The 56,615-nt window shown below is 73.6% G+C and carries 49 protein-coding genes and 2 pseudogenes (2 of these 51 cut by a window edge); 28 read left to right on the forward strand and 23 right to left on the reverse strand.

Annotated elements, in window-relative coordinates; genetic code table 11:
- On the reverse strand, positions 1 to 842 hold the 5' portion of the coding sequence (locus tag AC0B9F_RS09315; protein ID WP_472000330.1) for a carbohydrate ABC transporter permease. 94 nt of this gene lie to the left of the window's left edge; the window shows 842 of its 936 coding nt (coding positions 1-842); the start codon lies at positions 840 to 842; its stop codon lies beyond the left edge, outside the window.
- A gap of 148 nt (positions 843 to 990) precedes the next feature.
- Between AC0B9F_RS09315 and AC0B9F_RS09320 the strand changes: the two genes are divergently transcribed.
- Together AC0B9F_RS09320 and AC0B9F_RS09325 are read left to right on the forward strand one after the other, a co-directional pair.
- On the forward strand, positions 991 to 1,851 hold the full coding sequence (locus AC0B9F_RS09320; RefSeq protein ID WP_472000332.1) for a phosphotransferase enzyme family protein: 861 nt from the start codon (positions 991 to 993) through the stop codon (positions 1,849 to 1,851).
- Between the two features lie 136 nt (positions 1,852 to 1,987).
- On the forward strand, positions 1,988 to 3,025 hold the full coding sequence (locus AC0B9F_RS09325; protein WP_472000902.1) for a cytochrome c oxidase assembly protein: 1,038 nt from the start codon (positions 1,988 to 1,990) through the stop codon (positions 3,023 to 3,025).
- A 58-nt stretch (positions 3,026 to 3,083) separates the two neighbouring features.
- On the opposite strand, the gene AC0B9F_RS09330 is transcribed toward AC0B9F_RS09325, so the two are convergent.
- Positions 3,084 to 4,019, reverse strand: a complete 936-nt coding sequence (locus AC0B9F_RS09330; RefSeq protein ID WP_472000334.1) for a LysR family transcriptional regulator — start codon at positions 4,017 to 4,019, stop codon at positions 3,084 to 3,086.
- Between the two features lie 94 nt (positions 4,020 to 4,113).
- On the opposite strand from AC0B9F_RS09330, the gene AC0B9F_RS09335 reads away from it, so the two are divergent.
- On the forward strand, positions 4,114 to 5,061 hold the full coding sequence (locus tag AC0B9F_RS09335; protein WP_472000336.1) for a DMT family transporter: 948 nt from the start codon (positions 4,114 to 4,116) through the stop codon (positions 5,059 to 5,061).
- 72 nt (positions 5,062 to 5,133) lie between these two features.
- On the opposite strand, the gene AC0B9F_RS09340 is transcribed toward AC0B9F_RS09335, so the two are convergent.
- Together AC0B9F_RS09340 and AC0B9F_RS09345 are read right to left on the reverse strand one after the other, a co-directional pair.
- A complete protein-coding gene (locus AC0B9F_RS09340) occupies positions 5,134 to 5,856 on the reverse strand; it encodes an exonuclease domain-containing protein (protein WP_472000338.1) in 723 nt (240 codons plus the stop codon).
- Between the two features lie 107 nt (positions 5,857 to 5,963).
- Positions 5,964 to 7,202: an SAV2148 family HEPN domain-containing protein gene (locus tag AC0B9F_RS09345; RefSeq protein WP_472000339.1), complete on the reverse strand. Its 1,239-nt coding sequence runs from the start codon at positions 7,200 to 7,202 to the stop codon at positions 5,964 to 5,966.
- A gap of 440 nt (positions 7,203 to 7,642) precedes the next feature.
- On the opposite strand from AC0B9F_RS09345, the gene glgX reads away from it, so the two are divergent.
- The 3 genes from glgX (at position 7,643) to AC0B9F_RS09360 (ending at position 13,590) form a co-directional block, all read left to right on the forward strand.
- Entirely contained in the window at positions 7,643 to 9,754 is a 2,112-nt protein-coding gene (gene glgX, locus AC0B9F_RS09350; protein WP_472000341.1) for a glycogen debranching protein GlgX, read from the forward strand.
- A 126-nt stretch (positions 9,755 to 9,880) separates the two neighbouring features.
- On the forward strand, positions 9,881 to 12,232 hold the full coding sequence (treY, locus tag AC0B9F_RS09355; protein WP_472000343.1) for a malto-oligosyltrehalose synthase: 2,352 nt from the start codon (positions 9,881 to 9,883) through the stop codon (positions 12,230 to 12,232).
- A 107-nt stretch (positions 12,233 to 12,339) separates the two neighbouring features.
- A complete protein-coding gene (locus AC0B9F_RS09360; protein WP_472000345.1) occupies positions 12,340 to 13,590 on the forward strand; it encodes a M14 family zinc carboxypeptidase in 1,251 nt (416 codons plus the stop codon).
- 172 nt (positions 13,591 to 13,762) lie between these two features.
- Here the strand turns inward: AC0B9F_RS09360 and AC0B9F_RS09365 are convergent, their stop codons facing one another.
- The 3 genes and pseudogenes from AC0B9F_RS09365 to AC0B9F_RS09375 form a co-directional block, all read right to left on the reverse strand.
- Complete coding sequence (locus AC0B9F_RS09365; protein WP_472000348.1) at positions 13,763 to 14,170, reverse strand: SSI family serine proteinase inhibitor; 408 nt, start codon at positions 14,168 to 14,170, stop codon at positions 13,763 to 13,765.
- Positions 14,167 to 15,491 (reverse strand): annotated as a pseudogene (locus AC0B9F_RS09370) (M14 family zinc carboxypeptidase). Before AC0B9F_RS09370 ends, AC0B9F_RS09365 begins: the two are co-directional and overlap by 4 nt.
- 155 nt (positions 15,492 to 15,646) lie before the next feature.
- Positions 15,647 to 16,198: an FHA domain-containing protein gene (locus AC0B9F_RS09375; RefSeq protein WP_472000351.1), complete on the reverse strand. Its 552-nt coding sequence runs from the start codon at positions 16,196 to 16,198 to the stop codon at positions 15,647 to 15,649.
- 185 nt (positions 16,199 to 16,383) lie between these two features.
- On the opposite strand from AC0B9F_RS09375, the gene treZ reads away from it, so the two are divergent.
- Positions 16,384 to 18,129, forward strand: coding sequence for a malto-oligosyltrehalose trehalohydrolase (gene treZ, locus AC0B9F_RS09380; protein WP_472000353.1), 1,746 nt, complete (start codon positions 16,384 to 16,386; stop codon positions 18,127 to 18,129).
- 125 nt (positions 18,130 to 18,254) lie between these two features.
- On the opposite strand, the gene AC0B9F_RS09385 is transcribed toward treZ, so the two are convergent.
- Both AC0B9F_RS09385 and AC0B9F_RS09390 read right to left on the reverse strand, forming a co-directional pair.
- Positions 18,255 to 19,181: an aminoglycoside phosphotransferase family protein gene (locus tag AC0B9F_RS09385; protein ID WP_472000355.1), complete on the reverse strand. Its 927-nt coding sequence runs from the start codon at positions 19,179 to 19,181 to the stop codon at positions 18,255 to 18,257.
- 52 nt (positions 19,182 to 19,233) lie between these two features.
- Entirely contained in the window at positions 19,234 to 20,361 is a 1,128-nt protein-coding gene (locus AC0B9F_RS09390; protein WP_472000357.1) for a M24 family metallopeptidase, read from the reverse strand.
- Between the two features lie 210 nt (positions 20,362 to 20,571).
- On the opposite strand from AC0B9F_RS09390, the gene AC0B9F_RS09395 reads away from it, so the two are divergent.
- Positions 20,572 to 21,327: a metallophosphoesterase gene (locus AC0B9F_RS09395; protein WP_472000360.1), complete on the forward strand. Its 756-nt coding sequence runs from the start codon at positions 20,572 to 20,574 to the stop codon at positions 21,325 to 21,327.
- Here AC0B9F_RS09395 and AC0B9F_RS09400 read toward each other — a convergent pair.
- On the reverse strand, positions 21,320 to 21,910 hold the full coding sequence (locus AC0B9F_RS09400) for a PDZ domain-containing protein (protein WP_472000363.1): 591 nt from the start codon (positions 21,908 to 21,910) through the stop codon (positions 21,320 to 21,322). The genes AC0B9F_RS09395 and AC0B9F_RS09400 overlap by 8 nt on opposite strands.
- A gap of 479 nt (positions 21,911 to 22,389) precedes the next feature.
- Positions 22,390 to 24,561: a germacradienol/geosmin synthase Cyc2 gene (gene cyc2, locus AC0B9F_RS09405; protein WP_472000366.1), complete on the reverse strand. Its 2,172-nt coding sequence runs from the start codon at positions 24,559 to 24,561 to the stop codon at positions 22,390 to 22,392.
- A 236-nt stretch (positions 24,562 to 24,797) separates the two neighbouring features.
- Between cyc2 and AC0B9F_RS09410 the strand changes: the two genes are divergently transcribed.
- Entirely contained in the window at positions 24,798 to 26,060 is a 1,263-nt protein-coding gene (locus AC0B9F_RS09410) for a cytochrome P450 (RefSeq protein ID WP_472000368.1), read from the forward strand.
- 85 nt (positions 26,061 to 26,145) lie between these two features.
- Here AC0B9F_RS09410 and AC0B9F_RS09415 read toward each other — a convergent pair whose 3' ends face one another.
- The 6 genes from AC0B9F_RS09415 to AC0B9F_RS09440 all read right to left on the reverse strand — a co-directional run bounded on the left by AC0B9F_RS09415 (position 26,146) and on the right by AC0B9F_RS09440 (position 31,975).
- Positions 26,146 to 27,327 (reverse strand): damage-control phosphatase ARMT1 family protein, encoded by a 1,182-nt coding sequence (locus AC0B9F_RS09415; protein WP_472000371.1) that lies wholly within the window; start codon positions 27,325 to 27,327, stop codon positions 26,146 to 26,148.
- 144 nt (positions 27,328 to 27,471) lie between these two features.
- A complete protein-coding gene (locus AC0B9F_RS09420) occupies positions 27,472 to 28,125 on the reverse strand; it encodes a ScbR family autoregulator-binding transcription factor (RefSeq protein ID WP_472000373.1) in 654 nt (217 codons plus the stop codon).
- A gap of 302 nt (positions 28,126 to 28,427) precedes the next feature.
- A complete protein-coding gene (locus tag AC0B9F_RS09425; protein WP_472000376.1) occupies positions 28,428 to 29,384 on the reverse strand; it encodes an ABC transporter substrate-binding protein in 957 nt (318 codons plus the stop codon).
- A gap of 88 nt (positions 29,385 to 29,472) precedes the next feature.
- Positions 29,473 to 30,141, reverse strand: a complete 669-nt coding sequence (locus AC0B9F_RS09430; RefSeq protein ID WP_472000379.1) for an ABC transporter permease — start codon at positions 30,139 to 30,141, stop codon at positions 29,473 to 29,475.
- Entirely contained in the window at positions 30,138 to 30,848 is a 711-nt protein-coding gene (locus tag AC0B9F_RS09435; RefSeq protein WP_472000380.1) for an ABC transporter permease, read from the reverse strand. The genes AC0B9F_RS09430 and AC0B9F_RS09435 overlap by 4 nt, the downstream gene beginning before the upstream one ends.
- On the reverse strand, positions 30,845 to 31,975 hold the full coding sequence (locus AC0B9F_RS09440; protein ID WP_472000382.1) for an ABC transporter ATP-binding protein: 1,131 nt from the start codon (positions 31,973 to 31,975) through the stop codon (positions 30,845 to 30,847). Before AC0B9F_RS09440 ends, AC0B9F_RS09435 begins: the two co-directional genes overlap by 4 nt.
- A 218-nt stretch (positions 31,976 to 32,193) precedes the next feature.
- On the opposite strand from AC0B9F_RS09440, the gene AC0B9F_RS09445 reads away from it, so the two are divergent.
- Genes AC0B9F_RS09445 through pdxR form a run of 3 tightly spaced genes read left to right on the forward strand, consistent with a single transcriptional unit; the run spans position 32,194 to position 34,979 of the window.
- On the forward strand, positions 32,194 to 32,790 hold the full coding sequence (locus AC0B9F_RS09445; protein ID WP_472000384.1) for a LysE family translocator: 597 nt from the start codon (positions 32,194 to 32,196) through the stop codon (positions 32,788 to 32,790).
- Positions 32,791 to 32,792: 2 nt separating this feature from the next.
- Complete coding sequence (locus AC0B9F_RS09450) at positions 32,793 to 33,494, forward strand: B3/B4 domain-containing protein (protein ID WP_472000387.1); 702 nt, start codon at positions 32,793 to 32,795, stop codon at positions 33,492 to 33,494.
- A 15-nt stretch (positions 33,495 to 33,509) separates the two neighbouring features.
- Complete coding sequence (gene pdxR / locus AC0B9F_RS09455; protein WP_472000389.1) at positions 33,510 to 34,979, forward strand: MocR-like pyridoxine biosynthesis transcription factor PdxR; 1,470 nt, start codon at positions 33,510 to 33,512, stop codon at positions 34,977 to 34,979.
- A 112-nt stretch (positions 34,980 to 35,091) separates the two neighbouring features.
- Here pdxR and AC0B9F_RS09460 read toward each other — a convergent pair whose 3' ends face one another.
- The 6 genes from AC0B9F_RS09460 to AC0B9F_RS09485 form a co-directional block, all read right to left on the reverse strand.
- Positions 35,092 to 36,297 carry a PP2C family protein-serine/threonine phosphatase gene (locus AC0B9F_RS09460; protein ID WP_472000392.1) on the reverse strand — a complete coding sequence of 402 codons (1,206 nt, stop codon included), beginning with the start codon at positions 36,295 to 36,297 and terminating at the stop codon, positions 35,092 to 35,094.
- A 43-nt stretch (positions 36,298 to 36,340) separates the two neighbouring features.
- Positions 36,341 to 37,129, reverse strand: a complete 789-nt coding sequence (locus AC0B9F_RS09465; protein ID WP_472000394.1) for a PP2C family protein-serine/threonine phosphatase — start codon at positions 37,127 to 37,129, stop codon at positions 36,341 to 36,343.
- A gap of 105 nt (positions 37,130 to 37,234) precedes the next feature.
- Positions 37,235 to 37,642 carry a peptide-methionine (R)-S-oxide reductase MsrB gene (gene msrB, locus AC0B9F_RS09470; RefSeq protein WP_472000396.1) on the reverse strand — a complete coding sequence of 136 codons (408 nt, stop codon included), beginning with the start codon at positions 37,640 to 37,642 and terminating at the stop codon, positions 37,235 to 37,237.
- Between the two features lie 14 nt (positions 37,643 to 37,656).
- A complete protein-coding gene (gene murC / locus AC0B9F_RS09475; RefSeq protein ID WP_472000398.1) occupies positions 37,657 to 39,045 on the reverse strand; it encodes a UDP-N-acetylmuramate--L-alanine ligase in 1,389 nt (462 codons plus the stop codon).
- Positions 39,046 to 39,212: 167 nt separating this feature from the next.
- The gene (locus AC0B9F_RS09480; RefSeq protein WP_472000401.1) at positions 39,213 to 39,686 is read right to left on the reverse strand and encodes an indole-3-glycerol phosphate synthase; all 474 of its coding nucleotides are present in this window, start codon (positions 39,684 to 39,686) and stop codon (positions 39,213 to 39,215) included.
- Positions 39,687 to 39,901: 215 nt separating this feature from the next.
- Entirely contained in the window at positions 39,902 to 40,666 is a 765-nt protein-coding gene (locus AC0B9F_RS09485; protein ID WP_472000905.1) for a pyrimidine reductase family protein, read from the reverse strand.
- A 352-nt stretch (positions 40,667 to 41,018) separates the two neighbouring features.
- Here AC0B9F_RS09485 and zapE point away from each other — a divergent pair, with 352 nt between their 5' ends.
- From zapE to AC0B9F_RS09565, 16 genes and pseudogenes are all read left to right on the forward strand, one after another.
- On the forward strand, positions 41,019 to 42,143 hold the full coding sequence (gene zapE / locus AC0B9F_RS09490) for a cell division protein ZapE (protein ID WP_472000403.1): 1,125 nt from the start codon (positions 41,019 to 41,021) through the stop codon (positions 42,141 to 42,143).
- Between the two features lie 62 nt (positions 42,144 to 42,205).
- The gene (locus tag AC0B9F_RS09495) at positions 42,206 to 42,475 is read left to right on the forward strand and encodes a hypothetical protein (RefSeq protein ID WP_472000405.1); all 270 of its coding nucleotides are present in this window, start codon (positions 42,206 to 42,208) and stop codon (positions 42,473 to 42,475) included.
- Between the two features lie 205 nt (positions 42,476 to 42,680).
- Complete coding sequence (locus AC0B9F_RS09500) at positions 42,681 to 43,073, forward strand: hypothetical protein (protein WP_472000407.1); 393 nt, start codon at positions 42,681 to 42,683, stop codon at positions 43,071 to 43,073.
- 108 nt (positions 43,074 to 43,181) lie between these two features.
- The gene (locus tag AC0B9F_RS09505; RefSeq protein ID WP_472000410.1) at positions 43,182 to 43,763 is read left to right on the forward strand and encodes a carbonic anhydrase; all 582 of its coding nucleotides are present in this window, start codon (positions 43,182 to 43,184) and stop codon (positions 43,761 to 43,763) included.
- A gap of 8 nt (positions 43,764 to 43,771) precedes the next feature.
- On the forward strand, positions 43,772 to 45,238 hold the full coding sequence (locus tag AC0B9F_RS09510; RefSeq protein ID WP_472000412.1) for a SulP family inorganic anion transporter: 1,467 nt from the start codon (positions 43,772 to 43,774) through the stop codon (positions 45,236 to 45,238).
- Positions 45,239 to 45,344: 106 nt separating this feature from the next.
- On the forward strand, positions 45,345 to 46,334 hold the full coding sequence (locus AC0B9F_RS09515; RefSeq protein WP_472000415.1) for a slipin family protein: 990 nt from the start codon (positions 45,345 to 45,347) through the stop codon (positions 46,332 to 46,334).
- Positions 46,335 to 46,462: 128 nt separating this feature from the next.
- Positions 46,463 to 47,830, forward strand: a complete 1,368-nt coding sequence (locus AC0B9F_RS09520; RefSeq protein ID WP_472000418.1) for a PhoX family protein — start codon at positions 46,463 to 46,465, stop codon at positions 47,828 to 47,830.
- A 50-nt stretch (positions 47,831 to 47,880) separates the two neighbouring features.
- Positions 47,881 to 49,401, forward strand: a complete 1,521-nt coding sequence (locus AC0B9F_RS09525) for an FAD-dependent oxidoreductase (RefSeq protein WP_472000420.1) — start codon at positions 47,881 to 47,883, stop codon at positions 49,399 to 49,401.
- 249 nt (positions 49,402 to 49,650) lie between these two features.
- A complete protein-coding gene (locus AC0B9F_RS09530) occupies positions 49,651 to 50,523 on the forward strand; it encodes a polysaccharide deacetylase family protein (protein WP_472000423.1) in 873 nt (290 codons plus the stop codon).
- Positions 50,524 to 50,553: 30 nt separating this feature from the next.
- Complete coding sequence (locus AC0B9F_RS09535) at positions 50,554 to 50,742, forward strand: hypothetical protein (RefSeq protein WP_472000425.1); 189 nt, start codon at positions 50,554 to 50,556, stop codon at positions 50,740 to 50,742.
- A gap of 45 nt (positions 50,743 to 50,787) precedes the next feature.
- The gene (locus tag AC0B9F_RS09540; protein ID WP_472000427.1) at positions 50,788 to 51,504 is read left to right on the forward strand and encodes a peptidyl-tRNA hydrolase; all 717 of its coding nucleotides are present in this window, start codon (positions 50,788 to 50,790) and stop codon (positions 51,502 to 51,504) included.
- A gap of 65 nt (positions 51,505 to 51,569) precedes the next feature.
- The gene (locus tag AC0B9F_RS09545; RefSeq protein ID WP_472000428.1) at positions 51,570 to 52,361 is read left to right on the forward strand and encodes an SAM-dependent methyltransferase; all 792 of its coding nucleotides are present in this window, start codon (positions 51,570 to 51,572) and stop codon (positions 52,359 to 52,361) included.
- A 124-nt stretch (positions 52,362 to 52,485) separates the two neighbouring features.
- Positions 52,486 to 53,808 (forward strand): MbnB/TglH/ChrH family RiPP precursor modification enzyme, encoded by a 1,323-nt coding sequence (locus tag AC0B9F_RS09550; protein ID WP_472000430.1) that lies wholly within the window; start codon positions 52,486 to 52,488, stop codon positions 53,806 to 53,808.
- Between the two features lie 60 nt (positions 53,809 to 53,868).
- Positions 53,869 to 54,261: pseudogene (locus AC0B9F_RS09555) on the forward strand (DUF4142 domain-containing protein); the annotation flags it as partial.
- 85 nt (positions 54,262 to 54,346) lie between these two features.
- On the forward strand, positions 54,347 to 55,138 hold the full coding sequence (locus AC0B9F_RS09560; protein WP_472000433.1) for a TIGR04222 domain-containing membrane protein: 792 nt from the start codon (positions 54,347 to 54,349) through the stop codon (positions 55,136 to 55,138).
- Positions 55,139 to 55,257: 119 nt separating this feature from the next.
- Positions 55,258 to 56,615: the 5' portion of an alpha/beta hydrolase gene (locus AC0B9F_RS09565; RefSeq protein WP_472000435.1), read on the forward strand. It continues 304 nt past the right edge of the window; only the first 1,358 of its 1,662 coding nucleotides appear in the window; the start codon lies at positions 55,258 to 55,260; its stop codon lies beyond the right edge, outside the window.

The following is a 56,615-nucleotide window of genomic DNA, read 5'->3' on the forward strand; positions in this document are numbered from 1 at the left end:
TAGCCGAACTGGCCGTAGCGGAAGGCTTCTTCGTAGGCGAAGAGCATCGGCAGCCGGGTGCGTCCGCCGGGACCGCCGTTGGTGAGGACGTAGACCAGGGCGAAGGCGTTGACGTTCCAGATGAGGTTGAGCGCGGTGATGGCGAGGGCGATCGGGCGCAGCGCCGGCCAGGTGACCGCGCGGAAGCGGCGCCAGGCGCCGGCGCCGTCCAGGGCGGCGGCCTCGTGCAGGTCGCGCGGGGTGTTCTGCAGGCCGGCGAGCAGGGCGACCGTGGTCTGCGGCAGGCCCGCCCAGACGCCGACGACGATCACGGCGGGCAGGGCGGTGGACAGCGAGCCGAGCCAGTCGCGGCCGCCGCCGAGGCCGAGGTCGCGCAGGGTCTCGTTGAGCACGCCCGCGTCGGTGTTGTAGACGAGCCGCCACATGATGCCGACCACGACCTCCGGCATGGCCCACGGCACGATCGCCAGCGCCCGGGCGAGCCAGCGCAGCGTCAAGTCCTGGTTGAGCAGCAGGGCGAGGCCGAGCGCGAGCAGGAACTGCGGGACGGTCACGCCGACGGCCCACACCAGGCCGATCCTGAAGGACTCCCAGAAGAGGGTGTCGTGCAGCAGGTCCCGGAAGTTGAGGGCGCCGATGAAGTGGGTGGGCGCGGCGCGGCCGGACTGGGCGTCGGTGAACGCCAGCGCGATGCCGTGGAGCAGCGGGCCGACGCTCAGCACGAGGATGGGCAGCAGCGCGGGCAGGACGAGGAACCAGGCACCGCGGTCGAGGGGGCGCCCGGGGGCCGGGGAGCGTGGCGCGCGCGGGGCCGACCGCCTCACGTCCGCCGCTGCCGTCACGGAATCAGCCCCTTTGGACACCCTTGGGTTGGCATGACCATGGTCGTCAACCCGATGGCCCCCGTCAAGGGACCGCGCACCGGGGCCGACCTGGACGGATGGGAGACTGACGCCCACACGGTCCGGGAACGGAACACGGAGGCGGACGATGGACGAGGCGCGGGCGCGGCAGGTACTGGGCGCATCGAAGGTGCTGCCACAGGCCGGGGACGCGCGGCTGCTCGCCCTCGGCGAGAACGCGGTGTTCGCCGCCGGCGACCTGGTCGTCAAGGTGGGCCGCGACGCCGAACTGCTGGACCGCGCCCGCCGCGAACTGGACATCGCGCTGTGGCTGGCCCACGCCGGCGTCCCGGCCGTCCGCGCGGCCGAGCCGGAGCCGCTGCTGGTCGAGGGCCACCCGGTCACCGTGTGGCACCGGCTGCCCGAGGCGGTACGGCCCGCCGAGCCCCGCGACCTGGCGACGCTGCTGCGGATCGTGCACGCCCTGCCCGCGCCCTCCTTCGCGCTGCCCCGCCGGGAACTCCTGGGCGGGGTGGAGCGCTGGCTGCGGCTGGCGGGCGACGCGATCGACCCGGCCGACGCCGCCTACCTGCGTGAGCGCCGCGACGGTTTCGCGTCGGCCGCGGCCGCGCTCACCCCGCACCTGCCGCCCGGCCCGATCCACGGTGACGCCCTGCCCCGCAACGTCCACATCGGCCCCGACGGCCCGGTCCTGGTCGACCTGGAGACCTTCTCCGCCGACCTGCGCGAGCACGACCTCGTCGTCATGGCCCTCTCGCGCGACCGCTACGGCCAGCCCGCCGACGCGTACGAGGCCTTCACCGCCGCCTACGGCTGGGACGTACGGGAGTGGGAGGGCTGCGCGGTGCTGCGCGGCGCGCGGGAGACGGCCAGCTGCGCCTGGGTCGCCCAGCACGCGCCGAGCAACCCCAAGGCGCTGGCGGAGTTCCGCCGTCGCGTGGCGTCCCTGCGGGAGGGCGACGCGACCGTGCGCTGGCTGCCCTTCTGAGCGCCTAGGGGCCCTGAAGCTTCTTCTTCGGGGCCCGCTGCCGATCATCCAGCGGCGGGGGGCTACCGTCCCGCAGTGAAGGTGCGGCGACCGGCCCCGTGAGGCCGGAAGGAGGACGAACCGCGTGGCCGGTGACATGGTGACCGAGACGGCAGGACAACTCCCGGAGCTGACCGTCGGCAGGCTGCTGTCCTCGTGGCAGCTGGACGTCCCGGCGCTGCTGCTGGTGGTGGTCCTGGGCGCGCTCTACGGCTGGGGCGTGGCCCGGCTGCACCGGCGCGGCGAGCCCTGGCCGCCCGGCCGCGCCGCCGCCTTCGCGCTCCTTGGACTGGGGGGCCTGGTCGCGGCCACCATGTCCGGGCTCGCCGTCTACGATCACGTGCTGTTCTGGCCTGCCGCCGTGCAGAACATCCTGCTCGACCTCGTCGCCCCGCTGGGCCTGGCCCTCGGCGATCCGCTGCGGCTGGCCGTCGAGGCGCTGCCGAAGGGTTCAGGGGCGCGGGTACGGCGGCTGATGACCGGGCGGGTGGTGCGGACGCTGACGTTCCCCATGGTGAGTACCGCTCTGGTGCTGGGCACCGAGCTGACGATCTACTTCACGCCGTACTTCGCCACCGCTCTGCGCGTCGGCTGGCTGCACGAGCTGATGTACCTCCACCTGCTGGCGGCCGGCAGCCTGGTCGTCGTGCCCGTGCTGACGCGCGAGGAGGCGCTGCCGGCGTGGTGCACGCATCCCGTACGCGCGGCGCTGGTCTTCCTGGACGGGATCGTGGACGCGGTTCCCGGCGTCGTCGTCATGACGCACGGCACGCTGATCGCGGGGGCCTGGTATCTGCACCACGCACCGTCCTGGTCACCGGACGTCCAGCACGACCAGCAGATCGGCGGCGGCGCGATGCTCAGCATTGCCGAGCTGGTCGCGCTGCCCTTCATCATGGCGATCCTGTACCAGTGGGCGCGCGCTGAACGCGCTCAGAACGCGGCCCTGGACCGCCGGCTGGACGCTGAACTCGCCGTCGCGCCCGCCACCGCCCTTCCCCCCGACCGGGGACAGGGCCGTGCCCACCCCGGCGACGCGACGCCGGGCGCGGTGTCCGAGCGGGTACGCCCGTGGTGGGAGACGGAGCAGAACGACGTGGCCGCCCGCATCCGACGCCAGCGCGGGGGCGACTGACGGATCAGGCGCCGGGATCAGGCGGGCCACACCGAGATCGTCCACTTGCGGTCAGCGGTCACGGGACAGCCTCAGGGGCCGTCATCGCGTCAAGATCGCGGTCCCGGATGGTCCGTGCCGCGCGCCCAAGTTCGGTCAGGACCGTCCGGACCGCCGCTCTCGCCGTGCGTTCCGGGCGGCACAGCACGTCGATGTGACGGCGGGCCCGGACGCCGCTGAGCGGCCGCAGGATCAGGTCCGGATGGGGGCGCATGGTCCAGCGGGGCATCAGCGCGATGCCGCCCCCGGCGGCGACGGCCTCGGCGACCACCGCGAACTCGTTGATGCGGTGCGCCAGGTGCAGCCGGCGCCCGGCCGCCGCGGCGATCGCGTCGATCGACGCCATGACCGGGAACCCGTCGTGCACCGTGATCCACGGTTCGCCGGCCACGTCCAGCGGGGTGAGCCGCCGTTTGCCGGCGAGCGGGTGCCCGGCGGGCAGCGCCACGTCGAGCGGCTCGCGCAGCAGCGTGGTCGCGGCGACCGTGCCCGGCCAGGGCGGGGCATGGTCCAGGCGGTGGGCGAGCACCAGGTCGTAGACACGGGTCAGCCGGGGGAAGTCCTCCTGCGGCACGTCCTCGTCGGCGAGTGCGAGCCGCGGCCCGCCGGGGGCGGCGAGGGCGCGCAGCAGCAGCGGGAAGAAGGCCGAGCCGGCGCTGTGGAACGCGGCCACCGACACCTCCCCGCCGGACTCCCCCACGAAGTCCTCCACGGCGTGCCGGGCCCGTGCCAGCGCCGTCTGAACGTCGACGGCCGCGGCCGCCAGCGCCTGCCCCGCGTCGGTGAGCACGAGCCGCCGGCCCTGCCGCTCGGTCAGCGGCACCGGCATCGTGCGCTGCAGCAGCCGGAGCTGCTGGGAGATCGCCGACGGGGTCACCAGCAGCGCCTCGGCGACCGCGCTGACGCTGCCCAGTTCCCCCAGTTCGCGCAGGATCCGCAGCTGCCGTTCGTCCATTCCCGCAGTGTAGGGGCATGGTGTAGGGCTGCTAAAAGATCGTTGAAGGAAGTGGTTCTGGGCTTCAGGGTCGTCGCCGGTGCACGGTGGGCGGGTGTCCGACGCCCGCCGTACCGATGCGGTACTCCTCCTGGTCGCGCTCGTCTGGGGTTCCAGCTATCTCTCCGCCCAGACGGCCACGGCCGCGCTGCCCGTCCTGTCCGTGCTCTTCGCTCGTTACGCCCTCTCCCTCGTCGCCTGCCTCGGTCTGCTCGCCGGCCGTCGCGGGCCGCTGCGGCCGCGCCGCGACGAGTGGCGTGCCGGGCTGCCGCTCGGCGTCACCCAGGCCGCGGTCCTGATCGTGGAGACCTACGGCGTCGCCCACACCACGGCCGCCAACGCGGGGCTGATCATCAGCCTGACCATCGTCCTCACCCCCCTTCTCGACCGCTCCGGTCACCCGGGCGGGCTGCCCGGCTCCTTCTACGCCGCCGCCGGCGTGTGCGTGCTCGCCGTCGGGCTCCTGATGTCCGGCAACGGCTTCCACGCCCTGCGTCTCGGCGACCTGCTGATGCTGGCGGCCGCCGGGGTGCGGGCGGTCCACGTGGCCCTGGTCGGCCGGCTCACCGTCCGCCGGGCCGTGCGCCCGCTGCATCTCACGGCGGTGCAGACGGCCGTCGGCACGGCCCTGTTCCTGCCCGCGACCGCCGCCGGGCTGCCGGACCTGGTCCACGCCCCGGCCGCCACCTGGACGCAGCTGCTCTACCTCGCCCTGTTCTGCAGTGTGTTCGCCTTCCTGGCGCAGACCTGGGCGGTGCAGCGCACCTCCGCCAGCCGGGCCAGCCTGCTGCTGGGCACGGAGCCGGTGTGGGCCGCGGTGGTCGGCGTCGCGCTCGGCGGCGAGCACCTCACGGCGCTCACGGGATTGGGCGCGGCGCTGATGGTCGCGGGGACGTACTGGGGGCAGGCGGTGGAGAGGTCTCACCGCAGGACGGCCGCGACGGCCGGCGACCCCTCGGACAGTACGGCCTCCCGGCGGGCTCCCACGCTCACCGGGAGCTGACGGCACGCCGCTGGGCGGAAGGTGTCGTCCGCTCAGCTCTGGCGCAGGGCCGGTCGCCAGCCCCGCGGTGCGTCACACCCGCTCCCCCGCCACCTCCCGCACCGGCCATCTGCCGTCCACGACAGCGTCCGCCTCCCCCTTGCGGCGCAGGAAGGCCTGGAAGTCCGCCGCCCACTGCGCGTACCACTCGATCTGACTGCGGTGCAGCTCCGCCGGGCCCAGGGACGCGATCTTGGGGTGGCGGTCGGCTATCGCGCCGGCCAGCCGGGCCGCGGCGAGGGCGTCGGCACAGGCGTCGTGCGCGGCGTCCAGCGGGACGCCGTACTCCGCGCAGACGGCTTCGAGGTTGCGCTTGCCGCGGCGGTAGCGGTCGGCCCAGCGGTCGATGGTGTACGGGTCGACGACGGGGGCCGGGTCCTGGCCGCCGAGCCGGTCGCGCAGGGACGGCAGGCCGTGCCGCAGCAGTTCGGCGGAGAGGAGGGTGAGGTCGAAGGCGGCGTTGTAGGCGACCACCGGGACGCCCGTCTTCCAGTAACCGGCGAGGACGTCCGCGATCGCGTCGGCGACCTGGTCCGCAGGCCGGCCCTCGGCCGCCGCGCGCTCGTTGCTGATGCCGTGCACCGCCACCGCGTCCGGCGGGATCTGCACGCCGGGGTCCGCCAGCCATTCCCGGCGCCCCAGCACCTGCCCGGCCCTGACCTCGATCACGGCGCCGGTGACGATGCGCGCCTCACACGGATCCGTGCCGGTGGTCTCCAGGTCGAAGCCGATGAGCAGCTCGCGGTGCCAGGCCATGGCGGCCCCCCTTCTAGGTGGTGCTGTCCCCCAGTGGCCTCCACCATCGCACGGCCCACTGACAATCGTCCGGCGGCCGGTTCACCCGGCCCCAGCCGAGGGACACTTCAGGACACCGGCCGCGAATCCGCCCAAGCCATCTCGAACTCCTCGCGATAGGTGGAGAACAGCCCGCCGTCCTCGACGCCGTCCGACTTCACCACCCGGTTGCCTCCGCGCAGCACCAGCACCGGCGCCTCCATCCCCCGGGCCCGCCGCAGATAGGACTGCACGACGGCGACGCCGTCCGCGCCGTCGCCGTCGACGAGGTAGGCGGTGAAGCGCGGGGTGTCGTCGTAGACCTGGATCTCGAAGGCGCCGGGGTCGCGCAGCCGGGCGCGGACCCGGCGCATGTGCAGGATGTTCATCTCGACCGAGCGGCTCAGCTCGCCCCGCTTCATGCCCAGTTCGCGCTCGCGCCGCTTGACGGAGCTGGAGGCCGGGTTCAGGAACAGCAGCCGGATGCGGGCGCCGGCCTCGGCCAGGCGCACCAGGCGGCGGCCGGAGAAGTTCTGCACGAGCAGGTTGAGGCCGATGCCGATGGCGTCGAGGCGGCGGGCCCGGCCGAAGATGTCCTCGGCCGGGAACTGGCGCATCAGCCGCACCCGGTCCGGGTGCACGGCGACGACGTCCGCGTACCGGTCGCCGACGAGGTCCTCGACCGCGTCGACGGGCAGCCGGCGCGCGGAGGGCACGTCGCCGCTCGTGCCGAGCATCTCCAGCAGCCGCGCGGACGCCCGCTCGGCCTGGCCGAGGACCGCCTCGGACAGGGCGCGGTTGCGGGAGACGACGTTGCGGGTCACCTCCAGCTCGTCCAGGGCGAGCTCGACGTCGCGGCGGTCGTCGAAGTACGGCTCGAAGCACGGCCAGTGCTGCACCATCAGCTCCCGCAGCTGAGGCAGCGTGAGGAAGCTGATGACGTTGTCGTCGGCCGGGTCCAGCAGATAGCCCTTGCGGCGGCTGACCTCGCGGACGGCTGCCGCGCGCTGCACCCACTCCTGTCCGGCGGGTCCGGCGGCGGCGACCACCCAGTCGTCGCCGTGGACGGGCTCGTAGACGGGCCGCAGCACGGCGGCCACGACGGAGCGCAGCCGCTGCTCGACGAGGTTCAGCCAGATGTAGGCCCGGCCGGCCCGCTGGGCGCGGGTGCGCACCTCGCGCCAGGCGTCGGCGTCCCAGTCCAGTTCCGGTCCGATGGCGCCCGTCTGCATGGGCCTGGCCAGTGACACCGCTCCGGGCGGGACCTCTGCGGAGTTCCCCTCACGACCCTCGTCGCCAGGGGGTAGCTCCAGCTCTCCCGAGCCCACCCGCGCACCGCCTTCCGCTCCCCCGAGCACTCCCCGCTCTCAACGATCAAGGAAGGGTACTCCGCGAGCGCCCGGCGGTGCAGCCCGATGGGCAGGGTCACTTCTCAACTGCGCCGATTCCCGGGGCCGTTCCGGGCAGCCGGGGGTACCAGGAGTGAGCGGATTCATAGCGCGCGCTGACACTCGGTCACATGCGGACGCATGTTCCTTTTCGGCGCCCGCAGGCTCCACCGAAGGCTTCGTCCGCCACCTTCGGCAACCACCACCCCTCCAGCCCCAGGGGTCCCTCCACCCCCGGCTGCACCATTTGGCGCAAGATCGCCGTTTCGCTCCGGTCTTCCGGCAAAAGGGATGTACGTCACGGGTGGTTCCCGCAGTTTCGGGGAGACTCGCGAGCAAGGCGCTCCCACAGGCGCCGTACACCTGAAAGAGTCGTATCCATGCAGGTCTGGCCTGGCGAAGCGTATCCACTCGGCGCCACCTATGACGGCGCCGGAACGAACTTCGCGGTCTTCACGGAGGCCGCGGACCGAGTAGAGCTGTGTCTACTGCACGACGACGGCTCGGAGACGGCGATCGAGCTGCGCGAGAGCGACGCGTTCGTGCGGCACGCGTACGTGCCGGGCGTCATGCCCGGACAGCGTTACGGCTACCGGGCGCACGGCCCGTACGCCCCCGAGCGCGGGCTGCGGTGCAACTCGGCGAAGCTGCTCCTGGACCCGTACGCACGTGCGATCAGCGGCTCGATCAACTGGGGCGAGGAGGTGTACGGCTACCACTTCGACGCCCCCGACCAGCGCAACGACCTGGACTCGGCGCCCCACACGATGACGTCGGTGGTGGTCAACCCGTACTTCGACTGGGGCGACGACCGCCGTCCGCGCACCGAGTACCACCACACGGTGATCTACGAGGCCCACGTCAAGGGGCTGACCATGCGGCACCCGGGGCTGCCGGAGGAGCTGCGCGGCACCTACGCGGCGCTCGCCCACCCCGTGATCATCGATCATCTGGTGGAGCTGGGCGTGACCGCGCTGGAGCTGATGCCGGTGCACCAGTTCGTCAACGACCACCGGCTGGTCGACATGGGGCTGAACAACTACTGGGGCTACAACACGATCGGCTTCTTCGCCCCGCACAACGCGTACGCCTCCTGGGGCGACCGCGGGCAGCAGGTGCTGGAGTTCAAGTCGGCCGTGCGCGCGTTGCACGAGGCCGGGATCGAGGTGATCCTCGACGTCGTCTACAACCACACCGCCGAGGGCAACCACCTGGGTCCGACGCTGTCCTTCAAGGGCCTCGACAACCCGCGCTACTACCGGCTCACGGACGACCCGCGCTACTACATGGACACCACCGGCACCGGGAACTCGCTGCTCATGCGGTCCCCGCACGTACTGCAGCTGATCATGGACTCGCTGCGCTACTGGGTGACGGACATGCACGTCGACGGGTTCCGGTTCGATCTCGCGGCGACGCTGGCCCGGCAGTTCCACGAGGTGGACCGGCTGTCGTCGTTCTTCGACCTGGTCCAGCAGGACCCGGTGGTCTCCCAGGTCAAGCTGATCGCCGAGCCGTGGGACGTGGGCGAGGGCGGCTACCAGGTGGGGAACTTCCCGCCGCTGTGGACCGAGTGGAACGGCATGTACCGCGACACCGTGCGGGACCTGTGGCGGGGCGAGCCGCGCACCCTGGCGGAGTTCGCCTCCCGGCTGACCGGGTCCTCCGACCTGTACCAGGACGACGGGCGCCGCCCGCTGGCCTCGATCAACTTCGTGACCTGCCACGACGGCTTCACCCTGCACGACATGGTGTCGTACAACGACAAGCACAACCAGGCCAACGGCGAGGACAACCGGGACGGCGAGAGCCACAACCGGTCCTGGAACTGCGGCGTCGAGGGCGAGACCGACGACGCGGACGTGCTGCGGCTGCGCGCGCGGCAGATGCGCAACTTCATCGCCACGCTGATGCTGTCCCAGGGCGTGCCCATGATCAGTCACGGGGACGAGTTCGCGCGCACCCAGCAGGGCAACAACAACGCGTACTGCCAGGACAGCGAGCTGTCCTGGGTGCACTGGCCCGAGGACGGCGGGCACCCGATGCTCGACTTCACGCGCGCGATGGTGTGGCTGCGCCGGGACCACCCGGTCTTCCGGCGGCGCCGCTTCTTCCACGGGCGGCCCGTGGAGGGCACCCACGACGACCTCTCCGACGTCGCCTGGTTCACTCCCGAGGGCCGGGAGATGACCCAGCGGGACTGGGAGTCCTCGCCGGCGTCGGCGCTCGCGGTGTTCCTCAACGGCAACGCGATCTCGGAGCCGGGGCCGCGCGGGGAGCGCATCACGGACGACTCGTTCCTGCTGCTGTTCAACGCCTCGCCGAAGCCGCTGGACTTCGTGGTGCCGGTCGACCACGGCCGGCAGTGGCAGGTCGTCGTCGACACCGCCCTGCCCGAGGGCGTCCCGCCGGACACGGGCCCGAGGGTGCAGGCCGGCGAGAAGCTGACCCTGGTCGACCGCAGCATGACGGTCCTGCGGCGGCCGACCTAGGCCCTGCCGTTTGGATCACGCCGGCGTCGCGGGGTCTGGCACGCGCGCGTGCATGCACGTGCACGCGCGCGTACACGTGGAGGAGACGGTGACACGAAAGGCGGCGGGGCGGGTACGTACGTTTCCATGACACCCGAGCGAAACGCCCCTCCCGTGCCGACGGCCACCTACCGGCTGCAGCTGCAGCCCGCGTTCCCGTTCGCCGCCGCCGCGGCAGCCGTGCCGTACCTGGCCTCGCTCGGCGTCTCCCACCTGCATCTGTCACCGGTGCTGCAGGCGGTGCCCGGCTCGGCGCACGGCTACGACGTGGTGGACCACGCGCGCGTGCGCGACGAGCTGGGCGGCGAGGAGGGGCTGCGCGCCCTCGCCCGCACCGCCCGCGAGCACGGCCTCGGCCTGATCGCGGACATCGTGCCGAACCACATGGCCATGGCCCCGCGCCACAACCGCGCCCTGTGGGAGGTCCTCAGGGAGGGGCCGAAGTCGCCGTACGCGCGCTGGTTCGACATCGACTGGGAGGCGCAGGGCGGGCAGCTGCTGCTGCCCGTGCTGGGCGGCCCGCTGGGTGACGTGATCGGCGACCTGCGCGTCGACGGCGGCCTGCTGCGCTACCACGACCACCTCTTCCCGCTCCGCGAGGGCACCGAGGACCTGCCGCTGCCGCAGCTGCTGGACGCCCAGTGGTACCGCCCGGTGTGGTGGCGGCTGGCCCGCACCGAACTGAACTACCGGCGCTTCTTCAGCATCTCCGAGCTGATCGGCGTACGCGTGGAGGACCCGGACGTCTTCGACGCCACCCACGGCAAGATCGTCCAGCTGCTCGACGAGGGCGTCCTCGACGGGCTGCGCGTCGACCACCCGGACGGACTCGCCGGCCCCGGCGCCTACCTGCGGCGGCTGCACGAGGCGAGCGGGGGCCGCTGGACGGTCGTGGAGAAGATCCTCGCCGACGGCGAGCACCTGCCGTCGGCCTGGCCCGTCGCGGGCACCACCGGCTACGACGCCCTGCGGCACATCGACGGCCTGTTCACGGACCCGGCGGGCGCCGCGGACCTCACGGCCGCCTACCGGCGGTTCGCGGCCCCGCAGACCGACCGGGGCGGCGACTGGGCGGCGACGGCCCGCCGGGCCGCGTATGGCGTCCTCACGCACGAGCTGGCCACCGAGGTCGACCGGCTCACCCGGGTCGCGCACCGCGTGTGCGCCGGCTCGCCCGACCCGGCGCTGCGCGACCGCGCCCCGTGGGCGCTGCGCACGGCGCTGCAGGAGCTGCTGGTGCGGCTGGAGGTGTACCGGCCGTACACCGCCGACGACGCGGCACAGGTGATCACCGAGGAGGCGGCCGCGCAGGCCCGGCAGGCGTTCCTCGTGCCCGAGGAGGCGGGCGCGGTCGACACCGTGCGGGACCTGCTGCTCGGACGGTACGGCGACGGACCCGACCAGGTGGAGCTGCGCACCCGGTTCGCGCAGACGGCGTCCGCGCTGCGCGCCAAGTCGGTGGAGGACACGGCGTTCTACCGGTACGTGCCGCTGCTGTCGGCGACCGAGGTCGGCGGTGAACCGGGCGCCCCGGCGGTGTCCCCGCGGGACTTCCACGGCTACTGCGCGCGCGTGCAGCGCGACTGGCCCGCCACGGGCACGGTGGTCTCCACGCACGACACCAAGCGCAGCGCCGACGTCCGCGCGGCCCTCGCCGTGCTCACCGAGTGCCCGGAGCGCTGGGCGGAGCTGCTCGCCGACGTCACGCGCGTGGAGGAGGGCGTACCGGACGGGCAGCTGGCGTGGGCGGCCTGGCAGACGGTGTTCGGGCTCGGCCCGGACGACCCGGGGCGGGTGCGGGAGGCGCTGCTGAAGCACGTGCGGGAGGCGGGCCTGTACACGAGCTGGACGGAGCAGGAACCGCCGTACGAGGAGGCCGTGGCGGCGTTCGTGACGGCGGGGCCGTGCGGGGTGCCGGGCGAGCGGGTCGCCGCGTTCCGCGCGGAGCTGGCGGAGCACATCCGGGCCAACGTGCTGGGCACCGCCCTGGTCCAGCTGACGATGCCGGGCGTGCCGGACGTCTACCAGGGCACCGAGGCGGAGTACCGGGCCCTGGTGGACCCCGACAACCGGCGGCCGGCGTCGTTCCCGCCGGCGGATCCGGGCGTCAAGGGCGCGGTGACCGCGGCCGCGCTGCGGCTGCGCAGGCGGCGGCCGGAGGTCTTCGGCACGTCGGCGACGTACGAGGCGCTGCCCGCCGACGGGCCGGCGGCGGACCACTGTGTGGCGTTCGTCCGCTCCGGGCAGGTGATCACGGCCGTGACCCGGCTGTCGCTGCGGCTGGCGCAGGCCGGCGGCTGGCGGGAGACGGTGCTGGCGCTGCCGCCGGGACGGTGGGTGGACGCGCTGGATCCGGAGCGGGCGTACGAGGGGCACGCGCGCGTGGCGGAGCTGCTCGGGCCACTGCCGGTGGCGCTGCTGGAGCGGGTCCGGGAGTGATGGGGTGAGGCCGCTGTCACGGCCGTACCACGGGCGCTCCCGGATCCTTGACAGGGGCACGCGTCCGTGGGGTACTGCGAGAGCGAGGCCGGGACGACGAGTCGGGGGTGAGTCTCCTGCCGGAGCTGCGCTACCCCAGTGTTCCCGAACTGGAGGCGTCCGCGCGGGCGCTGGCCGCGGAGCGGCCCGGCCTGTGCGCACTGCGCCAGGTGGGCGTCTCCCGGGCGGGCCGGCCGCTGCACCTGCTGTCCGTGGGCCACGCCCGGCGCGCCGTGCTCGTCGTCGCGGGCGCCCACGCCAACGAGCCGACCGGCGGCGCCACCCTGCGCCTCCTGGCCGAACGGGTCGCGCAGGACAGATCCCTGCGCGACGGCGTCTCCTGGCACTTCCTGCTGTGCGCGGACCCCGACGGGGCGAGCCTGCACGTCACCCCGGCGCCGCGCAGCCTGTTCGACTACCACCTCGGCTTCTTCCGGCCCGCCGGAGACGAGCAGCCCGAGTGGTCCCCGTCCGTGCTGCCGCCGGACCGCCTGCCGCCCGAGACCCGCGCGCTGACGGCGGTGATCGACGAGGTGCGCCCCTATGTGCAGGTCACGCTGCACGGAACCGACCTCGGCGGCACCTGGGTGCAGCTGACGAAGGACATCCCCGGGCTCGCCGAGCCGTTCGCGAAATCCGCGGCCGAGCTGCACATACCGGTGGAGGCGGGCGCCTCCGACGCGGCGGGCTGGCCCGCCTCGGGGCCGGGCGTGCACGTGATGCCCGCTCCGGGGGCCGGCGCGGCCTACCCGAGCATGCCGGACGACGCCCGGCACAGCACCTGGTACCACGCGCACCGGTACGGCGGACTGACCGCGATCGTCGAGGTGCCGATGTGGGCGAGCGACCTGGTCGGTGATCCGGCGCCGCACCCGGCCCCGGCCGCCGCGCTGGGCCGGCTCGCGCACCGGCTGCGCGGTGACGCGCTGCTGGTGGAGGAGGTGCTCGACGAGGCGCAGCCGCGGCTGGCCGGCCCGGACGGCGCGCTGCTGCGGGCCGTCCGGTGGACGCTGACCCTGGTGCCGGGCCTCGCCGAGGACTGGGTGCGCACCTCGCCGGCCGACACGACGATGGCGTACGTCGGCAGCGTGGACGCGTTCGCGCGGCGGCTGCCGCTGCGGGCGGCGGCGATGCTGCTGCGGGTGCTGCGTGAGGGCGACGACCCCGCAGCACCGCGTCTGGAGCGGCTCGTGGCGTACTGGAGCGAGAACTTCGCCCGCCGCTTCCACGCCCGCTGGGTCCCGCTGCGCGACCAGGTGGAACACCAGTCCCGCACGGTCGTCACAGCGGCCCAGCAGGCCCGCGAACAGGCGGACTGAGGACTGACTGAGGACTGAGGGACCGCCGCGCACCCGCACGCGCACCCGCACGCGCGTGCGGACGTGCCGGGTGCGTCGCGCCGTCACCTGGCCACCGGGGCCACTTGTCGGCCCCCATCCCCCGTCGCCGGCTGCTGAACGGCTTGCCGCTGTCCGGCTCGGTTTGCCCCCGTCACCTGTCGACCGCGAACACCGCCCCCGTCCGTGCCCGCATCTCGCAGCGGTTGGCGAAGGTCCGCCGGTAGGCGACCGGGCGGCCGTGCCAGCGGCCGTGGGCCTCGGCGGTCACCGGGGCGTAGATCATGCTGCAGATGGCGCCCTTCGCCGCCGGGAAGGCGCCGATGTCGCCGTCCACGGTGGCCAGCTGCGCGCAGGCCTCCGCCGCGCGCGGGTGGCCCTGGGGCGGGTCGCACCGCAGCAGGACGCGCCGGGCGTCACCGGCCCGGTCCTCGCCGCGGCTGACGGTGATCTCGAGCCAGTCGCCGTGCCGCGTCCGCAGGGCGCTGGCGGGGGCGGTCGCGGTCAGGACGGCGGCCGCCGTGAGGAGACCGGCCACCGCTGATCGTGTCAGATACGTCATTCCCGGTGCATCGGCACGGCGCGGCCCGAACACCAGCGCCGCTCACCCGAACGGGAACGCGCGGACGCGTGTTCGGCGGCCGGCTCGAACGCGGCGAGCACCACGCCGGCCTGGTACTCCCCCTGGCGCGAGACCGGGATCCAGCGCGCGCCGCAGTCGTCGCGGTAGTCGGCGCAGCCGGTGTCGATGAAGCGGTCCAGCTCGGGCAGGACGTCCGCCGGGTCGCGTCCACTCTCGGCGACGAGCCGGTGCAGCAGCCCGGCGGTGCGCAGGACCAGCCGCCGCCCGGCGATCCGCAGGGCGGTCAGGTGTGCGGTGCTCAGCGGCGGCAGAGGGCGGTCGGGGACGGCCGTGCCGGGGTCCCAGGCGTCGGCCAGGCCGGGACAGACGAGCAGGTGGTCGTCGACGGGGGCGAGCAAGCCGCGCCGCGTCCGCCGTTCCCGTGACGTGCGGCCGGATGCGGGCGAGGAGGCTCTCCAGGAGCCGCGTCTCGCGGCGCAGCGTGGCGCTGACCGCGCGCAGCGCCGCGTCGGCGTCGGCGGGCACGGAGCCGTCCTCGACGGCGGGCACGCCCCACATGGGCGCCTCGACGATCGCGGTGACGGTTCCGTACCGGTAGGGGTGGAACCAGGTCGACTGCACGGCCGCCTCGGTGATCGCGCCGGCCAGGCCGCTCGGGCGGGGCGGCGGGATGCGGTAGACGGCCGGGCCGAGGCTCGGCCAGTACAGGGTGTCCGTAGGGGCCGAGTTCACGGGGGACGCCGAGGCGGGCCGCGGTGTGGGCGACCCGCCGGTCGAGTCCGGGCAGGTCGTGGGTCACCTAGACGAAGCCGCCGCCGACGTCGACGCCGTGCAGGGACGCCTGGAAGAAAGGTTTCAGCTCGTCCTGGAGGCCGAGCAGCGCCCGCGTCTCCGGCAGCGCGGCGGCCCGCGCGCCGTCCGGCAGCCACTCGGGCTGCTCCAGGAAGCCGGGGCGGAAGAAGCGCCGGAAGTAGCGGCCGAGCGTGTACGGTCCGCACAGCCAGCCCTCGTTGCGACGCAGCCCGTCCGGGTCGAGGCACAGCAGCAGGTTCCAGGTGGCGTCCGCGCCCTCGGTCGGACCGGGGTCAGCGAGCGCGCGTTCGGCGAGGCGGAGTGCGCTGGCACCGCCGGCGGGCTCGTTGGCGTGCGGTCCGGCGACCACGAGGGCCTGCCGGCTGCCGTGGCCGACGGAGAGCAGCCACAGCGGCTCGCCCGCGCGGGAGGTGCCGACCTGGCGCAGCCGGACGTCCCGAGGGCGGCGGGCGGCCGGCGCGGCGGCGCGGGCGGCCGGCTCGTCCACGCCCGGGCAGCGCAGGAGCGGCGGAAGGGCACACCTCCCCGTGGGGGACCGACGGTTCACCTGGTGTCCATGGTGTACGCACAGTCAGTCACGGCTTCACGGGTACGTCAACATCACGGTCCGCGGGCCCACTTGCGGGGTACGCAGGCCCGCGCTCACTGTCCGGAGAGCCGGAACGCCATCTGCCCGAACGCCACCAGGTCGCCCTCGCGCACCACCGCCGCGCCAACGACCCGGCGGCCGTTGACCGTCGTGCCGTTGGTCGAGCCGAGGTCGCGCAGCACCCACATGCCGCCCTGGCGCCGCAGCTCGGCGTGCACCCGGGAGACCGTCTCGTGGTTGAGCCGCAGGCCGCTCGCGGGGTCGCGGCCGATGCGCAGCGGGTGGCCCGCGCCGGGGTGCGGCAGCAGCAGCTTGGGCAGCCGCTCGGCCTGCCAGGCCCTGCGCAGCCGTACGGTGAAACCGGAGACGGCCTCGACGGCGCCGAACACGGCGCGGGAGAGACGGCCGTCCTGGGGCAGGTCGGCGGTGAGCGCGGCGAGCTCGTCGGCGTGCCGGGCGGCCAGCGCCAGTTCCATGCGGCGCACGAAGGTGTCCTGTGACAGCCGGCCCAGGGCGACGCCGTCGCGCAGCACCTGCAGCGCGTGGTCGCGCTCCGCGTCGGACAGCCGCGCGGGGTACGTGGGGAACTCGAAGGACGACGTCACGCATGTGATTGTCGGTCAGCGGGCACAGGGTGTCCAGAAAACGGGACATCGGCCGTCACGCGCGCGTGCCGCTCGGCACTCCCGGGGCGACACCCCGCAAAAGGGAGGATCCGGAAGCGGATTGAGCGGGTGTGACGCACCATGGACGGGCTACATCACGGTGAGCAGACGAAGGGGAACCGTCCGTGCAGTTCGAGGTGTGGGCACCACAGGCCGATCGTGTGACGCTGATGTGCGACGGCGCCACGCGCGCGATGGGACGCGATCCGGAACGAGCGGGGTGGTGGACCGGCGAGGCCGAGGCGCACGAGGGCTCCCGGTACGGCTTCACGCTGGGCGACGGTCCGGTGCTGCCCGACCCGCGCTCGCGACGGCAGCCGGACGGGCCGGACGGGCTGAGCGCGGTCGTCGACCACGGGCGGTACACGTGGCGCACGCCCTGGCCGGGCCGGGCGCTGCCGGGCGCGGTCCTGTACGAGCTGCACGTGGGCACGTACACGCCCGAGGGCACGCTGGACGCGGCCGCCGAGCGGCTCGATCACCTCGCGGAACTGGGCGTCACCCACGTCGAGTTGATGCCGCTGTGCCCGTTCCCGGGGCGGCACGGCTGGGGGTACGAGGGTGTCTCCCTATGGGCCGTGCACGAGCCGTACGGCGGCCCGGAGGCGCTGAAGCGGTTCGTCGACCGGGCGCACGAGCTGGGCCTCGGGGTCGTACTCGACGTGGTGCACAACCACTTCGGGCCGTCCGGCAACCATCTCCCCGCCTTCGGCCCCTACCTCACCGACACGCACCAGACCCCGTGGGGCGCCGCGGTGAACCTGGACGCTCCCGGCTCGGACGAGGTGCGCGCCTACCTGGTGGGCAGCGCGCTGGCGTGGCTGCGGGACTACCACCTGGACGGGCTGCGGCTGGACGCCGTGCACGCGCTGATCGACACGCGCGCGTACCACTTCCTGGAGGAACTGACGGAGGCCGTGGACGCGCTGGCCGCGGAGACCGGCCGCCCGCTGTTCCTGATCGCCGAGTCCGACCTGAACGATCCCCGGCTGATCACCCCGCGCGAGGAGCACGGCCTCGGGCTGCGGGCGCAATGGAACGACGACTTCCACCATGCCCTGCACACCGCGCTGACCGGTGAGGCGCAGGGCTACTACGCCGACTTCGCGCGCGCCCCGTACGCCGCGCTCGCCAAGACGCTGGGCGGCGGCTACTTCCACGACGGCACGTACTCCTCCTTCCGCGGACGCTCCCACGGGCGCCCCCTGGACCGGTCCCGGACGGCCGCGCACCGGCTGCTGGGCTACAGCCAGACCCACGACCAGGTCGGCAACCGCGCCCAGGGCGACCGGCTGTCGGCCGCCCTCTCCCCCGGCCTGCTGGCCTGCGCCGCCACACTCGTCCTCACCGCGCCGTTCACACCGATGCTGTTCATGGGCGAGGAGTGGGGCGCGTCCACGCCCTGGCAGTTCTTCACCGACCACACCGATCCGGAGCTGGCGGAGGCGGTACGGCGCGGCAGGCGGCGGGAGTTCGCGGCGCACGGCTGGGCCGAGGAGGACGTGCCCGACCCGCAGGACCCGGCGACCCGCGACCGGTCCTGCCTGGACTGGGCCGAGCGGGAGCGGGAGCCGCACGCGCGCGTGCTGGACTGGTACCGGCAGCTGATCGCCCTGCGGCACACCCACCCCGACCTCACCGACCCGGACCTCGCCGACACGAAGGTGGCCTACGACGAGGACGCCCGCTGGCTGGCCTTCCGGCGCGGCGACGTCCGCGTGGCGGTGAACCTCGGCAAGGAACCGGCGGCGATCCCCCTGGGCACGCACCCGGCGCGGATCCTCGCCGCGTGGGAGCCGGTGGACGGCCCGGACGACAGGGGGGTGCTGCACCTTCCCGGGGAGTCGAGCGTGGTGCTGGAGCAGCCGTAAACGCTTGCGCAAGCGTTTACGCGGCCTCTCGCGCTTATCGGCTATCGGGTTGCGGGGGCTTCGGCCTCTCGGGCTCGGGCCCTCGGGCTATCGGGGCCTTCGGGCTCTGGGGCCGGCCACTGCCCCTACTCCTCCCGCAGCTCCGTCACACGCTCCAGCAGGATCGCCTCCCAGGCCCGCTGCAACTGGGTCTGGAGGAGTTCCAGGGGGCCGTGGTCGCGGCCCTCGAGGCGTTCGGCGAGGCGGATGACCGTGTCGCAGCGGGCCAGCCACAGGCCGCGCAGGCAGGGCCGGGCGCCATAACCGGCGAGGGTCGCGGCGCGGACGGCGGCGCCGGAGCCGACGGCGAGCGCGAGGCCGGCGATGTCCTCGGCCGGGTCGCCGAGGACGGCGCCGGTCCAGTCCAGGACGCCGCGCACCCGGCCGTCCGGGCTGACGACGAGGTGCTCGCCCCGGAGGTTGTGGTGGACGAGGACGGCGGTGCCCGGCTGGGCGGCGAGCTGGGCCGCGCCGGGCGGGGTGAGCTGCGCCAGGCGCGCGGGGTCGAACTCCTCGGCGGTGGCCAGGGTCCGGGCGGCGGGTACGGCCATCCGGCGCAGCGCCTCCAGCGAACGCGGGGCGGCGCGCGGCACGCCGAGCGTCTCGGCCTGCCGGGCGGGCACCGCGCGCATCCCGGTGAGGAACCCGGCGAGGTCGGCCTCGCCGATGGCGGAGACGTCGTGCTCCTCGGCCGTACCGCCCGGCACCGCGGTGTCGAGGGTGCAGGTCAGGCCGGGGCTCCACTCGCCGTGGGAGACGCTGGTGGGCACGGCGACGGGCAGGTGCGGGCGGACCAGATCCCGCAGCCGCAGTTCACGGCGGAGCCGGAGGGCGGCGTCACGGTCGGGGGCGAGGCGCAGCACGTGGCGGGTGCCGACCCACCATGTGCGGTGCCCGCCGCCCTCGGCGACGGGCCGGACGTCGATTCCGGCCGGGTCGCTCCCCGCTTCCTTCAGCAGGGTGCGGACCAGTGCGCGGACGGTGTCCGCGGTGGGTGTCGGTGCCTGGGTCATGGTCGCGCCGTCGTCACTCGTCCGATGGGTGAGGGTGGTACCAGTGTCGCCTTCAGTCCACTATGACCATCTCGCGGGTGGTGTTGTTGAGCCGCCGGCCGCCGTCCTCGGTGACGGTGACGATGTCCTCGATGCGCACCCCGAACCGGCCGGGCAGGTAGATGCCGGGCTCCACGGAGAAGCACATGCCGGGCACGAGCGGCTGCTCCTCGCCCTCGATCATGTAGGGCGGTTCGTGCGTGGTGACGCCGATGCCGTGGCCGGTGCGGTGGATGAAGTACTTCCCGTATCCGGCGTCCTCGATGACCTGGCGGGCGGCCCGGTCGACCTCCTGGCAGGCGACGCCGGGGCGCACGGCGGCGCATCCGGCCTCCTGGGCGGCGCGCACGATGTCGTGCACCCGGCGTTCCTCGTCGGTGGGTTCGCCGACGTGGACGGTGCGGGTGGTGTCCGAGCCGTAGCCGTCTTTCAGGCCGCCGAAGTCGAGGACGACCATGTCGCCGCGCTCGATGACGCGGTCGCCGACCTCGTGGTGCGGGTTGGCGCCGTTGGGTCCGGAGCCGACGATGGTGAAGTCGACCTGGGAGTGGCCGAACCGGCGCAGCAGATCGGCGAGGTCGGCGCCGACCTCCCGTTCCCGGCGGCCGGCGAAGGCGACCGTGCGGATCTCCTCGAAGGCCGCGTCGGCGGCGGCGCCCGCGGCGGCGAGGAGTTCCAGTTCGGCGGCGTCCTTGACGGCGCGCAGCATCGGCAGGGCGTCCGTGAGGGCGGCGTAGGAGCTGCCGGGCAGGGCGCCTTGCAGGCCGAGCAGGTGCAGCGCCCAGGTGTTGTCGCTGATGCCGAACCGGCCGCCGGAGCCGAGGAGGCCGGCGGTGGCGGCGTAGGGGTCGGTGCCGTCGGTCCAGTCGTGCAGGGTCAGGGCGGGGGCGCCGGCCGCGTGGGCGGCGTCCGGGGCCTCCAGGGTGGGGACGACGAGGACGGGATCGCGGCCGGGGGCGAGGACCAGCAGGGTGAGGCGTTCGGTGACGGCGGTGGGCGCGTAGCCGGTGAGCCACACCAGGTCGGGGCCCGGCGCGACGAGCAGTCCGGCGAGGCCCGCGTCGGCGGCGGCCCGCCCGGCGCGCTCCATCCGGGCCCGGTAGTCGTCGGCGCCGAACGGTGCGGGCGCGGTGCCGGTCATCGGCCTCTCCTGTCTGACGAAAGGTCTGGAGGGTCCCTGCCCGGAGTCCCGGAAAGGATCAGTCCCGCCTGCCAGCATCCTGCCTGCCCCGCCGTGGCCACGCGAGCCGGTTTCCCCACCCGTGACCAACGGCGACCCATTGCCCACCGCCGTCTCCCCTGCTTCGATGCCCGGACATCGTCAGATCTCACGGAGGGAGGGCGTACGGCCGTGCTGGTACTCGCACACATCAGCGATCTGCATCTCGACGGCACCGACCGGGCCACGCGCCGCGCCGAGCAGGTGCGCGACCGGCTGCGGGAGCTGCCGGGCCGGGTGGACGCCCTGCTGGTCACCGGGGACATCGCGGACCACGGGGCGGAGGAGGAGTACGAGGAGGCGGCCCGTCTCCTGGGTCTGCGCGACGGCTCGGCACCCGTCCCGGTGCTCACCTGCCCCGGCAACCACGACCACCGCGCCGCCTACCGCAAGGCCCTGCTGGGCCTGCCGGCGTCCGGCGAACCGGTCAACAGCGTGCGCGTCTTCGCCGGGGGCGCCGTACTGATGTGCGACTCCAGCATTCCGGGGCGGGACGACGGAGCGCTGGAGGCGGCGACGTACGACTGGGTCGAGGCGACGCTCGACGAACTCGGCGGGCGCCTTCCGGTGCTGCTCGCCTTCCACCACCCGCCCGTGGCGCTGCACCACCCCCTGCCCGACTCCTACCAGCTGGGCGAGCCGCAGGCGCTGGCCGCCCTGATGGAGCGGCGGCCCGAGATCGCCGGCCTCGTGACCGGGCACGCGCACTCGCCGGCCGCCACCACGTTCGGGGGGCGGCCGCTGGTCGTCGGGCCGGGCGTGACGTGGACGCTGCGGCTGCCCTGGGAGGGCGGGCAGGTGGCCGACCGGGACGCCCCGGTGGGACTGGCCTTCCATGTGCTGGACGACACCGGGCGGCTCACCACCCACTTCCGGGTGGTCACGTGACGATGGCCGGTACGGCGGTCAACTGCTGGTAGCCGCCGCTGTGGTGCCGCACCGTCAGCACGACCGGCGCGCCCGGACGCGCCCCGGCCATGGCCCGCCCCAGGTCGGCGGCGGTATCGACGCGGCTCTGTCCCACGGCGAGGACGACGTCGCCGCGGACCAGGCCGGCCGTGTAGCCGGGGCCGGGGACGTGCACGCCGACGACGAGAGCGCCCGCCTTCTCCCCGTCCATGACCTCCACACCGAGTGACGCGCGCGTGGGGCCAAGGGGTCCGGCGGGCGTGGGGGCCGGGCTCGTGGCACCGTGCGAAGGGGCTTTGCCCGTGGAGTGGGCGGGTCCCGGCGGCGGGGTGTGTCCTTGCAGGCCGGCGAGGTGGCTCAGGCCGATCACGGTGGCGCCGACGGTGCCGAGCCCGACGCCGGTCAGAACCAGGACGGTTCCGGCGAGCAGGCCGAACAGCCAGGCGGTGAGCCGTCGGCCGCGGCGATGCGCGGCGTGCGGACGCCGGGGCTGCCCCTCGGGGCGGGCACCGCCGGGGTCACGGCCCGGCATCGGCTTGGGACGCAACGCGGTGTGTTCCATGGTTCGCCTCCGACCGGTGATCTACCCGGCGCACCGGCGAGGAACGTGCCACGAAAGAGTGAGACTGACCGGCCGTCAACGGCGCCCGGCCTCCGGTTCCCGTTGCTCACGGCCGCCCCCGAGGGCGTCCGCCAGAGCCGCCGCCGCGCTCCGGGGCGCGCCCGCGTACAGCAGTTCCGTCCGGTGCACGAGCCGGGGGCCGCTCACCGGCACGGCGACCGCCCCGGGCACGGAACCGGCCGCCGTGCGGGGCAGCAGGGTCAGGCCGTGGCCGGGGCGTCCAGCCAGCGGGCGCCGGCGAGGTCGCCCAGCCGCACGTGGGGGCGACGGGCCAATGGGCACTTCGTGTGCGCCGGCGGCTGCGTGCTGCACGCCGGCTCCGAGGGCGGTGCCTGTGCTGGGCATACCGGGGCACCTGTACACCGCGCCGCAGGACACCCCTCCGGAGCAGGCGGCCGCCGGCACGCCCGCGCGCGCCGTCAGCCGAGCGTCAGCGCGGGCACGGCGGGCACGGCCGGCGCACGGTCCGGTACGAAGCCGTGGGCGCGGCGGGCCAGCCATTCGGCCTTGTAGCGGTCCACGCAGCGGTGCCAGTTGAGGATGCCGGCCATCCAGTTCTGCAGGTCGGTGACATAGCCGTGCACGGCCGCGCGGGCTTCGGCGGACAGGGCGAGGTCGTCGTACAGCACGGGCAGTTCGTGCGCGGCCACGTGCTCGAACTGCTCCATGCGCTGGGTCATCAGGTCGTGGACCACGCCGAGCGCCTGCGGATAGTCACAGCCGAAGAAGTTCTGGACGACGAGGATCGCGTTGTGGATCTCCCCCTCGTACTCGATCTCCTTCTGGTAGGAGAAGACGTCGTTGAGCAGGCAGGCGTAGTCGATGGCGGCGTTCTCCAGGGAGCGCACCGGCCCGCTGGCGTACACCTCCGGCGGCACGGCGGGGCCGTACCCCATGCGGCACAGGCTGAGGGTGAGGTCGGAGCCGAAGGTCTGGCGGCGCATCTCCAGGTAGTCGACGGGGTCGGGGATCCGGTTCTGCAGCTGGTTGGACAGCTCCCACACCCAGCTCTCGGTCATCACCTCGACGGACGCCTTCAGGGTGCGCCGCTGCTCGGGTGTCATCCCCGCCGTGGTGCGCGTCCACAGGTCGATCAGGGCCCGTTCCATGGCGTTGGCCGGGACGAGCGGTTCCTCCCCGTCGACGGGCATGCACGCGGACAACCGGGCCGTGGTGAGGCGGGCGGCGGCCAGATCGCGGCGGTGGCCGTGGACCAGCGGGTAGTAGTCGTCGCCGTAGGTGCCGAAGGCGAGCCAGCAGGAGCTGAGGTCGAGGGCCTCGGGCGTGGCGTCGGGGTCGATGCCGGCCGAGCACAGGGGCAGGTCGTAGGCGCGGAGTTTGTCCTCGTCCCAGACGCCTTCCTGCAGGATGCCCATCGACCGGCACCAGTCGGCCAGGCGCACGCGGGAGCCGTCCAGGTGCGGGCTGAGTGCGAGCGGGAAGGGCATGTACAGATCCGGGATGCGGGACGGACCGACCTTCTGGAAGGGCACGTTCCGGTAGGCGCGCAGCCGGTCCTGGGCGGCCGAGGCGAGCAGCGCGCCCACATCGGCGGCGGAGGTGCCGCGTCCGGTGAGCGCCTCCCACGGCGAGCCGGACCGGGCGCCCTTGTTCATGTAGCGGCTGGAGCGCAGGTGCCACTCGTGGCCGCCGGACTGCCAGTCCTGCAGCCCCTTGGTGTAGGCGGCGACGGCCGCGGCCTCGGCGGGGGTGAGCCCGTGTTCCAGGGCCAGCGCGGGCACCTCGGTGAGCGCGGTGTGCTCGAACTGGTGCAGCCGCGAGGTGAGGATGTCGTTGACGGTCTCGGCGGCCTCCTGGGTGCTGCAGCCGAAGAAGGTCTCCAGCACGAGCACACCGTTGCTGTTCTCCCCCTCGTCCTCCACCTCGCGCTGGTAGGAGAAGAGGTCGTTGCGCAGGTGCACGGCGTCGGAGAAGGTCTCCATCAGGACCCGCAGCGGCCGCGAGAGCGCCACCGACGCCGGGACCTCGGCCGTGGCGTACTCCACGAGCCCCGCCGACCAGGGCGCGCCGCCCACCTTGCGGCGCATCTCGATGTACTCGACCGGGTTGGCGATGCGGCCCTCGTTGATGTTGGACAGCTCCCACATCGACTCGTTGAGCAGGTGCTCGGTGGCGACGGAGAAGCGGCGCCGCCAGCCGACCGACATGGACGGCACGGTGCGCTGCCACAGGTCCTTCAGCCCGGCCTCCACCGGGTTCTGCGGCTCCGGCACCTGCGTGGCGGGGTCCAGCGGCATGAACAGCGGCAGCCGGTCGAGGTGGGCCTTGCCGGCGGCGCGGTCCTGGGTGCGCTTGAACATGTCCAGGAAGTGGTCGTCGAAGAAGAACACCCACACGTACCAGTCGGTGATCAGCGACAGGGCGGGCCCGTCGCAGTCGGGGTGGGTGTAGGCGCAGAGCAGCCCGTAGTCGTGCGCTTCGAGGTCGGACTGTTCCCAGATCCCGGACCCCTCCAGCATGCCCATGTCGCGCGCCCACTGCGTGGAGTGGACGCGGGCCTCCTCCAGATGCGGGTTGAGCCGCGCGGGATACGGCATGTAGAAGTGCGGGAGTTCGAACGGCTGCGTCATGGCCGGGGCCCTACCCAGGACCGCCGGAGCGCATCCGGAGGGGCGGACATGATCACACCATCGCGTGAACTACGACCCGAACACGCCCGAAGCGGGCCTGGAGTTGCCACCTCACACCCCCTGGACGCCGTCCGGGCTTGCGCGCACCGTGGACGCATGACGAGGTCGACACTCCCCCACCAGCTGCTCTGCGGCGCCCCCAAGACATGCGCCGTGCACGGCGGGAGCGCGGGCGCATGACCGCTCCCGCCGCGCCGCCCGTTCCCGACGTCTTCGACCCCCGGCAGTACGCCGACGGCGTGCCGTACGCCGCCTACCGCGTGCTGCGCGACCACCACCCGGTGGCCTGGCAGGCCGAGACGGAGGTGCTGGGCTGGCCCGCGGGACCGGGGTTCTGGGCGGTGACCCGGCACGCGGACGTGGTGCGGGTGCTCAAGGACGCGACGACGTACTCGTCCCACCTGGGCGCCACCCAGATCCGCGACCCCGACCCGGAGGACCTGCCGTTCATCCGGCGCATGATGCTCAACCAGGACCCGCCCGGGCACGGCAGGCTGCGCCGCCTGGTCAGCCGGGCGTTCACCCCGGGCCGCGTCGAACGCTTCACGGACGTCGCCCGGGACCGGGCCCGGGAGTTGCTCGGCCGGGCGCTGACCGGGGCCCGCGCCTCCGGCGGCACCGTGGACCTGGTGGCGGCGGTCACCGACGACTACGCGCTGCTCAACCTCACCGATCTGCTGGGCGTGCCGGAGAGCGACCGCGGGCTGCTGCTGCACTGGACGCAGCGGGTCATCGGCTACCAGGACCCCGACGAGGCGGGCCCGTCGGTGCGGGACGCGGCGGGCCGCCCCGTGAACCCGCGCTCGCCCGCGATGCTGCGGGACATGTTCGCGTACGCCCAGCAGCTCGCCGCGTACAAGCGCCGCCGTCCGGCCGACGACATCATGACGGCCCTCGCCCACGACGCGGAACTCACCGGGCCAGAGCTGGAGATGTTCTTCTTCCTGCTGACGGTCGCCGGCAACGACACCGTGCGCAGCGCGGCCCCCGGCGGCCTGCTGGCACTCGCCGAGCACCCGCAGCAGTACGAGGCGCTGCGCACGCGGAAGACCGGACCGGCCACGGCGGTGGACGAGTTGCTGCGCCGGCACCCGCCCGTGCTCACGTTCCGCCGTACCGCGCTGCGGGACACGGAGCTGGCCGGGCGGCGCATCCGGGCGGGCGAGAAGGTGGTCGTCTTCCACGCCTCCGCCAACCGCGACGAGCGGGTCTTCGCCGAACCCGACCGGCTGGACCTGGCGCGCTCCCCGAATCCGCACGTGTCGTTCGGGGACGGCCCGCATGTGTGCCTGGGCGCGCACTTCGCGCGGCTGCAACTGCGGGTGCTGTACGGCGAGGTGGTGCGGACGCTGCCGTCGCTGCGCACGGCGGGGCCGCCGAAGCGGCTGGTGTCGAACTTCATCAACGGCATCAAGGAGCTGCCGGTGCAGGTCGGTTGAGCGCCCCCGCAGCCAGCCACCGATCGCCACCCGGCACCACCGCCCGCCGCCCACCGCCCGCCACTCCGGTATCACTGCCCGCGGGTCACTGCCGGACCTGGATCAGCGCATGTGTGCCGCTGGTCCGCCACCCCTCCCCCTCGGCGGAGTCGAGCGCGGCCAGCGTTGCGGCGTCGAGGCCGGTGACGACGTCCGACTTCAGGGTGCGCAGTGCCGCGACCGGGCTCGGGAAGTAGGCGGTGACCTCGGCGAACGGGGTGGTGGCGGGCCAGCTCCGGTCGCCGACCAGGCGGCGGTAGTTGAGGTCGCCCTTGAGCACGGTCAGGGTGCAGGCGGCGAACTCGGCGCGCAGGTCGTCGGGCATGCCCGCGTACGGCAGCGGGCCGGCGGAGAACGGGTGGGCGCGCAAGGCGAGGGTGCCGTCGGTCATGGCCTGCCACAGTCTCCGCCCGTGCTCTCCGGCCGCGCCCGGGGCGGCGGTGAGCCGGCGCAGGGCGTCGACGACGTCGGCTGTGGTGGCGTCGGAGACGTAGTACGGGTGCGGTTTGACGTGCAGCAGCACCCGGGCGACGTGGCCGTGGGCGAGCAGGTGGGAGATGAGCAGCAGATCCGGGACGAGTTCGCGGCCGGCGTTGTCGGCGACGAGGCACAGGGTGCCGTCCGCACGGCCGGGCGGGAGCAGCGTCCACAGGGCAGCGCTGTCGTCGGCGAGCAGGGCCGGGGCGGTGTTCCGGGCGGCACCGGTGGCCGTCTGGAGGCGGAAGCTCAGGTCGGCGCGGTTGCCCCACAGGGAGCCGTGCAGCAGTGCGGTGGCCTGTTCTCCGGGGGCGCGGCCTTCGAGCCGGTCGAGCGCGGCGAGTTCGTCGTCGGTCTCGGGGGCGTCGAGTTCGGCCCGTTTGGCGGGCCGGAAGGGGTCGATGCCGCGCCAGGGGCCGTCGTCGAAGTAGCCGACGGTCTCCAGCAGCAGGCGGTAGAAGTAGCTCTCCGACCACAGCCACGGCACGTCGAACCAGGACCGGCCGGTGTACGTGCCGAGCCCCCAGGCCAGCCAGCGGTCACGGTCCGGGGCGTGGGCCGGGAGCGGTTCGATCACGCCGTCCGCGCACTGGGCGAGCAGCGCGTCGAGGGCGGCGTGCAGGTCCGGGCCGTACGGGAAGGAGTCGCGGACCTGCCGGATGATCGCGGGGTGCCGTTCGGCGAGCACGCTGTGCGGGAAGGAGCCGGGCTCGTCGGCGCGCAGCTCGGGGGGCCGCGGGGTGTCGGGCATGCCGTTCACCGTACCCCCGGCTCTGCGGCCGGGGCGTACGCGCCGCTCACCGTGACGCCGGGCGCCGGTGGCCTCGCGCTCCAGGCGGGAGCCGGCGTCAGACGGTGGCCGCGGCGGCGTGTCGCCTCCGCCGGGAGGCCGGCGTCAGACGGTGGCCGCGGCGGTCTCGCGCTCCAGGCGGGAGACGAGCGTCAGGTAACGCGGGCGGCGCGGCACCGGCACCAGGCCGCGGATGAGCAGGTGCCACATCTCGGCCATCCGGCGGGGCAGCCGGGTGACGGGCTCCAGGGAGCGGCCGACGACACGGGTGCCGACGAAGAAGGAGACCAGGGAGTGGGTGACGGCGTCGATGTCGACGTCCGGGTGCAGGTCGGACTCGCGGATCGCGCCGCGCAGCCGCCGGGAGACCAGCTCGCGCCACTCGGTGAAGGGGTGGCGCAGTGGGGGCCGGACGGGGACGGATCCGGTGGCGAGCCGGAGGCCGGCCCGGGCGATCGGGCCCTCCAGGGACAGCCGGGCGAAGCCGAAGGTGATGCGCATCAGGGCTTCAAGGGACGGATACCCCCGGCCGTCGACCTCGCCGGCGACCTTGCGGGCGGCCTCGGACTGGATCTCCAGGATGGCGTGGGCCAGGTCCTCCTTGGCGGCGAAGTGGAAGTAGAGGGCGCCTTTGGTGACCTTGGCGTGCTCGACGATGTCGCTGAGGCTGGTCGATTCGTACCCGTGCCGGTCGAACAGGTCGGCGGCGGCGGTGAGGATCGTCGCGCGGGTCTGTTCGGCGCGTAACTGCCTCGGCATCGACGGGTCACTCCTGGGGGGACGGGAAAGAACGGACCATGCCGTCTGTTTTACTCACTCCCCGTACATGCTAGCTCACCGTTCACCGGGGCCCACAGGGCCCACACAGCGCACGGCAACCGCGGCCCCCGCGCCGGGCGCAAGGACCGGAGCCCCCCAACTTCCCCTGCTGACCGGGTATTCCGTGCCGGGCGCCGAGCGACCGGCACCCTCACGGACGCGGTGGCCGCGATCTGACGGCCCCTCGTCTTGCGGCCGAGAGGGGACGGAAGTACGGGACGGGCGGTCTGTTTTGCGGCCGCTCAGCCCAGCCCGACCGACTTCAGCCACGCCTGCGCCACGTCCAGCGGGTCCTTCTTGTCCAGCTGCACCTGGGCGTCCAGGACCAGCAGCGTCTTCGTGTCCAGCTTGGCGGAGACGGCGTTCAGCGCGTCGGCGCCCGGCTGCGGCAGGCCCTTCTTGTAGACGAGGGGCTGCACGTTCTGGAAGCCGAAGAGGTTCTTCGGGTCCTGCAGGACGACGAACTTCTCCTTCTGGACCGTGGGGTCGGTGGAGAAGAGGTCCGCGACCTGGACGTTGTTCTGCTTCAGCGCCGCCTGGGTCAGCGGGCCGCCCGCGTCGAGCGCCTTGAACGACTTGAACTCCAGGCCGTACACCGACTTCAGGCCCTCCAGGCCCTCCTGCCGCTTCTGGAACTCCGGCGAGGCGCCGATGACCAGGTCGCCGGCGACGTCCTTGAGGTCGGCGATGGTCGAGGAGGGCGTCAGGTGGTGCTTCGCCGCCGTCTCGGCGTTGACGACCAGCGCGTCCTTGTCCTCGGCGGGCGAGGGCTGCAGCAGCGTCAGCTCCGGGTCGAGCTTGGCCGCGATGGCACGGGTGGTCTCCTCGGCCGTCTTCGGGGTGGCCTTGCGGTCGAGGTAGGCGAGCAGCGCGCCGTTGTACTCGGGCAGGACGGTGAGGGAGCCGTTCTTGATCAGGCCGTAGGTCGTCTCACGGGTGCCGATGTTGGGCTTGTAGGTGACCTTGACGCCCTTGGCCCGCAGGGCCTCGCCGTAGATGTCGGCGAGCAGCGTGGACTCGGGGAAGTTGTTGGAGCCGACGACCACCGTCTTGCCGTCGGAGTCGTTCTCCGCGAGCGGGTTGTCGCCCTTGCTGCCGGAGGAACAGCCTGCCAGCACCGCCGTCGTCGCGGCGAGCACGACGGCGGCGACGCCGTGGAGGGTCCTGCGGGGCCTGCTGCGCTGGGCGGTAGTAGTCACCCACTGATCCAATCCAGCCACTTCTCCCCCGTCAAGGGCATTTGTGTTACCAATGCGCTGCGTCACCGCGCCCGTTGAAGGGGCCGGCTCAGCCGCGCCGCCGCACCCCCGGCGACACCGCGTAGCGGCCGGCGGCCCAGAACAGCGCGAGGGTGACGAGGGCCAGTGCGGCCACCAGGGTGGCGCCGCCGACGACCTTCTCGTAGTCGTGCTGGTACAGGCCGTCGATGACGTACCGGCCTAGGCCGCCGAAGCTGACGTACGCCGCGATGGTGGCCGTCGAGACGATCTGGATGGCCGCCGAGCGCAGGCCGCTGAGGATCAGCGGGAGCGCGACGGGCAGTTCGACCCGGAACAGGATGCGTGTCTCGGGCATGCCCATGCCCCGCGCCGCGTCCACCGGGGACGGGTCGACGGAGCGCACCGCCTCGTAGGTGGTGACGAGGATCGGCGGGATCGCGAGGACCACCAGCGGGATCATCACGGGCAGCAGCCCGAAACCGAGCAGGATGAACATCAGCACCAGCAGGCCGAAGCTGGGCAGGGCGCGGGCGGCGGTGGCGATCAGCGCGAGCGCGTTGCCGCCGCGTCCGGTGTGCCCGGTGAGCAGGCCGGCCGGGAGTCCGACGGCGGCGGCGATCGCCAGCGCGAGCAGCGTGTACTGCACGTGTTCGCGCAGCCGGGTGGGGATGCCGTCGTAACCGTGCCAGTGGGAGCTGTCGCTGAAGAAGGCGTTGACGAAGTGGAGGACGTTCACCGCGGGACCTCCTCCTGTGTCGCGGACACGGCCGGTTCGGGGCGCGGTCCGGCGGGCACCGTGCGGGTGCCGCGCGGCATCCACGGCGTCAGCAGCAGGCGTACGGCGACGAGGACGGCGTCCGCGAGGACGGCGAGGACGGCGGTGCCGATCACCGACAGCCACACGAGCCGGGGCTGCTGATAGGTCATGCCGTCGTTCAGCAGGTTGCCGAGGCCGCCCTGGTTGCCGATCAGCATGCCGACGCTGACCAGGGAGATGCTGGAGACGGTCGCGACGCGCAGCCCGGCCAGGATCGCGGGCACGGCGATCGGCAACTGCACGGTGAGATAGCGGCGCACCGGCCCGAATCCCATGGCGGTCGCGGCGTCGAGGGTGTCCTGCGGCACGGAGCGGACGCCGTCGACGACGGCCGGGACGAGGACGACGAGGCTGTAGAGAGCGAGCGGGATCATCACGGTCGTCTCGGTCTGGCCGGTGTAGTCGATCAGGAAGACGATGAGCGCGAGCGAGGGGACGGCGTACAGCACGGTCGTCACCCCGAGCACCGGCGGGTACAGCCAGCGCAGCCGCACGCACAGCTGGGCGAGGGGCAGCGCCACGAGCAGTCCGGCGAGGACCGGGATCAGCGCCTCGCGCAGATGCATGCCGACCAGGCCGAGGTAGGTGTTCTGCAGGTCGCTGGGGAGGTGGAACAGGCCGTTCATCGCAGGGCCTTCGGTGCGCTCGGGGTCTGGGCGTGGGCGGCGCGGATCGCCGCCCCGATGGCCTGCTGCGACACGACACCGCGCACGCGCCCGGTGTCGTCCACGGCGACGGCCCAGCCGGTCGGCGACAGTACGGCGCAGTCCAGCGCGGCCCGCAGCGAGTCGGTCCCGGCGACGAACGGCCGTCCGTACGGCAGCAGTCGGGCCGTGTCGATGCTCCCTGCGGTCAGCTCGCCGGGCTCGCCCCAGCCCAGCGGTCTGCCCTCGGAGTCGGTGACGAGAAGGTAGGGCGTCTCGCCCCCGCCGGCGGCGGCGAGCTGCTCGGCGCCGGCGTCCACGGCGACGACCGGCGTGGTGAGCAGTGCGAGGCCGGCGGAGGGGAAGAAGGACAGCCGGCGGATGCCGCGGTCGGCGCCCAGGAAGTCCTCGACGAAGGCGTCGGCCGGGTGGGAGAGCAGCTCCGCGGGCGGCGCGTACTGGGCGAGCCGGCCGCCGGTGCGCAGGACGGCGACCATGGTGCCGACCTTGACGGCCTCGTCGATGTCGTGGGTGACGAAGACGATCGTCTTGCCCAGCTCGTCCTGCAGACGCAGCAGTTCGTCCTGGAGGCCCTTGCGGACCACGGGGTCGACGGCGGAGAACGGCTCGTCCATGAGCAGCACCGGCGGGTCGGCGGCGAGCGCCCGGGCCACCCCCACCCGCTGCTGCTGGCCGCCGGAGAGCTGGTGCGGGTAACGCCCCGCGAGCGAACCGTCCAGGCCGACGCGCTCCATCAACTCCCTCGCCCTCTCGCGCGACTTGGCCTTGCTCCAGCCGAGCAGGCGCGGCACGGTGGCGATGTTGTCGACGATCGTGCGGTGCTGGAAGAGCCCGGCGTGCTGGATGACGTACCCCATGGAGCGGCGCAGGGTGTGCACGGGCTGCTGCTGGAGGTCGGTGCCGTCGAGCAGGATGCGGCCCTCGCTGGGCTCGACCATCCGGTTGATCATCCGCAGGGTCGTCGTCTTGCCGCAGCCGGAGGGGCCGACGAGGACGGTGATCGCCTTCTCGGGTATCTCCAGCGTGAGCCGGTCGACCGCCACCGTGCCGTCCGGGTACCGCTTGGTGACTGATTCCATCCGTATCAAAACGCCGAACGCCCTTCGGTTGGCGGCACGTGCCCTGGCCGTGGGCGCCTTCCGTACGTGCGTACGGACGCCCGTTGCCGGGAGAGTCTAGACGCCGTGAACTCCCCTACCCGGGGATGCGGCTGTTATGGACCGGTGATCGGCGCCGTCTTTGGCCCTGTCCGGTGGGCCAAGGCAGGGGCAGGGTGGGACACCTCGCACCACCAGCGGAGGTTTCCTTGAGCGCCACGTTCCTGCTGACCACCCTCGTCGTGGTCGTCACCCCCGGCACCGGCGTGCTGTACACGCTGGCCGCCGGACTCACCCACGGCCGCCGGGCCGGCGTGGTGGCCGCGTTCGGCTGCACCCTCGCCACCCTGCCGCACCTGCTCGCCGCGGTGACCGGGCTGGCCGCCCTGCTGCACGCGGGCACCGTCGCCTTCACCGTGGTGAAGTACCTCGGCGCCGCCTACCTGCTGTACATGGCGTGGGCGATGCTGCGCGACCGCTCGGCCCTGGTGGTCGAGCAGGAGGCCGCACCGCGCTCCGCCTCCCGCCTGATCGGCTCCGCCGTCCTGGTCAACCTGCTCAACCCCAAACCGGCCCTGTTCTTCCTGGCGTTCCTGCCGCAGTTCGTCACGGCCGGCGACGTCGGCGCGATGCTGCGGCTGGGCGGCGTGTTCATGGCCCTCACCTTCGTCGTCTTCACGGCGTACGGCCTCTGCGCGGCCGCACTGCGGGAGCGGCTGCCGCAGCGCCCCGCACTGCTGACCGGCATGCGCCGGGGCTTCGCCGCCTGCTTCGTGGCCCTGAGCCTGCGGCTGGCGGTGGCGTGAGCATGCGCTTCCGGCACGCGGACACCATCTGGTCCGCCCACCCGCAGCTCACCGCGGCCGTGCTGTACGCCGACGGCGTCGACGCCCACGCGGACACCGGCCCGCGGGCCGCCGCGCTCACCGCCCGGGCCACGGCTCGCCTGGCGAAGAGCCCCGAGGGCGAGTTCCCGGAGATCAGGGCCTGGCGGCGCACCTTCTCCCAACTCGGCCTGCGCCCCACGCAGTACAGATGCGCGGCGGAGTCCCTGCTGCGCCGGCTGCGCAAGGAAGGCGGACTCCCGCGCATCCACCCGGTGGTGGACCTGTGCAACGCGATCTCGGTGGCCCACGCCGTCCCCGTCGCCGCCCTCGACGCGGACCGCATCACCGGTCCCCTGCTCGAGGTGCGGCCCGCCCGGGGCGACGAGCTGTACACGGCGTTCGGCGGCGCCACGGAGCATCCCGCGCCCGGCGAGGTCACCTTCGCCGACTCCGCCGGCCGGGCGCACGCCCGCCGCTGGACGCACCGGCAGAGCGGTTACTCCGCGGTGGGGCCGGACACCCGCCGCATCCTGGTGGTCGCGGAGGCGATGCACGACGACGCCGCGCACACCCTGCGAGCGCTGCTGAAGACGATGACGGAGGAGCTGGCCGCGCACTGGCCGGCCGTCACCACCGACGCCCTCCTCACCGCCGACGCACCGGAGTTCACCTTCGACGGCTGAACGGCACGTGACAGCATGACCCCAATGAACGCAGCTCCGGGTGGCTCCGACTTCCTGCAGCTGGACATCGGTACGGCCCCGGCCGGGGGCAAGGCGCGGTGGCTGACCGAGCGTCTGCGCCGGGCGATCGCCGACGGCCGGCTCACGGTGGGCGCCAGGCTGCCGCCCACCCGGGTGCTCGCCGCCGAACTGCGCGTGTCACGCGGCGTGGTGTCGGAGGCGTACCGCCGACTGGCCGAGGACGGCCACCTGGAGGGACGCCGGCGCGGAGGAACAGTCGTGGTCGCGGTGCCCCAGGAACGCATGCGCGACGACGCCTCCGGCCCAGCCCGCCGCGGCCCGGCTCTGTTCGCCGGCGAACCGGGCCCGGACGTCTTCGACGCGCTGCGCGCGGCCCCGGCCCCGTTCGACTTCACACCCGGCCGCCCCGACCTCGCGGCGTTCCCGCGCGCCGCGTACCTGCGCGCCGAACGCGCGGTCCTCAGCGGCCTCTCGGCGGACAGTCTCGGCTACGGCGACCCGCGCGGCGCGCTCCCGCTGCGCCGTGCCGTGGCCGACTGGCTGGCGCGCAACAGGGGGGTGCGGGTGGCCCCGGACGACGTACTGATCGTGGCCGGCACCGCGCAGGCGCTCACCCTGCTGCACGCCGTCCTACGCGCCGACGGCATCGACGCCGTCGCGCTGGAGGACCCCGGCTCGCTCGGCTCCCGCCAGCATCTGGGCAACGGGGGGCTGGCCACACCACCGGTGCCGGTGGACGAGGCCGGCATACGCGTCGACGCCCTGCGCGCCTCGGGCGCCCGCGCGGTACTGCTCACACCGGCCCACCAGTTCCCCACCGGCGTCGTCACCAGCGGCGAGCGCCGCCGCGAGCTGCTGCGCTGGGCGCAGGACGGCGGGCTGATCCTGGAGGACGACTACGACGCCGAGCACCGCTACGACCGGCCACCGGTGCCGGCGCTGCGCGAGCTGCTGGCCGACCGCGTCTGCTACATGGGCAGCGTGTCGAAGCTGCTCGCGCCCGCGCTGCGGATCGGCTGGCTGATCCCCCCGCCCGCCTACCGTGCCGCCCTCACCAGCGCGAAACGCTTCAACGACCTGGGCAACGCGGTGCTCCCCCAGCTCACCCTGGCCCGGCTGATGGACTCCGGAGACCTGGAACGCCACCTCCGGCTCCTGCGCGGCCGCCACCGCCGCCGCAGAGACACGATGATCAGCGCCCTGGCGGCCCACCTGCCGGGCGCGGCGGTACAGGGCGCCGCAGCCGGCCTGCACCTGACGGTCACCTACACGGCGAACGTCCCCGACACCGCCCTGGCCGAGGCGGCGCTCACCCACGGCGTCAAATGCCACCCCCTCTCCTGGCACCGCCAGCGCCCGGGCGCCCCCGGCCTCGTCCTCGGCTACGCGGCGACACCGACGGGAGTGATCACCGAGGGGGTGGCACGGCTGGGCCGCGCGCTCCGCGAACTGACCTGCCCATAAGAGGTGGGCGAACCGGGCGGCACGTCACGACGCCCGCCAGCGGCCGGCCGACAACGCCCGCAGGCCCTGTCGTTTGGATCACGCCGGCGTCGCGGGGCCCAAACGACAGGGCCTAGTCCGCCCGCCCCCGCGGCCGCGCCGCCAACACCGCGACGTCGTCCTCGGCGCGACGGGCGTCCATCCGGACCAGGACGGTGTCCAGAATGTCCTCCAGCGTGGCCCCACCAGGAAAACGGACCGCCGCCAACCGCTCCAGACTCCGGTCGATGTCCTCCCCGCGCCGCTCCACCAGCCCGTCCGTGAACAACAACAACGTGTGGCTGCTGTCCAGTTCGCAGGTGGCCGACTCATAACCGCCGAGCCCCGTCCCGAGCGGCGGCCCGACGGGCAGCGGCAGCAACCGGCTGCCGGCGCCGTCGTCGACCACGACCGGCGGCAGATGACCGGCCCCGGCCAGCGTGACCTGCCCGCGCGCGGGATCGACGCGGGCGATCAGGCAGGTGGCGGGCCGCATGTCCGGCTCCCCGGCGGCGAGGTCGTCCATCTGCCGCAGCACCCGGTGCGGCGGCAGGTCCGTGGCGGTGATCGACCGCAGCGACGAGCGGTACGCGGCCATGTCGACGGCGGCCTCCACACCGTGGCCCATCACGTCGCCGACCACGAGCAGGGTCCGGCCGAAGGGCAGCCGCACGGTCTCGCACCAGTCGCCGCCGACCAGGGCGCGGCGCCCGGCGGGCAGATAGCGCACGGCGACGTCGAGGTTCGGGTGCGGCCGCCCCGGCTCGGCGAGCAGCGCGCGCTGCAGGTCGCCCATGGTGCGGCTCACGCGCGCGTACTCGTCGGCGTGACGCAGACACGGACCGACCGGAGCGGCCAGCAGCCCGAGCAGTTCCGCCTCCTGCGAGGTGAGGGGCGGCGCCGTACGGGCGCACACGAGGACGCCGTACACCTGCTCGGAGGTGGCGAGCGGCAGGCAGAGGCCGGCGCCCGCGGAAACCGCCTCCCGCGGAAGCGTCGCGCCGCCCTCCCGCACCACCTCAGTGACGCGGCGTACGTCCGGCAGCGCGTCGGCGTCCCCGCTGATGGCCTCGTACCCGGAGACGGTCCCGTCGGTGACCCGGACGACCGCCGCGGTGCACCCGGTGAGCGCGCTCGCGGCGTGGGTCAGCTCGGCGCAGGTGAGGTCCGCGTCGAGCGTGGTGCCGACCCGGGACAGCAGCGACCGCAGCCCGGCGACACCGGGGCCCCGGGCGGTCGCGGGCCGGTCCGCGGGGGCGGGCCTGCGAAGCGCTCTGATCCGTCGCACCACGCTGAACACGATCAAATCGTGACAGCGGCCGGCCGGCCGCGCACAGCCGGGATCATCGGTGGCCTCCCCCGTCCCCTCCCACCCGCACCACCGCCAGCGTGATGTTGTCCGGCCCGCCCGCCTCGATCGCGGCGCGCCACAGCTCGAAGGCGGCCTGGCCGTCGTCGTTCTCGCGCAGCACCGCGTCGAGCACGTCCTCGGTCACCGGGTCGGTCAGCCCGTCCGTGCAGACGAGGTAGCGGTCGCCGGGGTGCAGGGGCGCGGCCGTGACGTGGGGCCGGACGTCGCGGTGGGCGACGGACCCGCCCAGGCACTGGGTGACCATGGAGGTGGTGCGCTGGCCCGGCTGGAGCGGCGGGCTGTCGTCGACGCTCACCTGGCGCAGCCCGTCGGAGGAGGCCGCGAAGACCCGGCTGTCGCCGACGTTGAAGACCAGCAGCGAGTCGTGCAGCAGCACGAGACCGGCAACGGTCGTGCCCATGGCGGTCAGGTCGCCGCCTCCGTCGCCGCCGCTGCCCCCGGCGCCACCGTTCTCGGCGGCCCGGTACACGGCGCGGTTGCAGTCGCGCAGCGCCTCCCGTACGGCGTCCTCGTCGGCCAGCTCCGGCCCGGCCTGTGCGAGCCGGCGGGCGACGAGCGCGCTGGCCACCTCGCCGCCGGGGTGCCCGCCGAGCCCGTCGGCGACCGCGACGACGAGGGGTGAGCGCAGCGGAAAGACCAGGGTCTGCGGGCTCTCGGACACGGTGGCGCACAGCGTCCACGGCCCGGCGACGAGAGAGTCCTCGTTGCCTTCGCGGAGCAGCCCGGGATGGCTCAGCGCGCTGACGGCGACGTACGGCATGCGGTCCACCGCCTTCCCGCCCCGGACCTGCCCGGGGCACCCGACGGGGCCGGGCCCGACCTTGTCAGTCTAGGCCGGACCGTGCGGGCCGGCCCGGACCCGCGTTCAGCCCTCCTCGGGCTCCAGGCGCAGCGCGATGCTGTTGATGCAGTAGCGCTGGTCCGTCGGGGTGGGGTAGCCCTCGCCCTCGAAGACGTGCCCGAGGTGGGAGCCGCAGCGGGCGCAGCGCACCTCGGTGCGGACCATGCCGTGGGAACGGTCCTGGACCAGCTCCACCGCGTCGGTGTCCTTCGGGTCGTAGAAGGACGGCCAGCCGCAGTGGGACTCGAACTTGGTGGTGGAGGTGAACAGTTCGGCGCCGCAGGCCCGGCAGGAGTACACGCCCTTGGTCTTGGTGTCCGTGTACTCGCCGACGAAGGCCGGCTCGGTGGCGGCCTGGCGCAGCACCGCGTACTCGCCCGGGGTCAGCTCCGCGCGCCACTGCTCGTCCGGCTTCTCGACGTCGTACGACATGTCGGCCAACCCCTTCAGTTGTGCGCGAGACGGTCCAGGATGCGCGGGCCGAGGTCCGTGACGTCGCCCGCTCCCATGGTGAGAACGAGATCACCGGCCTGCGCCATTCCCGCGATCGCGTCCGGCACCTCCGCCTTGTCGTGGACGGCCGTGACGTCGGCGCCCGCGGCGCGCGCGGCCTCGATGATCAGCTCGCTGGTGACGCCGGGGATCGGGTCCTCGCGGGCCGGGTAGATGTCGAGGACGACGGAGGCGTCGGCGAGGGACAGCGACTGGCCCATCTCCTTGCCCAGCTCCTGGGTGCGGGAGAACAGGTGGGGCTGGAAGACGACAAGGATGCGCGCGTCGCCGGCCGCGGCCCGCATGGCCTCCAGGTCGGCGGTCATCTCCGTGGGGTGGTGGGCGTAGGAGTCGATGACCTGGACGCCGGCCGCCTCGCCCTTGAGCTGCAGGCGCCGCTTGACGCCCGTGTACGCGGCGATCGCGGGGGCCAGCTCGGCGGCCGGGATGCCGAGGGCGGCGCCGGCGGTGAGCGCGGCGACCGCGTTGAGGGCGTAGTGGCGGCCGGGGACGGAGACCGCGAAGGTCAGTTCCTGGCCGTCGAGGACGACCGTGACCTCGCTCTTGAGGCCCTGCGGCACGATCGACAGCACGCGCACGTCGGCGTCCTCGGCCTCGCCGTAGGTCACCACGCGCACGTCCTTCACGCGCCGGGTCAGCTCGCGGGCGCCCTCGTGGTCGGCGGAGATCACCAGCGTGCCGCCGGGGACGATCTTCCCGGCGAAGGTCTCGAAGGACTCGTAGATCTCGTCCATCGAGGCGTAGTTGGCGTGGTGGTCCAGCTCGACGTTGAGGACGATCGCGACTTCGGGGGCGTACTTGTGGAAGCTGCGGTCGGACTCGTCGGCCTCCGCGACGAAGATCTCGCCGTCGCCGTGCAGGGCGTTGGAGCCGGGCGCGTCGAGGTCGCCGCCGATGGCGTACGACGGATTGCGGCCCAGCGCGGTCAGGGAGACGGCGAGCATCGACGTGGTGGTGGTCTTGCCGTGGGTGCCGGCGACGGCGATCGGGCGCAGGCCCTCCATCAGCGCGGCGAGCGCGTCGGAACGGTGCACGACCGGGATGCCCAGCTCGGCGGCGCGCACCAGCTCCGGATTGTCCTGGCGGATCGCGGAGGAGACGACCACGCAGCTCGCGTCGTCGGCGAGGTGCCCGGCGGCGTGCCCGATGTGCACGGTCGCGCCCAGCGCGCGCAGCGCCTCGGCGGTGGCGGACTCCTTGGCGTCGCTGCCGGCCACCTTGGCGCCGCGCTGCGCGAGGATCTTGGCGATGCCCGACATTCCGGCGCCGCCGATGCCGATGAAGTGCGGTCGGTCCATGGCGGTAGGAAGGCCGGGTGCCATGCGTTCTTCTCCCAGATACGGTGCGGACTGGAGCGGTGCCTAGCCTATGTGCTGCAGCACGGGCCGCCGTGCAATGTGCGGGAGTGGACCTGCTCAGGGGCGCGGGGAACCGCGCGACCAGCCACAACGAGCCCGCACCCGCCCACGCACGGCACCGCCCACGGCGATCAGGCTTTGCTGTGGGAGAAGAGCTTCAGCACCGGCACCCCCACCTTGTGCCGCGCCCGCGAGGCCCAGTCGCGGTGGAAGAACTCCTCGACGTAGTGCGGGTCGGTGAGCACGATCACCTCGTCCGCGCCGACCTCCTCCACCAGCGACCGGAGCGCGTCCAGCGGGTGGTCCTCGACGAGCCGGCCCTCGGCGGGGCTGCCGGACGAGCGCAGGGCGGTCAGCGACACGTCCAGGGCCTGCCGGCCGACGCTCCTGGCCTCGTCGCCCTCGGGTGTCTCGCCTTCGCGTGCGGCGTCGTCGATCTCGCCGAGCGCGATGTCGTCGATGGCTCTCAGCAGACGGTCGGCCTGGTCGCCCCGGGGCTGGAGCAGGACGTGGAAGGTGACCGACTCGTCACCGTGCAAGGTGGTGACGAACTCCACGTCGGCGGACGTCAGGGCCTTCTCGATCATCAAAACGCTTGTGAACACCAGGCGCCCCTTCTGCTGAGGGGGCCCTGGGCCCCCTGTCCTCCGTAGGCCGTGCCAGGCCCTGCCGAAACCATCCTGCCCCGTGATCGCACGGGTTCTGCCGGTTTTAGTGTGCCCGCCCGAAGCAAAACGGAACGGCAGATTCCGCTGATGTCGGCCCGCCGGGCGGCCGCCCGCCTGCCGAGGGGCCGGCAGCCGAGTTCCGGACGCTTCACTCAGGGCTGTGACCTGCAGTAACGGCTGTAGAGGAACCCCTCCTCCTCCAGTAGGGACACCAGTGCGAAGCGGTGCGGAACGGTGACGGAGGGCCCTCCGGCGATGCGCTGGGCGTCCCCGGCGGTGAGCATCGGGGAGATCGTCAGGCACAGCTCGTCGAGCACCTCGGAGGCCACCAGCTGCCCGAGCAGCCGCGGGCCGCCCTCGGTCAGCAGACGCGTGTGACCCAGCTCGGCGAGGGCCTGCACGACGCGGACCGGGTCCACACCGACGCCGTCGCCGGCGATGACGACCTTCGCGCCCGCCTTCTCGGCCGCCGCCCGGCGCTCCGGGGAGGACGCGGCACCGGTGAGGACGATCGTCGGCACCACGGGGGAGGTGAACAGGGGCAGCGAGAAGTCGAGGTCCAGGCTCGCGGTGATGACGGCGATCGCGGGCACCGGGTCCTGCCCGGCGGCCGCGCGCATCTCCGCGAACTCCGCACGCACGCGTGCCGGACGGTAGCCCTCCTGGCGCACCGTCTCCGCGCCGACGACCACCACGTCCGCCAGGGCCCGCAGCGTGCCGAAGATCCGCATGTCGGTGGCGTTGGAGATGGGCTGGGAGCGGCCCTCGTGCTGGGCGGCGCCGTCGAGGCTGGAGACCATGTTGGCCCGCAGCCAGGGCCGGCGCTGCCCGGCGGGCGGCTCGGGGTAGGCATAGGCGGCGGCCAGCTCGGCGAGGCTCCACTCACTGCCGTCGGTCCCGACGGCGAACGTCGGCAGCCCGACGGGGCCTCCACCGGCGACGGCATCCGATCCGGGCCGCGGCCCCGCGCCACCGGTGCCCGCGCCCGCCGCACCGACGCCGACAGGCCCCTCGCCGACACCGTCCGCGCCGTCCGCCGCCGCTCCGTCCGCCACCGTGCCCCCCTTCCCTGCGGCGCCGCCGGCGATCGCCGCGGCCGCCCTCGCACTCCCGCCGGGCCCCTGGTCACCGGCCCCGGGCGCTCCCGGGGCCCCGTCGGGCACCTCCTCCTCGGATGCCCCCCGCAGGGCCTGGGCTGCTGTTTCTTCGGTCACAGGGAACAGGCGTCGCATACCGTGCAGTCTGGCACGCCCCTTAAGCTGGGTAACCGTGTCGTCCTCCACCTCCGCCTCAGGCCTCGCCCCGATAGCCGACGCGGCTCCGCTGTCCCTGTGCTCCCGTGAGCCGCACGTCCCCGCGGACCGCCTGGTGGCCGAGATGGTGCCGCCTCCGCGGTTCGACTCGGTCCGCTTCAGCACGTACATCCCGGACCCGAACCAGCCCAGCCAGACCGAGGCCGTGCAGGTCCTGGAGAGCTTCGCGGCCGGACTCGACGGGGCGGGCGCGGCCGGCGGCGCCAAGCGCGGTCTCTTCGGCTTCGGCAAGGCGAGGGCCAAAGCGAAGACCAAGGCGGCGAAGGCCCCGGCCGGCCCCCGCGGGGTCTACCTCGACGGCGGGTACGGCGTCGGCAAGACCCACCTGCTCGCCTCGCTGTGGCACGCCACCCCGGCCGAGCCGGCCAAGAAGGCGTTCGGCACCTTCGTGGAGCTGACCAACCTCGTCGGCGCGCTCGGCTTCCAGCAGACCGTGCAGACCCTCTCCGGCCACCGTCTGCTGTGCATCGACGAGTTCGAGCTGGACGACCCCGGTGACACGGTCCTCGTCTCCACGCTGCTCGGCAAGCTGGTCGACGCCGGTGTCGCGCTCGCCGCCACCTCCAACACGCTGCCCGGCAAGCTCGGCGAGGGCCGGTTCGCCGCCGCCGACTTCCTGCGCGAGATCCAGGGCCTGTCGGCGCACTTCCGCACCCTGCGCATCGACGGTGAGGACTACCGCCACCGCGGTCTGCCCGAGGCGCCCGCGCCGTTCACCGACGCCCAGGTCACCCGGGCCGCGCACGCCACCGCCGGCGCCTCGCTGGATGCCTTCCCGCAGCTGCTGGACCACCTGGCCAAGGTGCACCCCAGCCGCTACGGCGCGCTGACCGACGGACTCGGCGCGGTGTGCCTGACCGACGTGCGCCCGGTGCCCGACCAGTCCACCGCGCTGCGGCTCGTCGTCCTCGCCGACCGGCTCTACGACCGCGAGGTGCCCGTCCTCGCCTCCGGGCTGCCGTTCGACCAGCTGTTCAGCGAGGAGATGCTGAACGGCGGCTACCGCAAGAAGTACTTCCGGGCCATCTCCCGTCTGACGGCCCTGGCCCGCGACGCCAAGGGCCTGGTCGAGAAGGGTTAGGCCCCGGCCGCCGACCACCACCGGCCTTGCCGCGCCCGCCGCCGGGCCGCGATGCTGGTCCGATGCCAGGTCAGCGCAAGAGGAAGCGGCGGCAGCAGGTCGAGAGCCGGCGAGCCGCCGCCCGTCTCGCACCCGGGGCGGGGCACTGGGAGGTGCTCTTCGAGACCCGCGACGAGGCGGCGTGGCACGCCCACCTCCACCGTCTGCGCGGCACGGACCCGGGCATCGACTGGTCGGCGATGCGAACCGACACGCTGTGCGGGCGCCTGACGCAGTCGACGACGTACCGGCTCAGCCGCTTCGTGCCGCGCGGCACGCCCCCCGCGCCCTGATCACGCCCCCGGCGCCTCGACGAGGAGGGGCGGCGCACGGTCAGGAGCCGGTTCGCGCCAAACCACCCTCTCTTTTCAGGCTGTCTTCAGGTCGTAACGCGCAGTTAACCTTGCAAACGCCCTCGCACCGCTACCGTGGTTCTTGACCATTCGTTGACCAAGTGTTGGTCCGCATGTGACGCACGAGCCGGGCGGAGGGAGGGGCATGTTCCGAGGTACGACGGGCCGGGCCGTCCTCGCCGTGCTCACCGCCGTTCTGCTCGCCCTCCCCTTCTTCGCATCCACCGGGACCTTCGCACAAGCGCACACAGTCCGTCATGCGGAGGCCAAGGCCCATCCCGGCGCGCTCCCCGTCACGGCCCTGCCCCAGGAGACCGTCACCTCGCGGGACTGCGGCCACCTCCCCGGCCCGGCCGACCCCCTGCGCCCCCGCGACCGGCAGCGCACGGCCGATTCGGCGCCCCAGGCGCCCGAACGCCCGCTGTCCGGCTCCGACCCGGCCGCCCCGGGGCCCTCCAGGGCCGGCACGGCCTCTCTGAACTCCCCCAGACCCGCACCGGCCCCCACCCCGGCCGCACTCCAGGTCTTCCGCTGCTGAGAACAGAGCAGTACCCGGCAACTCCGCCCCGCGCGGAGGCAGTACACCCCACCTCTGTCCTTGAAGCCCGACGCGCCCCCCACGACGCGCCAGGAGGAGTCACGACACATGCAACCCCTCATCGACAACGCCCGCGCCTTCGGCCGGCGGCCTGAGGAGTTCGCCCCGCTGGCCCAGGGCCAGTCGCCGCAGGTCCTGTTCATCACCTGCTCCGACTCCCGGGTCGTCCCGGCCCTGATCACGGGCGCCCGCCCCGGTCAGCTCTTCGAACTGCGCACCGCGGGCAACATCGTCCCGCCGTACACCCCGGGCCGGCCCACCTCGGAGGCGGCCACCATCGAGTACGCCGTGAACGTCCTCGGCGTGCGGGACGTCGTCGTCTGCGGTCACTCGCACTGCGGAGCCGTCGGCGCCCTGGTGCGCGGCGACGACCTCGACGCCGTACCGGCCGTACGGGACTGGCTGGCGCACGCCGCCGACGACCCCGGGGCGGCCGACCCACAGGACCCGACCGTGGCCGATGCCGTGCAGCACCACGTGCTCGCCCAGCTGCTGCGGCTGCGTTCCTACCCGTGCGTACAGCAGCGGCTGGCGGACGGCCGGCTGAACCTGCACGGCTGGTACTACGAGGTGCACACCGGTGCGGTGCGCGAACACCGCGCGGCCACCGACTCCTTCGAGGCTCTGTGAGGTCCGGCATGCGCGCGTTCCCTCATCTGCGGCAGGACTTCCTGGCCTCCATAGTCGTGTTCCTGGTCGCGGTGCCCCTGTGCGTGGGCGTCGCGGTCGCCTCGGGCGTCCCGGCCGAACTCGGCCTGGTCACCGGCATCGTGGGCGGTCTGGTCACCGGGCTCATGCCCGGCAGCAGCCTTCAGGTGTCGGGACCGGCCGCCGGTCTGACGGTGCTCGTCTTCGAGGCCGTCAGCGAGTTCGGCGTGGGCGCCCTCGGGGTGATCGTGCTGATCGCCGGTCTGCTCCAGCTCGCCATGGGCTTCCTCGGGATCGGCCGCTGGTTCCGGGCGATATCCGTCTCCGTCGTCGAGGGCATGCTCTGCGGCATCGGTCTGGTGATCATCGCCGGGCAGATCTACGCGGCCGCGGGGCTCACCGCCCCGAAGTCCGGCCTCGGCAAGATCACCGGCCTGCCCGGAGCGCTCCTGGACGCGCTCGGCAGCGCGGAGGCCCTCGCCTCGCTCGCGATCGGCGCCGGCACCATCGCCGTCATCGTGCTGTGGAGGAGGCTGCCCAAGGCGGTGCGGTCCGTGCCCGGCGCCCTCGCCGCGGTCGTCCTGGCCACCGTCGCCGTGCTCGCCCTCGATCTGCCGGTCGCCACGGTGAAGGTGGAGGGCCTGCTCGGGGTCGTCCAGCTGCCGGGCGCCGGCGCCTTCGGCGACCTGGCCCAGCCGGCCATCTGGGGCACCGTCGTGGCCTTCACGCTGATCGCCTCGGCCGAGAGCCTGTTCAGCGCGGCGGCGGTGGACCGGCTGCACGACGGTCCGCACACCCAGTACGACAAGGAGATGATCGCCCAGGGCGCCGGCAACACGGTGTGCGGTCTGCTGGGCGCGCTGCCCATGACGGCCGTGATCGTGCGCAGCTCCGCCAACGTCCAGGCGGGTGCGAGGACGAAGGCGTCGCGGGTGCTGCACGGCGTGTGGCTGCTGCTGTTCGCCGCCGCACTGCCCGCCGCGCTGGCGCTCATACCGATCCCCGCGCTGGCCGGCATCCTCGTCCACGCGGGCTGGAAGCTGATCCCGTTCCGCCAGATCGCCGACCTGTGGCGCGGCCACCGGGGTGAGGCACTGATCCTCGTGGTCACGGCCGTGTCAATCGTCGCGGTGAACATGTTCGAGGGCGTGCTGATCGGCCTGGCGCTGTCCGTGGTCAAGACCGCCTGGGAGGCCTCGCACCTCCGGCTGGAGATCGTCGACAAGGGCGCCGGACCCGTCCAGGCCCATCTGTCGGGCAACGCGACCTTCCTGCGGCTGCCGAAGATCCTCGACAGCCTGGAGGCGCTCCCGCAGGACCGGCCCGTGGAGCTGGACCTGTCCGGGCTGCACCACCTGGACCACGCCTGCCGTACGGCGCTGGAGTCGTGGGCCGAGCGCCACAGCGCGGCCGGCACGGAGCCGGTGAAGGTGGTGGAGGTGACGACGGCGGCGTAGCCCGGTGCCGGTGTCCGGCCTCCGGTCGCGGGCGTGGCCCGGAACCGGAGGCCGGGCATATCGTTGCAGGAGCAGACGAAACGGACCTCTCAGTGAGGAGGTCGCCATGCTCCAGGAGCTGCTGGGAGCGATCGTGGGGGCCGGTGTGGTGGGCGTGGTGTACCTGACCGCGGCGGCCCGCGTCGTCAAACAGTACGAACGCGGAGTGGTCCTCCGGCTCGGCCGGCTGCGCGGTGGCGTGCGGCCCCCGGGGCTGGCCCTGATCCTGCCCGGGGTCGACCGGATGCGGAAGGTCAACATGCAGATCGTGACCATGCCGGTGCCGGGTCAGGAGGGCATCACCCGGGACAACGTCACGGTGCGGGTGGACGCCGTCGTGTACTTCAAGGTCGTGGACCCCACCGCGGCGGTCATCAACGTGGAGGACTACCGGTTCGCGGTCTCCCAGATGGCGCAGACCTCGCTGCGGTCGATCATCGGCAAGAGTGAGCTGGACGACCTGCTCTCCGACCGTGAGAAGCTCAATCAGGGCCTGGAGCTGATGATCGACAGCCCGGCCGTCGGGTGGGGCGTGCAGATCGACCGCGTGGAGATCAAGGACGTCTCGCTGCCCGACACGATGAAGCGGTCCATGGCCCGCCAGGCCGAGGCCGACCGTGAGCGGCGGGCGCGGATCATCAACGCCGACGCCGAGCTCCAGGCCTCGAAGAAGCTGGCCCAGGCCGCCCAGGCCATGGAGGACACACCCTCCGCGCTCCAGCTCCGGCTGCTGCAGACGGTGATGGCGGTGGCGGCGGAGAAGAACTCCACGCTGGTGCTGCCCATCCCGGTGGAGCTGCTGCGCTTCCTGGAGAGGGGCGGCGAGCGCAACGAGCAGACGCCGAAGGGTCACGTCAACGATCAGGCACCGAAGACCCTCGCCAACGAGCAAGCGCCCAACGGCCTCACCAACGAGCAGGCACCCAACGGCCTCACCGCAGAACAGGCGCCGAAGGGCCTCGCCGGCGAACAGGCCCCCAACGGCCTCCCCACCGAGCAGGCACCGAAGGGCCTCGCCAACGAGCAGGTGCCCAAGGACCACGTCATCGGGCAGTGAAGCGGCGGTTGATACGCGCGGTGACACGTGCTCCACGCGTGGTTCCCGCGCGCGGCGGCAGCTGGTAGACACGGCGGGTCAGTAGTTCCTGTGCATTTCCTGTCCGCCAGCAGGAAGGTTGCTGCCGCATGTCTGCAACTCGACGTCAGGTCCTGGCCCGTGCGAGCGCCCTGGGAGCGGGCATCGCCTTCACCGGGGCCCTGTCCGAGCTCTTCGCGGGCACCGCCGCCGCGCACGACCTGGGCCACACCGGCTACGGCCCGCTCGTCCCCGACCCGAACGGACTGCTCGACCTGCCGGAAGGTTTCCGCTACACCGTGCTCTCCCGCGAGGGCGACCCGCTGCGCTCCGGTGAGGGCCCCGTCCCCTCCCACCACGACGGCATGGCCGCCTTCGCCGGCCGAGCGGGCCGTACCCATCTCGTACGCAACCACGAGAACCGCGTCACCGCGGCCGTCCCGGTGCCCACGATCGAGGGCCTCACCTACGACCCGGCGGGCAAGGGCGGCTGTACCGCCCTGACGCTGGCCCCCCGCGGCCGCGTCCTGTCCGAGCACGTCGCCATCGCCGGCACGGCCGTGAACTGCGCCGGTGGCCGCACCCCCTGGGGCACCTGGCTGACCTGCGAGGAGACCGAGGACCAGGCCGGCACCAACGGCTACACCAAGGACCACGGCTTCATCTTCGAGGTCCGCCCGAGCGACCCGCACCGCACCGGCGCCGTACCGCTGACCGCGATGGGCCGCTTCCAGCACGAGGCGATCGCGGTCGACCCGCGAAGCGGCGTCGTCTACGAGACGGAGGACGCCTTCCTCAAGCCGTTCGGCCTGTTCTACCGCTTTGTGCCGAAGAAGCCGCTGGGCGGCGTCGGTTCGCTGCGCGCGGGCGGCCGGCTCCAGGCGATGCGCGTGCCCGGCGTTCCGGATCTGTCCACGATCCAGGACACCGGCGCGAGCTTCGACGGGGTGCGGTGGGTGGACGTACCCGACCCGCTGGCCGCCTCCACCCCCACCCGGCTCCAGGACTACGGCCGCGAGGGCATCACCCACGCGCAGAAGCTGGAGGGGTGCTACTGGGGCGGCTCGTGCGTGTACTTCGTGTCGTCCTTCGCCCGCAGCGCGGACGGCTCGGGCGCCGACCACTACGGCCAGATCTGGCGCTACGACCCCGGGCGGCGCCGTCTGACGCTGGTGGTCGTCTTCGGCCCGGACACGGATGTGCAGCTGCCCGGCGAGTCCCCGGACAACATCTGCCTCGCGCCCAGCGGCGGGCTGATGGTGTGCGAGGACGGCAGCGGCGCACAGCACGTCTTCGGGGTCACCCGCCGGGGCGAGGTGTACGCGATGGCCCGGGGCCGGCAGAACATCGGAACACCCGAGGCACCGGAGTGGGGCGAGTTCGCCGGGGTCACCTTCTCCCCCGACGGCGACACGATGTACGTCAACTGCTACACGCCGGGCACGACGTTCGCCGTGACGGGCCCCTGGCTCCGATAGCCGGACGGTCCCCAGCCGTGATCATGCCGGGACGGGGTACCCGCCCCGGCATGACGCGGAAAGAGCAGGTCAGCGGCTCGTACTGGCTGCAGACGGAGCCCGGCGGCAGCCCTCGGCCCACCCTGACGGAGGACCTCACGGTCGACGTCGCCGTGATCGGCGGCGGGATGGCCGGGCTGAGCACGGCGTGGGAGCTGACCCGCGCCGGGCTCGGCGTGGCCGTGCTGGAGGCCGACCGGGTCGCGGCCGGGGTGACGGGCCACACCACCGCCAAGGTCACCGCCCTGCACACCCTCATCTACGACAAGCTGCGGCGCACCCGCGACAGCGAGGCCGCGCGGCTGTACGCCCGCTCGCAGTCCGAGGCGATCGAGCGGGCCGCCGGGATCGTGGCCGAGCTGGGCATCGACTGCGACTGGGAGGAGCGCAGCGCCTACACCTATGTGCGCGACGCCGACCGGGTCGAGGAGGTGCGCGCGGAGGCGCGGGCGGCGAAGGAGGCGGGGCTGCCGGCGTCGTTCGTGACGGAGACCGGGCTGCCGTTCCCGGTCGCGGGCGCGGTGAAGGTGACCGGGCAGGCGCAGTTCCATCCCCGCAAATACCTGCTCGCCCTCGCCGAGGACCTGGTGGCGCGCGGCGGGCTGATCCACGAGTACACGCGCGTGACCGGGCTGACCGAGGGCGAGCCGTGCCGGCTGACGACCGACGCGGGGGTCACGGTGACCGCGCGGAAGGTGGTCGTCGCCACGCACTACCCGGTGTTCGACCGGGCGCTGCTGTTCACCCGGCTCTCCCCGCGCCGCGAACTGGTCGTGGCCGGGACGATCCCCGCCGACCGCGACCCCGACGGCATGTACATCACCCCGGAGGAGAACACCAGGTCGGTACGGACCGCGCCCTACGGTGAGGGACAGCGGTTCCTGGTGGTCACCGGCCAGCACTTCACCCCCGGCACGGGCGACACCCCGGCGCTCTTCGACGAGCTGACGGACTGGGCGGCCACGCACTTCCCCGGTGTGTACCTCACCCACCGCTGGGCCACGCAGGACAACGACCCCACGGACACCGTGCCGATGGTCGGCCTGATGCACCCCGGCGCCCGGCACACGTACGTGGCGACCGGCTTCGGCGGCTGGGGCCTGAGCGGCGGGATGATGGCCGGGCGGCTGCTGACGGCACTGATCCGGGACGAGAAGTGCGCGTGGAGCGAGCTGTACGACCCGCGCCGGCTGGCCACGGCGGTGCGGGAGGCGCCGACGTTCTTGAAGACGCAGGCCAAGGTGGCCCGGCACTTCGTCGGCGACCGGCTGCGCCCGGCGAAGTCCCTGGAGGACGTGGCGCCCGGTGAGGGCGCGGTGGTCCGGGCGGGCGGCGACCGGGTCGCCGCCTACCGCGACGAGGACGGCGAGCTCCACGCCCTGTCCGCCCGCTGCACCCACCTGGGCTGTCTGGTGAACTTCAACGCCGCCGAGCGTTCCTGGGACTGCCCCTGCCACGGGTCGCGCTTCGGGATCGACGGCGAGATCCTCCAGGGGCCGGCGCTGCGGCCGCTGAAGCGGCACAAGCGGTGAGGCTGCCTGCCGGGTGCGGGGAGCCCAAGGGGTTGGGGGCTTGTGAGCGTCGGCGGCTGCGGATGGGTGGGGGCTGGGCGCGCAGTTCCCCGCGCCCCTTCAGGTTGGCCTACTCGGCCCGTGTTGTACCCGCGCCCTGAGGCCGGTCGGCCCGCCCCCGGTCGTGCTGGTGACGCCGGGCGGGTGACGTGCCGTCGCGTCGGCGGGCGGTCGGCGGGATCGACGCCGGGTCGGTCATATCTTCATACCGTGATCGTTCCTCTTCGCCGTCTCACCGCGCTGTGCGCCCTCGGCGCCGCCCTCGCCGCCTGCGGGACGGCACGGACCCCCGCACCGCACGCGGCGTCCCCGCACGCCGCCCGGCCCGCGCCGAGCGCGGCGTCGCCGTCGGCCGCCATTTCCCGGCCGCCGACGCTCGCCCCCGGCCCGGCCGGGCTGACGCCCGTCTTCCGCAACGGCCCGCGCTCCGGGCACGGCAAGGTCGTCGCGCTGACCTTCGACGCCGACATGACCGCCGACCAGGGACCGCGCGCCGCAGCGGGCGAGCACTTCGACAACCCGGGGCTGATCAACGCGCTGCACACGCTGAAGGTCCCGGCGACCGTGTTCATGACGGGCCGGTGGGCGCAGCAGTACCCGGCGCAGGCCCGGGCCATCGACCACGACCCGCTGTTCGAGATCGCCAACCACTCCTACAGCCACTACGCCTTCACCGGCGACTGCTACGGGCTGCCCACGATCGCCCCGGACCGGATGCGCGCCGACGTCGAGCGCGCCTACACCGCCTTCCGCGCGGCCGGCGTGAAGGACGCGCGGCCGTACTTCCGCTTCCCCGGCGGCTGCTACGACCGGGACGCGCTGAAGGCGCTCAGCGGCACCGGAGTGACGGCCGTCCAGTGGGATGTGGTCAGCGGTGACGCCTTCGCGACGGACGCGGACGCCGTCGTCCGGCAGGTCCTCGACGGCGTCAAGCCGGGGTCCGTCGTCGTGATGCACTGCACCCGCAGCGCCGCCCCCACCACCGAGCGCGTGGTGCGGAGCGTCGTGCCCGAGCTGCGCAAGCGCGGCTACACCTTCGTCAAGGTGTCCGAGCTGATCGGCGAGGCCAGCGGCCGCCCCTGACCCCCGCCCCGCCCCCGTACGCTGGAAGACATGAGCGACGACTCGGACGGGGACTACTGCCTCATCGACGCGACCCGCCCGCCGAAGGCCGACGGCCCGCCGTACGCCGAGTGCGTGCTGTGCCGCGAGCCCACCGAGTATCCGGAGTCGTACAAGGGCGTCACGCTGTGCCCGGTGTGCGAGTGGCAGGAGGCGCAGCGCACCGCCTGCTCGGGCTGAGACGCGCGAGCGGGCGCGCGGGAGCGGCTTGGCACACTGGACGGCGTGAACAGTGAACCCACGTCCGTGCAGGACAGCCCCTTCCGCTCCGAGCCCGGTGACCGCGATCTCGCCCCGCAGTACGTGCTGCCGCTGGTCGTGCGGCTGGAGAAGGCCGCGCCGCCCGCCCGTACCGACGCCCTGGAGACGGCGGCCCGCGCGGTGCTGGTGATGCTGAGCGACGAGCGCTCGCACGGGGACGGCGAGTGGGCGCAGGCGATGCGGGACTGGCAGGACGCGCGCATCCGCAAGGTGGTGCGCCGGGCGCGCGGCGCGGAGTGGCGGCGCGCGCAGGCGCTGCCCGGCGTCACGGTCACCGGGAAGTCGGCCGAGGTGCGGGTGTTCCCGCCGGTGCCACTGGACGGCTGGCCGAAGGAACTGGCCAAACTGCAGGTGTCCGGCACCGAGCTGGACGACCCCGAACCACCCGCCGGAGCGGACCCGGCCGGGCCGGTGCTGTGGATGAGCCCCGAGGTGGAGATGTCGGCCGGCAAGGCGATGGCGCAGGCCGGGCACGGCGCCCAGCTGGCCTGGTGGGAACTGCCGGACGCTGAGCGGGCCGCCTGGCGCGACGCCGGTTTCCCGCTGGCCGTGCGCACCGCCACCCCCGCGTCCTGGCGTGAACTGACCCGCGCCGGCCTGCCGGTGGTGCGCGACGCGGGCTTCACCGAGATCGCGCCGGGCAGTTGCACGGTGGTCGCGGACCATCCGGCGCTGCGCTGATCACCCGTTACGGTGGGGGTGCAACGCACTGGCCCTGAGCGGCCGTTGGGACACGGGGAGTCGAGATGTCGGTGGACCGACCGATGATCAACAGCGCGGTGCCGCACTCCGCGCGCATCTGGAACTACTGGCTGGGCGGCAAGGACTGCTACGAGATCGACCAGCAGGTCGGCGACCAGATCCGCGAGGTCAACCCGGAGATCGTCGACATCGCGCGCGCCCAGCGGGCGTTCCTCAGGCGCACGGTGACGCATCTGGCGGGCGAGGCGGGGATCCGGCAGTTCCTCGACGTCGGCACGGGCCTGCCCACGCTCGACAACACCCACGAGGTGGCCCAGCGCATCGCCCCCGAGGCGCGGATCGTGTACGTCGACCACGACCCGGTGGTGCTCTCGCACGCGCACGCCCTGCTCACCTCCGCCCCCGAGGGCGCCACCGACTACGTCGACGCCGATCTGCGCGACCCGGAGGCCATCCTGAAGGCGGCCCGGCGCACCCTGGACTTCGAGCGGCCCGTCGCGCTGATGCTGCTGGGCATCGCCGCGCACGTGCCGGGCGAGCACGCCTACGAGGTGGTGGGCCGCCTCAAGGCCGCCCTGCCGGCCGGCAGCCACCTGGTGTTCTGCGACAGCACCGAGGTGTTCCACGCACAGCGGATGCGCGCGATGGTCGAGCGCTGGAACGAGGCGAGCGACAACCCTCGGGTCAACCGCACGCCCGGGCAGCTGGCCCGGTTCTTCGACGGTTTCGAGCTGCTGCCGCCCGGCCTGGTCCCGGTCGCCGAGTGGCGCCCCGCCCCGGCCGACACCGGCCCGCGGGACGTGGACAGCTTCGGCGGCGTGGGCGTCAAGCGCTGAGCGGGCGGCGCCGCCGAAGCTCAAATGTTGCTCTGAACCCCGGCCCCGCGCGGTTCGCCGCCCACCGCCGGGGCCATACCCCCGTCACACGACCGCCCGCGGTGAGCGACGAGGAGGGGGACCCATGGAGCGACTGGGCACGGGCATCGGCTGGCGGCCCGAGATCGCCGAGGCCGTCGAGCGCATGCCGGGCGTCGACTGGGTCGAGGTCGTGGCGGAGAACGTCTGCCCCGGCCACCTGCCGGACTCGCTGCGCCGGCTGCGCGAGCGCGGCGTCACCGTGGTGCCGCACGGCGTCTCGCTGGGCCTCGGCGGGGCCGACCGCCCCGACCCGCACCGGCTCACCGCGCTCGCCGAGCGGGCCGAGGCGCTGGGTTCGCGGCTGGTCACCGAGCACATCGCGTTCGTGCGGGCGGGCGGTGAGCTGACCGCGTCGCCCCGGCTGGAGGCCGGCCACCTGCTGCCGGTGCCGCGCACCCGGGACGCCCTGGACGTGCTGTGCGAGAACGTCCGTATCGCCCAGGACGCGCTGCCGGTGCCGCTCGCCGTGGAGAACATCGCCGCGCTGATCTGCTGGCCGGGCGAGGAGATGACGGAGGGCCAGTTCCTGTACGAGCTGGCCGAGCGCACCGGAGTGCGGCTGCTGATCGACGTGGCCAACCTGCACACCAACCACGTCAACCGCGGCGAGGACCCGGCCAAGGCGCTGGCCGGCCTGCCCGTGGAGGCGCTGGCGTACGTCCATGTCGCGGGCGGCGTCGAGCGGGACGGCGTATGGCACGACAGCCACGCGCACCCGGTGCCGCGGCCGGTCCTCGACATCCTCACCGACCTGGCCTCCCGCACCAGCCCGCCTGGGGTCCTGCTGGAGCGGGACGACGACTTCCCCGAGCCGTCCGAACTGGAGCGGGAGCTCGCGTCGATACGGGACGCGGTGGAGCGGGGCCGGGCGTCGGCGACCGCACCTGACCTCTCCCCCACCGGGCCTCGGCCGCGATCGGCGCCTCTGCCGGGCCTGCCGTCCGTCCCCGGCGCCACCCGGGCGCGGCTCGCGCTCGCGCAGACCGCGCTGCTGTCCGCGCTGGTCGCGGGCACGCCCGTGCCGGAGGGTTTCGACCGGGCGCGGCTGACCGTGCAGGCACGGGCGCTGGCCGCGAAGCGGGCGGACGTCGTGGCCAAGGTCGCCCCCGAACTGCCGGAGATCCTGCGCGCCGCCTACCGCCCGGCGTTCCTCGCCCACGCCCAGCACCACCCGATGAGCGGCGGGTACCGCCGGGACGCGCTGGAGTTCGCCGAGTCGCTGCTGCGCACCGGCGCGGTGGCGGACGACCGGGTGCGGCGCGAGCTGCACGAGTGGTGGCGGGACCGGTCCGGGCCCCGGCCGCGCGCCCACCGCCCGGCGGTCCGGCTGGCCCGCGCCACCCGGCGGGTGCTGCTGCGCCGGTGACGGCCGGCCACCGTGGGCGGTCCGCCGTCCGCCGTCTGCCGTCTGCGGTCTGCCGTCTGCCTCGACGGGCACACCTTCCTCGACGAGCGGGTGCGCGGCGTCGCCGCCCGGCTCGGCCTGCCCCTGCCGGACCAGCCGAACGAGCAGCAGCAGGCCTGGCTGCGGGAGTTGCGCGCGGCGCGGGGCACCGACTTCGACCGGACGTTCGCGAACATCCTGCGGCTGGCGCACGGCAGAGTGCTCACCCTGGCCGCCCAGGTCCGCGCCGGCACGCGCAACACGCTCGTGCGCGACCTCGCCGACGACACCGACGACACCGACGACACCGACGACACCGGCACGATCGTGCTGGACCACATCCGGGTGCTCGGGGCCGCCGGGTACGTCGACTTCGACGCGCTGACCCGCGACCTCGCGGCGTCCCCGTCGGCCCCCGCACGCTGGCCGACGTAAGCGGAACGTCACATACCCACAACACTGTGTCCGCATGGTGAACAACCCATGGCGGACCGCGGAGCCCTTGGCATAGAAACACGGCATGTTCTGGGTCCTTTTCCTGCTGCTCGCGTGGGTCGTCACCGCCGTGGCGTGCACCCGGCTGTGCCTGGCCGCCGTGCGCGCGGCCGCCGCCGAGACGCAGGAGGCGACCGGGGTACGCCGGCACGATCTGACGTTGTACGAGGCCGCGTTCCTCTCCGGCGGCCCCGACCGGGTCGCCGATCTCACGCTCGTGTCGATGGCCCGTCAGCGCCGGCTGCTGCTCGCGCACACCGGCTGGGCGACGGTCGTCGACCCGCGCGGGCGGGACGAGATCGAGCGGTCGGTGATAGGGGCCATCGGCCCCGGGGGCCAGTCGCGGATCGCGCCGGTCCGGACCGCCGCGTCCGCCGCCGAAGCGGTGCGTCACCTGGCCGACCGGCTGGTGCGGGCGGGCCTGGCCGTGCCGGACGGGGCGCGCACGACGGTGGCGGCCGGAGTGCGCCGGGTGCGGCTGGCCGCGCTGGCCGTGACGGGCCTGGGCGCGGCCGCGCTGCTGTTGCCGGGGCCGACCGGTGTGCCGCGCGCCCTGGTCGCGATGTGGTTCGGGCTGCCCCTCGCCCTGGCCCTGAGCTGCCTGGTCCTGGCCCGGGTCGAGGCGCACCCCTACTCCCGCTGGGCGTCGCCGGCGGGGCAACGGCTGCTGAGCACCCTGACCCAGCGGACCGACGGCGCCGGGGACGACCTGCGCTACCTGATCTCCGTCGCCGTACGCGGCGTCCACGCGGTCGGCGAACCGGATCTGCGCGCCGCGTTCGCCCACCGCGACCGGACCGGCTCGGGCGGCCTGTAAGCCCTGCCGCAGGGGGCGCACTGGGGCATTGGCGCCGACACCCGGCGGGTGGTGCTTGCCTTCACCGCTCGGCGGACGAACATCCCTTGTGTTGCAGACGCACATGAAAGGGATACGCCATGAGAGCCGCCGCCCTCTGCTCGGCCGCCGGGTCGCTGCTGCTGACCGCCCTGGCCGCCGCCCCGGCCGGCAGCGCGCCGGGCGTGCCCCCGGCCGTGCCGCCCGCCCTGACGGGGACCGGCGCCCGGCCCGCCGCGACCCGGGCCGCCGTGACCGCGCAGGCGGAGCGCGCCGCCGAGACGCGCGGGGTGGCGGTGGCGGCCGCGCGGGCCGCCGTACGCGGCATCGACTTCGGCGCCTGCTCGGACGCGTCCGACATGCCGGGGACCATGCAGTGCGGCACCGTGACGGTCCCGCTCGACTACGCCCACCCCGAGGGCCTGCAGATCAAGCTCGCCGTCAGCCGGGTGCAGGCCACCCACCGCGACCCGCGCAACAGCAAGCGGCGCGTGCCCGGCCAGGGCTCCCTGGTCTACAACCCGGGCGGTCCCGGCGGCGACGGCCTGTACTTCCCGCTGGCCGGCCTCACACCGCAGTGGAAGCGCATCGCCGCCGCCTACGACCTGATCGGCTACTCCCCGCGCGGCGTGGGCCGCTCCGCGCCGCTGTCCTGCCAGGACCCCGGGCACTTCCTCAAGGCGCCGTCGCAGGCGCCGACGTATCCCTCCGCCGCGTACAAGCAGCAGCGGATCGCGCAGGCGAAGGCGTACGCGCGCGGGTGCGCAGCGCGGGCGGGCAGCGCGCTGGCGCACTACACGTCCCTGAACAACGCCCGCGATCTCGACGTCATCCGCGCCGCGCTGGGCGAGGACCGGCTGACGTTCCTGGGCGCGTCGTACGGCACCTACTTCGGCGCGCTGTACGCGACGCTGTTCCCCTCGCATGTGCGGCGCATGGTGTTCGACTCGGCGGTGAACCCCGACCCGGCGAAGATCTGGTACCGCGACAACCTCGACCAGTCGGCGGCGTTCGAGGGCCGCTGGGCGGACCTGCGGGAGTGGATCGCCCGCCACGACGACGTCTACCGGCTCGGCGACACACCCGAGAAGGTGCTCGCGAGCTACGAGCGGGCCCTGGCGCGGCTGGCCGCGAAACCGGCGGGCGGGAAGGTGGGCCCGGCGCAGTTGCAGAACGCGTTCCTGCAGGCCGGGTACTTCGACGACTACTGGCCGCAGCGGGCGCACGCGCTGTCGGCGTATCTGAAGGGCGACGCCGGGCCGCTGATCGAGCAGGCGGCGCCGGTCGCTGAGGCGGCGGCCGAGGCGGAGAACGCGAGCGCCGTCTACACGGCCGTGGAGTGCAATGACGCGCCGTGGCCGACGGACTTCCGCGTCTGGGACCGGGACAACACGCGGCTGGCGCGGGTGGCGCCGTTCGAGACGTGGGACAACGTGTGGGCGAACCTGCCCTGTGCGTA

This window comes from Streptomyces sp. NPDC097129, assembly GCF_055668065.1.

Excerpts from the sequence above, each read along its gene's own strand:
- AC0B9F_RS09320 (WP_472000332.1), top strand. The coding sequence starts at position 991 with ATGGACGAGGCGCGGGCGCGGCAGGTACTGGGCGCATCGAAGGTGCTG.
- AC0B9F_RS09325 (WP_472000902.1), top strand. The coding sequence starts at position 1,988 with ATGGTGACCGAGACGGCAGGACAACTCCCGGAGCTGACCGTCGGCAGG.
- AC0B9F_RS09330 (WP_472000334.1), bottom strand. The coding sequence starts at position 4,019 with ATGGACGAACGGCAGCTGCGGATCCTGCGCGAACTGGGGGAACTGGGC.
- AC0B9F_RS09340 (WP_472000338.1), bottom strand. The coding sequence starts at position 5,856 with ATGGCCTGGCACCGCGAGCTGCTCATCGGCTTCGACCTGGAGACCACC.
- glgX (WP_472000341.1), top strand. The coding sequence starts at position 7,643 with ATGCAGGTCTGGCCTGGCGAAGCGTATCCACTCGGCGCCACCTATGAC.
- treY (WP_472000343.1), top strand. The coding sequence starts at position 9,881 with ATGACACCCGAGCGAAACGCCCCTCCCGTGCCGACGGCCACCTACCGG.
- AC0B9F_RS09365 (WP_472000348.1), bottom strand. The coding sequence starts at position 14,170 with ATGACGTATCTGACACGATCAGCGGTGGCCGGTCTCCTCACGGCGGCC.
- AC0B9F_RS09385 (WP_472000355.1), bottom strand. The coding sequence starts at position 19,181 with ATGACCCAGGCACCGACACCCACCGCGGACACCGTCCGCGCACTGGTC.
- AC0B9F_RS09390 (WP_472000357.1), bottom strand. The coding sequence starts at position 20,361 with ATGACCGGCACCGCGCCCGCACCGTTCGGCGCCGACGACTACCGGGCC.
- AC0B9F_RS09400 (WP_472000363.1), bottom strand. The coding sequence starts at position 21,910 with ATGGAACACACCGCGTTGCGTCCCAAGCCGATGCCGGGCCGTGACCCC.
- cyc2 (WP_472000366.1), bottom strand. The coding sequence starts at position 24,561 with ATGACGCAGCCGTTCGAACTCCCGCACTTCTACATGCCGTATCCCGCG.
- AC0B9F_RS09410 (WP_472000368.1), top strand. The coding sequence starts at position 24,798 with ATGACCGCTCCCGCCGCGCCGCCCGTTCCCGACGTCTTCGACCCCCGG.
- AC0B9F_RS09415 (WP_472000371.1), bottom strand. The coding sequence starts at position 27,327 with ATGCCCGACACCCCGCGGCCCCCCGAGCTGCGCGCCGACGAGCCCGGC.
- AC0B9F_RS09420 (WP_472000373.1), bottom strand. The coding sequence starts at position 28,125 with ATGCCGAGGCAGTTACGCGCCGAACAGACCCGCGCGACGATCCTCACC.
- AC0B9F_RS09435 (WP_472000380.1), bottom strand. The coding sequence starts at position 30,848 with ATGAACGGCCTGTTCCACCTCCCCAGCGACCTGCAGAACACCTACCTC.
- AC0B9F_RS09450 (WP_472000387.1), top strand. The coding sequence starts at position 32,793 with ATGCGCTTCCGGCACGCGGACACCATCTGGTCCGCCCACCCGCAGCTC.
- pdxR (WP_472000389.1), top strand. The coding sequence starts at position 33,510 with ATGACCCCAATGAACGCAGCTCCGGGTGGCTCCGACTTCCTGCAGCTG.
- AC0B9F_RS09465 (WP_472000394.1), bottom strand. The coding sequence starts at position 37,129 with ATGCCGTACGTCGCCGTCAGCGCGCTGAGCCATCCCGGGCTGCTCCGC.
- msrB (WP_472000396.1), bottom strand. The coding sequence starts at position 37,642 with ATGTCGTACGACGTCGAGAAGCCGGACGAGCAGTGGCGCGCGGAGCTG.
- murC (WP_472000398.1), bottom strand. The coding sequence starts at position 39,045 with ATGGCACCCGGCCTTCCTACCGCCATGGACCGACCGCACTTCATCGGC.
- AC0B9F_RS09495 (WP_472000405.1), top strand. The coding sequence starts at position 42,206 with ATGCCAGGTCAGCGCAAGAGGAAGCGGCGGCAGCAGGTCGAGAGCCGG.
- AC0B9F_RS09500 (WP_472000407.1), top strand. The coding sequence starts at position 42,681 with ATGTTCCGAGGTACGACGGGCCGGGCCGTCCTCGCCGTGCTCACCGCC.
- AC0B9F_RS09505 (WP_472000410.1), top strand. The coding sequence starts at position 43,182 with ATGCAACCCCTCATCGACAACGCCCGCGCCTTCGGCCGGCGGCCTGAG.
- AC0B9F_RS09510 (WP_472000412.1), top strand. The coding sequence starts at position 43,772 with ATGCGCGCGTTCCCTCATCTGCGGCAGGACTTCCTGGCCTCCATAGTC.
- AC0B9F_RS09515 (WP_472000415.1), top strand. The coding sequence starts at position 45,345 with ATGCTCCAGGAGCTGCTGGGAGCGATCGTGGGGGCCGGTGTGGTGGGC.
- AC0B9F_RS09520 (WP_472000418.1), top strand. The coding sequence starts at position 46,463 with ATGTCTGCAACTCGACGTCAGGTCCTGGCCCGTGCGAGCGCCCTGGGA.
- AC0B9F_RS09525 (WP_472000420.1), top strand. The coding sequence starts at position 47,881 with ATGACGCGGAAAGAGCAGGTCAGCGGCTCGTACTGGCTGCAGACGGAG.
- AC0B9F_RS09535 (WP_472000425.1), top strand. The coding sequence starts at position 50,554 with ATGAGCGACGACTCGGACGGGGACTACTGCCTCATCGACGCGACCCGC.
- AC0B9F_RS09545 (WP_472000428.1), top strand. The coding sequence starts at position 51,570 with ATGTCGGTGGACCGACCGATGATCAACAGCGCGGTGCCGCACTCCGCG.
- AC0B9F_RS09550 (WP_472000430.1), top strand. The coding sequence starts at position 52,486 with ATGGAGCGACTGGGCACGGGCATCGGCTGGCGGCCCGAGATCGCCGAG.
- AC0B9F_RS09560 (WP_472000433.1), top strand. The coding sequence starts at position 54,347 with ATGTTCTGGGTCCTTTTCCTGCTGCTCGCGTGGGTCGTCACCGCCGTG.